54 protein-coding genes (2 of these 54 running past the window's edge) are annotated in these 57,671 nt (G+C 44.1%); 43 read left to right on the top strand and 11 right to left on the bottom strand.

Annotated features, from left to right (window positions below; genetic code table 11):
* A protein-coding gene (locus AC6I1H_RS07825; protein ID WP_497740392.1) for a glycosyltransferase family 2 protein crosses the window boundary here: on the bottom strand, positions 1-511 show its 5' end (the start). 905 nt of this gene lie to the left of the window's left edge; 511 of the gene's 1,416 nt are visible here — the first part of the coding sequence; the start codon lies at positions 509-511; the stop codon falls past the left edge of the window.
* Positions 512-858: 347 nt separating this feature from the next.
* On the opposite strand from AC6I1H_RS07825, the gene AC6I1H_RS07820 reads away from it, so the two are divergent.
* The 15 genes from AC6I1H_RS07820 to rho all read left to right on the top strand — a co-directional run bounded on the left by AC6I1H_RS07820 (position 859) and on the right by rho (position 22,585).
* Positions 859-1,824, top strand: a complete 966-nt coding sequence (locus AC6I1H_RS07820) for an ABC transporter substrate-binding protein (RefSeq protein ID WP_497740391.1) — start codon at positions 859-861, stop codon at positions 1,822-1,824.
* Between the two features lie 30 nt (positions 1,825-1,854).
* On the top strand, positions 1,855-2,562 hold the full coding sequence (locus tag AC6I1H_RS07815; protein WP_497740390.1) for an ABC transporter permease: 708 nt from the start codon (positions 1,855-1,857) through the stop codon (positions 2,560-2,562).
* Entirely contained in the window at positions 2,549-3,670 is a 1,122-nt protein-coding gene (locus tag AC6I1H_RS07810; RefSeq protein WP_497740389.1) for an ABC transporter ATP-binding protein, read from the top strand. The genes AC6I1H_RS07815 and AC6I1H_RS07810 overlap by 14 nt, the downstream gene beginning before the upstream one ends.
* Before the next feature lie 69 nt (positions 3,671-3,739).
* On the top strand, positions 3,740-5,032 hold the full coding sequence (locus tag AC6I1H_RS07805; protein ID WP_497740388.1) for a VTT domain-containing protein: 1,293 nt from the start codon (positions 3,740-3,742) through the stop codon (positions 5,030-5,032).
* Between the two features lie 105 nt (positions 5,033-5,137).
* The gene (locus AC6I1H_RS07800) at positions 5,138-6,394 is read left to right on the top strand and encodes an efflux RND transporter periplasmic adaptor subunit (RefSeq protein WP_497740387.1); all 1,257 of its coding nucleotides are present in this window, start codon (positions 5,138-5,140) and stop codon (positions 6,392-6,394) included.
* Positions 6,391-9,546: an efflux RND transporter permease subunit gene (locus tag AC6I1H_RS07795; RefSeq protein ID WP_497740386.1), complete on the top strand. Its 3,156-nt coding sequence runs from the start codon at positions 6,391-6,393 to the stop codon at positions 9,544-9,546. The genes AC6I1H_RS07800 and AC6I1H_RS07795 overlap by 4 nt, the downstream gene beginning before the upstream one ends.
* A 123-nt stretch (positions 9,547-9,669) precedes the next feature.
* A complete protein-coding gene (locus tag AC6I1H_RS07790; protein WP_497740385.1) occupies positions 9,670-10,875 on the top strand; it encodes a TolC family protein in 1,206 nt (401 codons plus the stop codon).
* Between the two features lie 30 nt (positions 10,876-10,905).
* On the top strand, positions 10,906-11,517 hold the full coding sequence (locus AC6I1H_RS07785) for a TetR/AcrR family transcriptional regulator (RefSeq protein ID WP_497740384.1): 612 nt from the start codon (positions 10,906-10,908) through the stop codon (positions 11,515-11,517).
* Between the two features lie 147 nt (positions 11,518-11,664).
* Positions 11,665-13,314: an S-layer homology domain-containing protein gene (locus tag AC6I1H_RS07780; protein ID WP_497740383.1), complete on the top strand. Its 1,650-nt coding sequence runs from the start codon at positions 11,665-11,667 to the stop codon at positions 13,312-13,314.
* A gap of 119 nt (positions 13,315-13,433) precedes the next feature.
* A complete protein-coding gene (locus AC6I1H_RS07775) occupies positions 13,434-15,533 on the top strand; it encodes an S-layer homology domain-containing protein (RefSeq protein WP_497740382.1) in 2,100 nt (699 codons plus the stop codon).
* A gap of 14 nt (positions 15,534-15,547) precedes the next feature.
* Positions 15,548-16,450, top strand: a complete 903-nt coding sequence (locus tag AC6I1H_RS07770; RefSeq protein ID WP_497740381.1) for an S-layer homology domain-containing protein — start codon at positions 15,548-15,550, stop codon at positions 16,448-16,450.
* 5 nt (positions 16,451-16,455) lie between these two features.
* Complete coding sequence (locus AC6I1H_RS07765) at positions 16,456-19,431, top strand: S8 family serine peptidase (protein WP_497740380.1); 2,976 nt, start codon at positions 16,456-16,458, stop codon at positions 19,429-19,431.
* A gap of 192 nt (positions 19,432-19,623) precedes the next feature.
* Positions 19,624-20,055, top strand: coding sequence for a response regulator (locus AC6I1H_RS07760; RefSeq protein ID WP_497740379.1), 432 nt, complete (start codon positions 19,624-19,626; stop codon positions 20,053-20,055).
* Positions 20,016-20,969, top strand: a complete 954-nt coding sequence (locus AC6I1H_RS07755) for a two-component system sensor histidine kinase NtrB (protein WP_497740378.1) — start codon at positions 20,016-20,018, stop codon at positions 20,967-20,969. Before AC6I1H_RS07760 ends, AC6I1H_RS07755 begins: the two co-directional genes overlap by 40 nt.
* Positions 20,970-21,319: 350 nt before the next feature.
* The gene (rho, locus tag AC6I1H_RS07750; RefSeq protein WP_497740377.1) at positions 21,320-22,585 is read left to right on the top strand and encodes a transcription termination factor Rho; all 1,266 of its coding nucleotides are present in this window, start codon (positions 21,320-21,322) and stop codon (positions 22,583-22,585) included.
* 12 nt (positions 22,586-22,597) lie between these two features.
* Here the strand turns inward: rho and AC6I1H_RS07745 are convergent, their stop codons facing one another.
* The 3 genes from AC6I1H_RS07745 to AC6I1H_RS07735 all read right to left on the bottom strand — a co-directional run bounded on the left by AC6I1H_RS07745 (position 22,598) and on the right by AC6I1H_RS07735 (position 23,958).
* Positions 22,598-22,960, bottom strand: a complete 363-nt coding sequence (locus AC6I1H_RS07745) for a MazG-like family protein (protein WP_497740376.1) — start codon at positions 22,958-22,960, stop codon at positions 22,598-22,600.
* A 15-nt stretch (positions 22,961-22,975) separates the two neighbouring features.
* Positions 22,976-23,425: a nucleoside recognition domain-containing protein gene (locus AC6I1H_RS07740; RefSeq protein WP_497740375.1), complete on the bottom strand. Its 450-nt coding sequence runs from the start codon at positions 23,423-23,425 to the stop codon at positions 22,976-22,978.
* A gap of 95 nt (positions 23,426-23,520) precedes the next feature.
* On the bottom strand, positions 23,521-23,958 hold the full coding sequence (locus AC6I1H_RS07735) for a nucleoside recognition domain-containing protein (RefSeq protein WP_497740374.1): 438 nt from the start codon (positions 23,956-23,958) through the stop codon (positions 23,521-23,523).
* Positions 23,959-24,161: 203 nt separating this feature from the next.
* Here AC6I1H_RS07735 and AC6I1H_RS07730 point away from each other — a divergent pair, with 203 nt between their 5' ends.
* From AC6I1H_RS07730 to AC6I1H_RS07680, 11 genes are all read left to right on the top strand, one after another.
* On the top strand, positions 24,162-25,700 hold the full coding sequence (locus AC6I1H_RS07730; protein ID WP_497737566.1) for a hypothetical protein: 1,539 nt from the start codon (positions 24,162-24,164) through the stop codon (positions 25,698-25,700).
* A gap of 247 nt (positions 25,701-25,947) precedes the next feature.
* A complete protein-coding gene (locus tag AC6I1H_RS07725; RefSeq protein ID WP_497740373.1) occupies positions 25,948-26,454 on the top strand; it encodes a DUF8052 family protein in 507 nt (168 codons plus the stop codon).
* A gap of 30 nt (positions 26,455-26,484) precedes the next feature.
* Positions 26,485-28,125 (top strand): carbon starvation CstA family protein, encoded by a 1,641-nt coding sequence (locus AC6I1H_RS07720; RefSeq protein WP_497740372.1) that lies wholly within the window; start codon positions 26,485-26,487, stop codon positions 28,123-28,125.
* Positions 28,126-28,345: 220 nt separating this feature from the next.
* A complete protein-coding gene (locus AC6I1H_RS07715) occupies positions 28,346-30,073 on the top strand; it encodes a LytS/YhcK type 5TM receptor domain-containing protein (RefSeq protein ID WP_497740371.1) in 1,728 nt (575 codons plus the stop codon).
* On the top strand, positions 30,045-30,809 hold the full coding sequence (locus AC6I1H_RS07710) for a LytR/AlgR family response regulator transcription factor (RefSeq protein ID WP_497740370.1): 765 nt from the start codon (positions 30,045-30,047) through the stop codon (positions 30,807-30,809). The genes AC6I1H_RS07715 and AC6I1H_RS07710 overlap by 29 nt, the downstream gene beginning before the upstream one ends.
* A 163-nt stretch (positions 30,810-30,972) precedes the next feature.
* Entirely contained in the window at positions 30,973-32,439 is a 1,467-nt protein-coding gene (locus AC6I1H_RS07705; RefSeq protein ID WP_497740369.1) for a carbon starvation CstA family protein, read from the top strand.
* A 55-nt stretch (positions 32,440-32,494) separates the two neighbouring features.
* Positions 32,495-32,683: a ferredoxin gene (locus AC6I1H_RS07700; RefSeq protein WP_497740368.1), complete on the top strand. Its 189-nt coding sequence runs from the start codon at positions 32,495-32,497 to the stop codon at positions 32,681-32,683.
* A gap of 239 nt (positions 32,684-32,922) precedes the next feature.
* Entirely contained in the window at positions 32,923-33,564 is a 642-nt protein-coding gene (locus AC6I1H_RS07695) for a bifunctional 2-keto-4-hydroxyglutarate aldolase/2-keto-3-deoxy-6-phosphogluconate aldolase (protein ID WP_497740367.1), read from the top strand.
* A gap of 117 nt (positions 33,565-33,681) precedes the next feature.
* Positions 33,682-34,707, top strand: a complete 1,026-nt coding sequence (locus AC6I1H_RS07690) for a PfkB family carbohydrate kinase (protein WP_497740366.1) — start codon at positions 33,682-33,684, stop codon at positions 34,705-34,707.
* Positions 34,708-34,847: 140 nt separating this feature from the next.
* On the top strand, positions 34,848-35,225 hold the full coding sequence (locus AC6I1H_RS07685; protein WP_497740737.1) for a type II toxin-antitoxin system VapC family toxin: 378 nt from the start codon (positions 34,848-34,850) through the stop codon (positions 35,223-35,225).
* 47 nt (positions 35,226-35,272) lie between these two features.
* Positions 35,273-36,160, top strand: a complete 888-nt coding sequence (locus AC6I1H_RS07680) for a shikimate dehydrogenase (RefSeq protein WP_497740365.1) — start codon at positions 35,273-35,275, stop codon at positions 36,158-36,160.
* Between the two features lie 52 nt (positions 36,161-36,212).
* Here the strand turns inward: AC6I1H_RS07680 and AC6I1H_RS07675 are convergent, their stop codons facing one another.
* Positions 36,213-37,571 carry an ATP-binding protein gene (locus AC6I1H_RS07675; protein WP_497740364.1) on the bottom strand — a complete coding sequence of 453 codons (1,359 nt, stop codon included), beginning with the start codon at positions 37,569-37,571 and terminating at the stop codon, positions 36,213-36,215.
* A gap of 207 nt (positions 37,572-37,778) precedes the next feature.
* On the opposite strand from AC6I1H_RS07675, the gene AC6I1H_RS07670 reads away from it, so the two are divergent.
* From AC6I1H_RS07670 to AC6I1H_RS07650, 5 genes are all read left to right on the top strand, one after another.
* On the top strand, positions 37,779-38,570 hold the full coding sequence (locus AC6I1H_RS07670; protein WP_497740363.1) for an IclR family transcriptional regulator: 792 nt from the start codon (positions 37,779-37,781) through the stop codon (positions 38,568-38,570).
* Positions 38,571-38,902: 332 nt separating this feature from the next.
* A complete protein-coding gene (locus tag AC6I1H_RS07665; protein ID WP_497740362.1) occupies positions 38,903-39,898 on the top strand; it encodes a tripartite tricarboxylate transporter substrate binding protein in 996 nt (331 codons plus the stop codon).
* A 63-nt stretch (positions 39,899-39,961) separates the two neighbouring features.
* The gene (locus tag AC6I1H_RS07660; RefSeq protein WP_497740361.1) at positions 39,962-40,426 is read left to right on the top strand and encodes a tripartite tricarboxylate transporter TctB family protein; all 465 of its coding nucleotides are present in this window, start codon (positions 39,962-39,964) and stop codon (positions 40,424-40,426) included.
* A 12-nt stretch (positions 40,427-40,438) separates the two neighbouring features.
* Positions 40,439-41,914: a tripartite tricarboxylate transporter permease gene (locus AC6I1H_RS07655; RefSeq protein WP_497740360.1), complete on the top strand. Its 1,476-nt coding sequence runs from the start codon at positions 40,439-40,441 to the stop codon at positions 41,912-41,914.
* Positions 41,915-42,192: 278 nt separating this feature from the next.
* Positions 42,193-43,344 carry an iron-containing alcohol dehydrogenase gene (locus tag AC6I1H_RS07650; protein ID WP_497740359.1) on the top strand — a complete coding sequence of 384 codons (1,152 nt, stop codon included), beginning with the start codon at positions 42,193-42,195 and terminating at the stop codon, positions 43,342-43,344.
* A gap of 166 nt (positions 43,345-43,510) precedes the next feature.
* Here AC6I1H_RS07650 and rd read toward each other — a convergent pair whose 3' ends face one another.
* The 5 genes from rd to AC6I1H_RS07625 form a co-directional block, all read right to left on the bottom strand.
* On the bottom strand, positions 43,511-43,669 hold the full coding sequence (gene rd / locus AC6I1H_RS07645) for a rubredoxin (RefSeq protein ID WP_497740358.1): 159 nt from the start codon (positions 43,667-43,669) through the stop codon (positions 43,511-43,513).
* A 76-nt stretch (positions 43,670-43,745) separates the two neighbouring features.
* The gene (locus AC6I1H_RS07640) at positions 43,746-44,081 is read right to left on the bottom strand and encodes a rubredoxin-like domain-containing protein (protein WP_497740357.1); all 336 of its coding nucleotides are present in this window, start codon (positions 44,079-44,081) and stop codon (positions 43,746-43,748) included.
* A gap of 12 nt (positions 44,082-44,093) precedes the next feature.
* Positions 44,094-44,405, bottom strand: coding sequence for an encapsulin nanocompartment ferritin-likeEncB family encapsulin nanocompartment ferritin-like cargo protein cargo protein (encB, locus tag AC6I1H_RS07635; protein WP_497740356.1), 312 nt, complete (start codon positions 44,403-44,405; stop codon positions 44,094-44,096).
* A gap of 127 nt (positions 44,406-44,532) precedes the next feature.
* Positions 44,533-45,036: a rubrerythrin family protein gene (locus AC6I1H_RS07630; protein WP_497740355.1), complete on the bottom strand. Its 504-nt coding sequence runs from the start codon at positions 45,034-45,036 to the stop codon at positions 44,533-44,535.
* Between the two features lie 492 nt (positions 45,037-45,528).
* On the bottom strand, positions 45,529-46,713 hold the full coding sequence (locus AC6I1H_RS07625; protein ID WP_497740354.1) for a DUF819 family protein: 1,185 nt from the start codon (positions 46,711-46,713) through the stop codon (positions 45,529-45,531).
* Between the two features lie 292 nt (positions 46,714-47,005).
* On the opposite strand from AC6I1H_RS07625, the gene AC6I1H_RS07620 reads away from it, so the two are divergent.
* The 12 genes from AC6I1H_RS07620 to groL all read left to right on the top strand — a co-directional run bounded on the left by AC6I1H_RS07620 (position 47,006) and on the right by groL (position 57,442).
* Positions 47,006-47,977, top strand: a complete 972-nt coding sequence (locus AC6I1H_RS07620) for a dipeptidase (RefSeq protein WP_497740353.1) — start codon at positions 47,006-47,008, stop codon at positions 47,975-47,977.
* Positions 47,978-48,116: 139 nt separating this feature from the next.
* Positions 48,117-48,884, top strand: a complete 768-nt coding sequence (locus tag AC6I1H_RS07615; protein WP_497740352.1) for an alpha/beta fold hydrolase — start codon at positions 48,117-48,119, stop codon at positions 48,882-48,884.
* A complete protein-coding gene (locus AC6I1H_RS07610) occupies positions 48,884-50,512 on the top strand; it encodes a UDP-N-acetylmuramoyl-tripeptide--D-alanyl-D-alanine ligase (protein ID WP_497740736.1) in 1,629 nt (542 codons plus the stop codon). Before AC6I1H_RS07615 ends, AC6I1H_RS07610 begins: the two co-directional genes overlap by 1 nt.
* A 70-nt stretch (positions 50,513-50,582) precedes the next feature.
* The gene (locus tag AC6I1H_RS07605; RefSeq protein WP_497740351.1) at positions 50,583-51,776 is read left to right on the top strand and encodes a D-alanine--D-alanine ligase family protein; all 1,194 of its coding nucleotides are present in this window, start codon (positions 50,583-50,585) and stop codon (positions 51,774-51,776) included.
* Between the two features lie 24 nt (positions 51,777-51,800).
* Positions 51,801-52,340 carry a helix-turn-helix domain-containing protein gene (locus AC6I1H_RS07600; RefSeq protein WP_497740350.1) on the top strand — a complete coding sequence of 180 codons (540 nt, stop codon included), beginning with the start codon at positions 51,801-51,803 and terminating at the stop codon, positions 52,338-52,340.
* Between the two features lie 136 nt (positions 52,341-52,476).
* Complete coding sequence (locus AC6I1H_RS07595; RefSeq protein ID WP_497740349.1) at positions 52,477-52,623, top strand: chromosome segregation protein SMC; 147 nt, start codon at positions 52,477-52,479, stop codon at positions 52,621-52,623.
* A gap of 74 nt (positions 52,624-52,697) precedes the next feature.
* On the top strand, positions 52,698-53,600 hold the full coding sequence (locus AC6I1H_RS07590; RefSeq protein WP_497740348.1) for a transporter substrate-binding domain-containing protein: 903 nt from the start codon (positions 52,698-52,700) through the stop codon (positions 53,598-53,600).
* Positions 53,601-53,727: 127 nt separating this feature from the next.
* Positions 53,728-54,378 (top strand): amino acid ABC transporter permease, encoded by a 651-nt coding sequence (locus AC6I1H_RS07585; protein ID WP_497740347.1) that lies wholly within the window; start codon positions 53,728-53,730, stop codon positions 54,376-54,378.
* Positions 54,379-54,409: 31 nt separating this feature from the next.
* Positions 54,410-55,135 carry an amino acid ABC transporter ATP-binding protein gene (locus tag AC6I1H_RS07580; RefSeq protein WP_497740735.1) on the top strand — a complete coding sequence of 242 codons (726 nt, stop codon included), beginning with the start codon at positions 54,410-54,412 and terminating at the stop codon, positions 55,133-55,135.
* 29 nt (positions 55,136-55,164) lie between these two features.
* Positions 55,165-55,242 carry a DNA-3-methyladenine glycosylase I gene (locus AC6I1H_RS07575; RefSeq protein ID WP_497740734.1) on the top strand — a complete coding sequence of 26 codons (78 nt, stop codon included), beginning with the start codon at positions 55,165-55,167 and terminating at the stop codon, positions 55,240-55,242.
* A 278-nt stretch (positions 55,243-55,520) separates the two neighbouring features.
* A complete protein-coding gene (gene groES / locus AC6I1H_RS07570) occupies positions 55,521-55,805 on the top strand; it encodes a co-chaperone GroES (protein ID WP_497740346.1) in 285 nt (94 codons plus the stop codon).
* A 26-nt stretch (positions 55,806-55,831) separates the two neighbouring features.
* Entirely contained in the window at positions 55,832-57,442 is a 1,611-nt protein-coding gene (groL, locus tag AC6I1H_RS07565) for a chaperonin GroEL (protein WP_497740345.1), read from the top strand.
* Positions 57,443-57,528: 86 nt separating this feature from the next.
* Here groL and AC6I1H_RS07560 read toward each other — a convergent pair whose 3' ends face one another.
* Positions 57,529-57,671 carry the final stretch of a formate/nitrite transporter family protein gene (locus AC6I1H_RS07560; protein ID WP_497740344.1) on the bottom strand. Its footprint extends 664 nt past the window's final position, so the window shows 143 of its 807 coding nt (coding positions 665-807); its start codon lies beyond the right edge, outside the window; the stop codon is at positions 57,529-57,531.

Genomic DNA, 57,671 nt, shown 5'->3' with positions numbered 1-57,671 from the left:
CTGCATCAATAAACGATAGTCCGTAATTCAAGGCGCGGCCTTTTGTGGAAGGCACCGTTTTTCCAATGCATTTTCCCTGAAAATTACCGTCAAAATCATATGGTACCATGACATGTTTCAATACGGGGCAATTTCCTCTGGCTGCAAATTCCCGGATTTTATCTTCCACCACCTGCTGAGTGGTATGGTTTTTGCCGGAGGAAAGCTCTTTTTCATCGGTTATGACAATTATTTCAAACAGGTTTTTGGGGTAGTTTAATTGTGCCAGGTGTTCTATGGTCTTTCCGATTACGTCTGCCTCCTCCCGGGCAGGCACAAGAATGGAAAAAACCGGTAACTTTCTGCCTTTTTCTCTTGCAAGTTCCTCAAGCTCAGAGGGCGAAATCACCTTTCTTTTGGACCAGTAGTGTTTGTTAGAATAATATTTCCATGCAAAGTATCTTAAGAAAAGCAGAAAAAAGAATATGTATAAGGCGACAATACATAAATAAATGAGCTGCCCGAGCTCCATGATATTCCCCCCAAAAATACAAAAATAACACAATTATATATTATATACTTAAAACAATTGAAAATAAATACCAAAAAAAGGGCTAAAAATCCAGCTTAGCCATAAATTTCACAAACCATGCAAACCTATGAGGACTATTTATATTATCTCTCGAAAATATATTTTCTTCCTTCGGGTTGCTCAATAAATCAAAAAACTGATATAATTTTTAATACGTTTCGGGAAGAGTATATATTTTTTGAGGGTAAGAAAGATAACAGGCAGGAAAAAAACAAAAAAAGTAGAATAATATCATTATGTCTGGATATGCATATCGGATTTTCAAACAAAAGGGGGTATATTTTTTTATGAAGTCTTTTAAGAAAACATGGTTTCTGGTTGCCGTTATTTCTATAATGATTCTGGGCATTGTTTTATCGGGGTGCGGAGGGGCCAAAACTGAGACGTCGGGAACAAAAGACACATCGAAAAACAATACGGCGGAAAGTCAGCCCGCTTCCCGGACGTCTGCCCCCGAAAACAGGGAACTCATCCTTTCCACAACCACCAGCACACAAGACAGCGGCCTGCTGGACGTGTTGATACCATTATTTGAAAAGAAGACCGGCTATCAGGTCAAACCCATTGCAGTCGGGACCGGCCAGGCGCTGGCTATGGGGGAAAAAGGTGATGCGGATGTGATGTTGGTACATGCTCCCAAGTCGGAGATGGAACTTGTGGACAAAGGCGCCGCCATCAACCGGCAACTGGTAATGCACAATGATTTCATCATAGTGGGGCCCGCAAGCGATCCTGCCGGCATAAAAAATGCTAAGGATTCGGTGGAAGCCTTTCGAGCCATTGCTGAAAAACAGGCCGTATTCATCTCGAGAGGCGACGATTCCGGCACAAATAAAAAAGAACTGGAAATATGGAAAAAGGCGGGGCTTGAAAAACCCGAGGGCAAATGGTATCAGTCCACAGGACAGGGAATGGGCGCAACTTTGGATGTGGCTTCGGAAAAGGCGGCATATACCCTCGCCGACAGGGCCACCTATCTTGCAAAAAAGGACAAGCTGCAGCTTGAAATACTGAAAGAAGGAGATCCTTCTCTTCTCAATATATATCATGTTATGCAGACGAATCCTGAATATGTCAGGAAGAATAATCCCAATGCCGCCAGGATGATAAATGTGGAGGGGGCAAAAGCTTTTGTGGATTTTATGGTTGACCCGGAGACGCAGAAGGTTATCGGAGAGTTTGGAAAGGACAGGTTTGGGCAGCCGTTGTTTTTCCCGGATGCGGGAAAGGATGAAAGTGCACTGGGAAAGTAGGGAAACCTATATTGACTGCGGGGGATTCTATTGGTTACCGTTATTGAGGGATTGAAAAAAGGGTTTATTTTACTTTTTTCACTGGACCGGGAAGTTCTCGGCATTACATGGTTTACACTGAAGGTTACTGGAACCGCCACCCTGATCAGCATTGCCATAGCCCTACCTCTGGCATTTCTTTTGACTCTCAGGGATTTTCCGGGTAAAAGATTCATCATAAGCCTCGCTAACTTGGGCATGGGTTTGCCGCCGACGGTGGTAGGGCTATGGGTGAGCCTCATGCTATGGAGGAGCGGACCCTTTGGGATGCTCAAAATAATGTATACGCCCACTGCCATAGTAATCGCCCAGACGGTAATATCTACGCCTATCATTCTGGCGCTTTCTACGGCAGCTCTCCAGCAAATAGACAGGAAGCTCCGGTGGCAGATCATGGCACTCGGAGCTACACCCCTGCAGATGCTCTTTTTGATGCTGAAAGAAGCGCGCTATTCACTGATGGCGGCTGTTATGGCGGGATTTGGCGGGTCCATATCGGAGGTGGGAGCATCCATGATGGTGGGCGGCAATATCCAGAACTACACCCGGGTTCTAACTACCGCCATAGTGCTGGAAACCAGCAAGGGGCATTTTGATATAGCTCTGGCTTTAAGCTTTATATTGATGCTCCTGGCTTATGTCGCCACACTGTGGTTGACCTTTATACAGCAGCGGAGGTACAGGAATGTATATTATTGAGGGGCAGGATATATCTGTAAGGGCTGGAAAAAGCTGTATCCTCGAGGTGAAAAGGATAGGCCTGGAAGAAGGCAAGGTTTTTTCGGTGATAGGCCCCAACGGATCGGGCAAAAGCACTCTTCTGAGGGTCATGGCGCTTTTGCAGAATCCTGATGATGGGAGTGTGAATTTCAGAGGCAAAAAGGTTATGCCTCGGGACAGAATAAAAATCCGCCGCCGCATGGCGGTGGTATTCCAGGAGCCGCTCCTGCTGGATGCCACAGTGGAGGAAAATGTTGCAATGGGCCTCAGGATACGAGGGGTGGATGCCGCTTCGGCCAGGCGAAGGGCGGGTTTCTGGCTGGAAAGATTCAAGGTGGTGCATCTTTCGGACCGCTGGACCCGGGCTCTCTCCGGCGGGGAAGCCCGACGCGTAAGCCTTGCCAGGGCTTTTACCTTGGAGCCTGAGGTCCTTTTTCTGGATGAGCCCTTTGCCAATCTGGACGCCCCCACCCGGGAGGCTCTGCTGCTGGAGCTTTCTGATGTGCTTCATTCCACAGGCGTCACTACCTTTTTTGTAAGCCATGACTTCAAGGAAGTAGCCTTTCTGGCGGACAGCACCATGGCCCTTTTTGACGGAAAACCGATACAGCAGGCTCCTCCCCGGCGGATACTTGAACACCCGGCAAGCGAAAGGCTTGCGCAGTTTGTCGGCATTGAAAACATATGGTCTGCAAGAATCCTTGAGGAACAGCCGAAAAAATTATTAGCAGAAGTAAACGGTCTGAAAATTGTAGTGGATAAAGTGGCGGCATCAGGAAACGAAGTTAAGTTCCATAAGGGTGATTTGATAAAAATAGCAGTACGGGGAGAGAAGATAAATTGCCTGCCGTGGAATTCAAAAAGTGTTTACTATGATACGGACCTTACACCGAACAGCTCAGCAGGACACAACTTGTGGAAGGGCGTGGTGAAGTCCGTTTTTGCTTTTGGAGATATTATCAAAATCACGGCGGAATGCGGGATAGATGTGAAAATCTCTCTTCCCGCTCGATTTTTGAATGAATTTAAAGTCGGCGACAATATCGTTATATCTTTTTCTGCCGATTCCCCTACAATAATTAAATAAAATAAACATTTTTTTATTTTTTGCGTATAAACATAATGTGAGTACAAAAATTAAAAGTGGTGACGGCAAATGAATGGATTCATAGAATTTTTAGCGGGAATGAAAGACTTTTTTTTGCAGAACGGTGCTATAGGGCTTTTTGTTCTTTCCTTTGCGGAAGCCTCCTTTTTCCCCATACCGCCCGACATAGTGTTGATTCCTCTGACCGTGATGTATCCGGCCGGCGGGCTTTATTATGCGGGCATAACGTCAATAGCATCCACGCTAGGAGGTATGTTCGGGTATTTTATCGGCATCAGGGCCGGCAGGCCGCTGCTTTCCCGGTTTGTGAGGAAGGAAAACATTTATAAAATAGAAGACATGTTTGCCCGCTATGGCGGATGGGCCGTGGCGGTGGCGGGATTTACCCCCATTCCCTACAAGGTTTTCACCATTGCATCCGGAGTTTTCCGGATGAATATTGCCACCTTTTTCATTGCGGCGCTATTGAGCAGAAGCGCCAGGTTTTTTCTTGAGAGTGTTGTAATAATGGCATTGGGGGAAAATGCGGTAGCTTATTTGAACAAACTGCTGGGGCCTGGTTCGTTCCTGTTGTTGGCGGTGGTGCTCATTTTGTACGTCGCTGCAAAAAAGACCAAAATATCGGTGCGGGTTTCATCGAACAGAGTGCCGGGATATGGTTTTGTAAAAAAAGCTGCGGAAAAATACATTGCAAAGTATGGCGAGTTTGGGATTTACATCATCGGAGGGATTATAACTGCATGCATATTTGGGATGATGTTCGCTAAGCTTGCTGAAGAAATGCTGGAAAAAGAGTTGGGATGGCTGGATTGGGGGATCATTGAATTTTTCAGATCGATAAAAAACCCTGTTATAGACAGTATAATGAACGCAGTGAATATTATACAGCAGCCGCTGGTGCTTTTGATGCTGCTGGCAGTAGGCATGACTCTGGTGGGATATTTATGTAAAAATGCAAGGCTGTCTGCCTTCACGTTTATATCTTTTGCCGGAAGCATTATAATCCAGTGGGGATTGAAATCTTTGTTCCAGAGGCCCAGGCTGTCTCCAGTGGCACATGCTATGGATTTTATGGCTTACGGTTTCCCCAGCGGGACTGCGCTGCTTTTCACAGCTTTCCTGGGGTTTCTGGCTTTTGCCGTCACAAGAAGAACAATAGGGCGGTATAAAATCGCGGCGGCAATTGTCTGGCTCATATCAACAGCCGTTATGGGTGCAAGCCGCATATATCTGGGGATGAGTTATCCCACAGACATCCTGGCAGGATTCCTAATAGGTATGGTGTGGCTGGCAAGCTGCATAGTCACCAGCGAAGTTATGGAATATTATTCGGGTAAATAATAAATTTCCGATTATGGTGTTGACAGCATAGTTGAAAATTTATATAATATTTCAGAACCGACCGGTCGGTCGGATTGTATAGATAATTTTTAAGGGGGATGACACATGCATGCAAATATTCGCAAAACTTGTTACATACTGCTGGTCCTGATTTTAATTTCGATGGCCGCCGGATGCGGCAATAAACCGGCAGCGACCTCCGAGCCGGAGAAAATCGTGCCGGTCAAAACGGCATTTTCGCAGATAGAGGACCTGGCGGAATATCAATCCTTTCCCGGCGAAGTGCAGGCTGCGGGAGAAGTGGGCATCTTTGCGAAAATGAGCGGAAAGGTGGAGCATATACTGGTACGGGAAGGGGAAGAAGTAAAAAAAGGTCAGGTGTTGATAAAACTCGAGCAAAAAGACGTGCTTTCCCAGGTAAATCAGGCAAAGGCCGGATACGATGCGGCGCTGGCGCAGCTCGAAAGCCTGAAAAACGGCCAGCTTCCGCAGCAGATTGCACAGCTGGAATCGGCGTTCAACCAGGCTCAAGCTAATTTTAAGAACGCCGAAGCAAACTACAACCGCATGAAGAGCCTGATGGAGCAAGGGGCGGTATCCAAGCAGCAGTTTGACAGCGTGGAGCTTCAATACAAAGTAGCAAAAGAGCAATTCGAATCCGCAAAAACTCAGCTTACTCTTACAAAGGAAAAAACCGGTCCCGAAAGCATATCCACCGCCGAAGCTCAGGTAAGCCAGGCAAAGGCGGCACTGGCGGCTGCGCAGACGGTCCTTGACAATACTCTTATTACTTCCCCTATCGATGGGACGGTGGGTTTTATCAGCGTAAAGGCGGGTCAAACGATAAGCGCCGGCATGCAGGTTGCGACTGTAGGAGATTTGAAAAATGTCGAGATTGAAATAAATGTGACCGAAGACAGGATAAGCGCACTGAAGAACGGTCAGGAGGCGGATGTCACCGTTGACTCAGCAAATGTTCAAGCGGCAAAAGGTAAAATTGTCAGCATAAGTCCATTTAAAAACCCCGTGACTTTAGTTTATCCTGTTAAAGTGCAGGTGCCTAACGAGGGCGGAGTACTAAAATCGGGCATGTTTGCAAGAGTAAAACTTATAGTGGGTTTTCATCAAAAGGTCGTAACAGTGCCGGAAGATGCGGTAGTGGCTTATGACGGGACAAAACTCGTTTACACCGTCGAAGACGGCAGAGCGAAAGCCCATAAGGTGGAAACTGGCGCGGCGTCCATGGGGAAAATAGTGATAACCAGAGGGATTTCCGCCGGGCAACAAATAGTTGTGGAAGGTCAGGAACTGCTGCAGGACGGTGTGAAAGTTTCCGTCGAAAGCCGGGGTGATGTGAAATGAACCTGGCCAGTTTTTCCATAAAAAGACCCGTCACTATGCTGATGATTATTGCTATCATAATGGTGCTGGGCTTTATTTCCTTCACCAGGCTGGGCATAGATCTTTTTCCGAATTTTGTATATCCCGGCGCTGTGGTTATAACTCAGTATGAAGGCGCATCGCCCAGTGAAATCGAAACCATGATAACGCAGCCTATAGAAGAGGCACTGTCCACCATAAACAATGTTAAAAATATCCAATCATTCAGCAATGAAGGCAATTCAACCGTATTTGTCGAATTTAACTGGGGCACCAATATGGACATGGCGGCTCTCGACATGAGGGAACAGGTGGATTTGATAAAGTCTTTTCTTCCGGAAGGGGCAAAATCGCCCATGGTCATAAAATTTGATCCATCTATGATGCCGGTAATGCAGCTCGCTTTATATGGAGGAAACGATATTGTCCAGTTGAAAAATATTGCCGACGATGTCATAAAAAACAGGCTTTTGAGATTGGAAGGCGTAGCTGAGGTAAGCGTTATAGGCGGTCTGGAAAGGGAGATAGACATCATTGTCGACCCGGATAAGCTGGCCTATTACGGGCTTTCCATGTCGCAGATAGCAGCCAAATTGCAGGCTGAAAACATGAATCTTCCCGGCGGCACCGTGTCTCAAGGCAAAAAAGACTATCTTATAAGGACCACCGCTCAATTTAAAGATGTATCCGAGATTGAAAACGTCCCGATACCCCTGCCCCGGGGCGGGAGCATACCGTTGAAAAACCTGGCGGAGATAAAAGACACGCATAAAGAAGTTTCCACCATAGCCAGGTACAACGGCAAACCCAGCATTACACTGATGATACGAAAACAGTCCGGTTACAACACTGTGCAGGTGGCAAGAAACGTGAAGGCGGAAATGGAAAGGATTAAAAAAGTAGTGCCGGAAGGTATAGGATATGTGCCGGTGCTGGACCAGGCTGAATACATCGAAAAGTCCATAGGCAACGTCACAAACAACGCCATAACAGGCGCACTGCTTGCTGTGCTGGTGCTTTATCTGTTTTTGAGGAATATTAGAACCACCGTAATAATTGGGATTTCCATCCCGATTTCCATCATAGCCACCTTTGTGCTGATCTATTTTAACCACCTTACTCTCAATATGATGTCGCTGGGAGGCCTGGCTCTCGGGGTGGGGATGCTGGTGGACAACTCCATAGTGGTGCTGGAGAACATATTCAGACACCGCCAGGAAGGCGAAGAGGCCATAGCGGCCGCTATTTCCGGCGCCAATGAGGTGGGCATGGCGGTAACCGCATCTACCCTGACGACTGTTGCGGTTTTTCTGCCCATCGTATTTGTCCAGGGAATAACGGCCCAGTTTTTCAAGGAGATGGCGCTGACGGTAACCTTTTCACTGCTGTCATCCCTGGCGGTGGCTCTGACGGTAGTGCCGCTGTTTTCATCAAGACTGATACATGTAACCGGAACCGCTGAAGACATATCGGCCGGATATGCTTCGAAAAATGTGTTTATCAGGTTTTTAAAAGCTCCGCTGGATGTGTTTTCAAGATATTATGAAAAGACTGAAATGGCATATGGCAGACTGCTAAAATGGTCTCTTTTTCACAGAAAACTCATAGTCATACTGGCGGGGAGTCTGTTTATACTGAGCGTCGCGCTTATTCCCTTTGTCGGAACGGAGTTTATGCCACAGTCCGATACGGGAATGATTACGGTTTCAATAACAATGCCCGACGGCACCAACCTTGAGGAGACGGATAGTTTTGTTTCACAAATGGAAAACAAACTCAAAGGGATAAAAGAGATAGAGGGAGTGCTGGCCAATGTGGGTTCGTCTTCTTCGTTTATGGGAAATACCAGCCACAATATCGCGAGCATAGCGGTAGTGCTGAAGCCTCTTTCGGAGAGAAAGCGAGGCGCTCAGGATGTGGCCGAGGAAATAAGAAACATTACCAAAAATATGCCCGGGGCGGAAGTAAAGGTCAATGTAATGAGCAGCATGGATTTTGGAGGAGGCGGCACCCTGAAACCGATCTCCATTTCCATCAAAGGGGATGATTTCGACGAATTGAAAAAAATCAGCGACCGTATTGTGGAAATCGTGAAATCCGTACCCGGGACCCGGGAGGTAGAGAGCAGCCTGGAGCGCGGGAAACCGGAGCTTGATATTAAAGTAGACCGGGACAAAGCGGCGCTATACGGCCTTTCCACAAGTCAGATTGCCCAGGCGGTGAACTCCGCAGTGGCCGGTAGCACCGCTACCAAGTACAAAGTGGGCGGCGATGAAATAAATGTGGTAATAAAAGCCCGGGAGGACCTTGTTGACGATATCGGAAAGATAAGAAATCTTTTAATACAGAGTGCTTCGGGAGCCATGATAACCCTTGGCGATGTAGCCAGGGTGGAAAAGGGTATCGGGCCTGTGGAAATAGACAGGGACGATCAGACCAGGGTCGTTACCGTAACGGGAGATGTGGTGGGCAGGGCTGCAGGAACCGTAAACAGCGAGATTCAGAAAAAGCTTTCGACCGTCAGCCTGCCTGAAGGTTACAGCTATAAAATGGGCGGAGAGCAGGAACAAATGATGGAATCCTTCAGGGACCTCTTTCTCGCATTGATACTGGCTGTGATACTGGTTTACATGGTGATGGCCGCTCAGTTTGAATCGCTTTCCCAACCCTTTGTCATAATGTTCACCGTACCTCTGGCCATAATAGGAGTGGTTTTTGCTCTGCTTGCGACCGGAAGGCACATAAACATGCCTGCCTTTATCGGCATAATCATGCTGGCAGGCATTGTGGTGAATAACGCCATAGTGCTGGTGGATTTCATAAATCAATTGCGGCATAGAGGTATGAGCCGCGAAGAGGCTATAATAAAAGCCGGCCCAACCCGGCTGAGGCCTATTCTCATGACCACCCTGACGACAGTTCTGGGCCTTGTTCCGCTGGCGCTGGGCCTGGGAGAAGGAGGAGAGCTTCGCGCACCCATGGCCACAGCCGTTATAGGAGGACTCACCTTTTCTACATTGTTGACACTGGTGGTCATTCCCGTGATATATACAATAATGGAAGATATTGGAAGCATATGGAGGAGAATAAGGATCAGGAAAAGGCGAAAACTGATTTCAACAAGTGAAAGGTAATCCTGCTTCGCCTCGCCGCTCCGGACGCAGCATGATATGCAGCACCAGCAACTCGTCGAGGAAAACGTGCTCCATCCGATACAGGCGATGTACAGTTACAAAAATATGATGAGGGGGATAAAAATGTTACACAAATGGAAAAAGACGGTTTTAGTATTTTTACTTGTATCAACGGTTCTGACAGGCGGTTTTGCGGCTTTTCAAGCGGATGGCAAAGCCGAAGGGCAGGATATAGTCAAGCTTTCCCTTGCCGACGCCCTGAAGATGGCGGAAGAAAGCAACCCCCAGGTAGCTCTGTCAAAGCTGGCGGTGGAGAAGGCACAGCTGGCTCAGCAGGAGATAAAGTATCAGGATAAAAAAGGCAAAGAAGAGGAAAAAGACGAAGAAGAAAATAATTCATCATATTCAAATCCATACAAACTCAGCCCGTCGGATTTTGAATATAAATACCAGATCGAGCTGGGCAAAAAGAATGCCGAATTCGGCCTCAAAATGGCTGAACTGGGCGTCGACGCAACCTTAAGGAACATCCGGTACGGAGTGGAAGCGGCATATTACGGAGCCCTGGCAGCGGAAGACAATCTTAAAATATGCAGGGAAGCTCTGGAAAGGCAGCAGGAAATGTTGAAGATTGCGGAAGCCAAACTAAAAGCCGGTGTGATTGCAAAAAGAGACCTGATGGACGCTCAGGTACAGGTGGCCAGCGCCCAGGCTGCGGTGGCCGTGGCCGAGTCGGAGAGGCAAAAGGCTTACATCAATCTTAAAAAGTTGTTGAATATAGATTTTGCGAAAGAAATAGAACTGACCGATACCTTCGATTACAGGCCGATTGAAAATGTTGCGGAACCGGAAAAACTGATAGAAGAAGCGCTACAAAAACGGATGGATATTATAGAGGCACAGGGAAAGCTTGACATTGCCCAGTTGGATTTCGACATGACGAGCAGCGTATATCCTTCCAATACTTTTAAATATAAAGAAAAAGAGTATGCCCTGCAGGATGCAAAGATGAACCTAGAAAACAAGAAAAAAGATGTGGAGGCGGAAGTGAGAGGGATTTTGCTGGATCTTGCAGAAGCTCAATCAAATATACCCGCACTGGAAAAATCCGTTGAGACGGCGAAAGAAAGCTTGAGGCTTGCAATCTTAAGCTATGAGGCTGGTACAGCAGTGAGAGTGGATGTATCCCAGGCGGAGGAAATGCTCAAGCGGATAGAACTTCAAATGAATCAAGCCGTTTATAATTACAATCTTGCAAAGATAAAACTCGAAAACGTGGTTTACATTCCGGTGACGTCGAATGCCTCCGGTTACAGGAGTGCTCAGTAAATTTATACGCGGGAGATGAGAACAGAGTCAATGCAACCCGAAAACATAAGTGAGAGAAAGGCAGAACGTTACGAGGAAATTATCCGGGCCGCCTTTGAAGTGTTCATAAAAAAGGGTTTCCATCAGGCGAAAATGGAAGAGATAGCCCGGAAGGCGGGTATCGGAAAAGGAACCATATACGAATATTTTCCGGGGAAGAAAGAACTTTTCTGCGGCATGGTAAAGCAATGCATGACATGGTACTTTGACTCCATAAAGCAAAGCACTGAACATGGCGAGAATTTCAAGCAGAAACTTGAAAACATGATGGACGCCCACATGAAATTAGCCATACATGCAAAAAAACTGACAAACCTCATGTTTCACGACTTTACATACATCAGCCGCGACCTTCACATGTGGATTATACAGGGGCAGAAAAAAATGATCAGGCTGGTGGAAGACATTTTACAGCAGGGCATAGACGAAGGGATGCTGCGGCAGATCGACGTACACCTGGCGGCGGTGATGTTTCTGACTTCATGGAGAATATTTTTTGCAGAGAGCGTTTTTAATGATAATGAAGATGCCGAGCTTTCTCTGGAAAAAATTAAAGAAAAAGCCCTGGACATTTTATTCCACGGGATAGCGTTAAATATGTGACAGGGATATTACAGCAATATTACAATACTGTTACATCTTCCAGATAACCTCATATTTTCCATATTGTTTTACGATATTATATAGTGAAAATCAAATCCGGTTCCGGAACCCGGGGGAAAAGAAAAATGGAAAAATAGGAGGGTGAGTATGAAAAGGTTGACCGCAAAAATTATCACCGTGCTGTTAGTAGTGCTGGTGGTTCTGACAATGGCGGTACCGGCCGCCTTTGCCAAAGGGGCCGAGGGTAAAAACTTAAACGTTTTTTCGCAGGGCAAAGCCCGATGGAAAACAGGTTTTTCAGATGTAGACGAAACCCTGAATTGGGCCAGGATGGCCATTGAAAAAATGTATGCAAAAGGGATTTTCACCGGATATCCCGGAGACTTTTTTAAGCCAAAGAACAATGTTACCAATCTGGAGGCCGTTGTGATTGCCCTCAGGATTATGGGCTGGGAGCAGGAAGTCGACAATGTGAAAAACCTTCCGAAATCAGTAAAGAATCTCAATGTCAAATGGTCAAAAGGTTATTATTATATTGCCCTGGCCGTTGAAAAGGGCCTGGTAGAACCCGACGAATTGAAAGGTTTCAATCCTAATGCAGCAGCCAAGCGATATGAAGTGGCAAGGCTGGTGGTAAGGGCCCTGGGCAAGGAAGATGAAGCGCAGGAACATATGAATGATAAGCTGCCCTTCAAAGATGCCAATGCAGTTCCAAAAGATGCCGTGGGATATGTATATGTGATAACAGATTTGGGGCTGATGAAGGGTGACGACAGAGGGTTGTTCAAGCCGCAGGAACCCATCAGCCGGGCGGAAATGGCGGTGCTGGCAAGCAGGCTCGACGGTACACTGGAACCGAAAGATGAAAACCTTCTGGTAGGCATAGTAAAAGATGTGGATACGGAAGAGCTGACCATAACCATAACAAACAGCTATGGAGAAAAGACCTATGACATAATAGAAAATGTGCCTGTTTACATTGATGAAAAATATAGAGAGCTGGAAGACCTGAATGTAGGAGACAGAGTGGAACTGGTTATAAATTCCGATGGAGACGTGGTGTTCATTCAAGTGCTTGAAGAGGACGCTGAGCCGGTCACAGTGAGCGCCAGAGGACTTGTTACGGATGTGGATGAAGACAACGGGACAGTATCGCTGTTTACCTACGTCAACGATGCTGATAAGGGATTTGTGGGCGTCCTGAAAACGAGCGATTTGGAGGGATGGCATTATGAGCTTTCCACCGGTTATGGCACTTTTGTACTTACAGGGGATACCGACGGCCTGGAAGATTATGTGGGGAAAACTATAGTTGTAGCGGGCACATTGAAAGTCGGAGCCTCGATATACATGAGTGGAGACCTCATAGATGTAGAAGACTTTTACCCTGTCAGGACAGCCAGTGTGGTGACATTCAAGGTGGATGACGATACAAAAATCACGGTAGACGGTAAAACCGGAGAACTTTCAGACATAGAAACGGGAGACTTTGCGAAGATAAAAGCCCAGGATGGGGAAGCTTTAGAAATCGAAGTTTACAGTTTCCGGGATAGGATCAGGGACCAGAACAGGGAAACGGAAGAAATCAAGAATGGCAGATTGGAAGGCAACGTGGTATCTTTAACGCTCAGGTCTCAATGGGAGATAACAGTTGAAAATGAAGACGGAGTATATACATTTGTCCTGGCGAGCGATGTAAACCTGGACGATATAGATGGGCTTTCGGATATAAAGGCGGGCATGAAAGTTGAACTGAGGATAAAGAACGGCAAAGTTATAGAGATAAAAGCCGAATAAATTTAATATAAATTTAGGAAAAGGGCGGAAATACCGCCCTTTTTTGCAAAAAAAAGAAGGATAAATCCTGTATATGTAGAATATAGAAAATAGAATTTATGATGAGCGGAGGGAAACCCATGAAAAAACCGGAAGTTTTATCAAAAAAGGCATTTCTGGCAGCACTTATTGCGGCGGCCTTAGCAGTGACGAGCTTTATCCAGGCCTTTGCGGCGAATTTGAATTTCAAGGATATCACAGCCTCGAAATACGATTGGGCAAGACCGTACATAGAGAAAATGTACCTCAATGACATAGTAAAAGGCGTGGATACCGGCGGAACCAAATTTGCACCGGATAACAGTGTCAAGCGCGACGAGATTGTTACCATGATTATAAGACTCATGGGTCTTGAGGAAGAGGCCAAAGCCAGGAGTCTTCCGGCAGATTTTCCCAACGCATCCAGCGTGCCCGCATGGGCCAGGGGTTATGTGGCGGTAGCTGTTGAGAAAGGGATCATTTCTGGAAGCGACCTGACGGATTTCAGAGCCGAGGAAAACGCAAAAAGATATGAGGTGGCCATTTTTGCGGTGAGGGCTCTGGGCCTTGAAGAAGAAGCCAAGAACATGAAAAACGTGGATCTGACATTTACCGATTTATCCGACATTCCGTTGGAGGCCAGGGCTTACGTTCAATTGGCTTTGGAAAATGGTATTGTTAAGGGGTTTCCGGAAGCCGGCGGCAAGTACAGTTTCAAACCGAATGATAAACTCACAAGGGCTCAGGCTGCTGCGATCCTCAGCAATCTTTCGAAAAAATTAGGCAACAAAAACATGATTACAGGCATTGTGCAGGATGTGGATTCGATTTTTTTGCCTTCAATTACGATCAAACTTTCAAACGGAAATTTTGTGACGTACAATGTCAACAATTCCACATCCATTTATAGGGAAAATGATCAGGGTTCTCTGACAAAGATATCGCTCAGCGGAATAAAGGTGGGCGACAGCGTCGGGATCATCACTGATACCGCAGCAACGAGCCGGGCGTCATATATAGAGGTATTTTCGGGCACTGCCACCACAACCGACGGGAGCGCCGTCGAAGGAACTATAAAAGATATTGATACGGCCCGAAGCATTTTAACGATGGAAAAGACCGGCGGGACGGATATGGTGCTGACCGTAAAAAGCAGCGTTAAAGTTTATGTTGACGGAAAATCGGCTTTATTGAGCGACCTTGCGGTCGGGCAGCCTGTAAAAGTCTATGTGACGGGTACCGACGTAACCCGGATTGAAGCTCAAAATGTGGAGAAAAAGGTGAAAGGAATACTGAAAACCGTCCCGGCTTCGACAAATAGTATTCTGGTAATAAAAAATGACGATACGGGCAAAAACGAAGCATATACCGTTGCCAGCGGCGTCAGCATCAAAAAAGACGGGAAGAGCGCCGGCCTTTCGGACCTTGCGCCCGACGATATGGCTACAATCACCATAGCCGGAAGTAAGGTTATAAAGATAGAGGCCGAGAGCGAGACAAAATATGTAAGCGGAACCGTCAAAGCCATAAGTTTTTCCGGTAAAAACCCGGTGATCACGGTGGAGGATGAAGATGGAAATGATGCGGACTATGAAGTGGATGAGGATGTATATATAAAAAGAAACAGCAAATCTGCAAAAATCGGGGATATCAAAAAAGGCGATGCGGTAGACCTCACCCTGGAGTACAACGTCATTGTTGATATCAGGGCAAAGAGCGTGAAAAAGGATGTCAGCGGCACGGTAAAAGCCATTACCATCTCGGATACGCCACAGGTCACAATAATCGATGAAGACGGCGACACCTACACCTATAACATCACCTCGGACACCGAAATTCTGAAAGACAACAAGGAAATAACCGTGTACGACCTGCGGGCGGGGTATTATCTGGATATGGAAGTGGAAGGCGACGATGCCTTAAGCATAGATGTTACCGCCCGCGAAAACCTGATAACGATTCAGGGGACGGTGCAGAATATTCACAAGGATGCGGAAGTAATAGTAATAAGCGTAAAAGATTCGGACGGTACCAAAACCTCAAAGGAAATCCACTATACCGACGATACAGTATTCATGAGAGGTTCCAATAAAATTACCATAAACAAGATAAATGAGGGCGACCAAATAATCGCCACAGGAAAATATGACAGCGGGCTATTTTTTGCAGAAACCATTATTGATTTGACGGTTTCCGACTGAGAAGAGGATAAGCCATGAAGACCACAAGAGCCTCAAATAAACAACCAGTACTGGCATCGGGCGGGCAGACAAACCCGTCCCTGCTGGCATTCATGCTGACATTGATTATTATCTTTGCTCTAAGTTTTGAACATGTTTTTGCCCTAGGGTTTTCTGATACTGAGGGCAATTTTGCAGAAATGGAGATCTCCATGCTCCTGGCAAAAGGCATAGTAAACGGCGACGGAACAAACTTTTTCCCCGGAAAGCCCGTCACAAGGGCGGAATTTGCAAAGATGCTAGTGGTCGCACTGGGCTATGGGGATGATGCCGAAGAAATAAAAAATTATTCCGCCGTGTTTTCCGACATCGACAGGCACTGGGCGGCGGGTTTTGTAAAAGAGGCATGGGAGCTGGGCATAGCGAAGGGCGAAGGGTCACGCTTCTATCCCGACAGGAGCATAAACAGGGCCGAGGTTTTGACAATGCTCCTCAGGGCTTTCCGCGTCGCTGTAGAGAGCGACTCGGAAAAAAACCGGCAGACGCTTGAAAAATTCGGCGACTGGACAAATATTCCCTCATGGGCTGTACCCTATGTGGCCCGGGCTGTGGAAAAAGGCATAATCAGCGGCACGCCGGAGGGGTTGTTCGAGCCCCTCCGGCCGGCTTCCAGGGCGGAAGCTGCGAAGGTTCTGGCCGCTGTGGCGGCTCAGAACGGATATATCTACGACTACCACGGCCTTCTCACGGTGACCGATGGAAAACCTGGAGAAATTAATTTGACAATAGATGGCGTCACAGTGGGCTTTCAATTGTCTCCGGATGCGGTGGCGTATAAGGGACGGGAAAAAGTAAATATAAACAATTTAAACGGCAGGATGGTTTATATAATACTGAATGGCGCAAAAGTTGAATTTATTAAATATACCGGGGAATGATCAGCATGGTGAAAATAACCGGAATATCTATAATGACAATTTTAATATTTTTCATGTTCGCACCGGCACTGGCCCTTGAAAATGCGGATTATGACATAAATGCCGGGATGAAGGAAGCCTTGGCAGTTATCAGGGCGGATATTTTCAAGAAAAACACGGGGGCAGACGGCCGCGGAATAAAGGTGGCGGTTATAGACACTGGCATTGATGTAAGTCATCCGGATCTTCGAAACACACCCGATGGGAAGGTAAAAATAGTGGATTATGCAGATTTTACGGATGAAGGCCTTGTAGAAACGAAATTTTCAGCCTCTGCCGGGGACGGCGCCATTTTGCTGGAGGGCAAAAAATTTGCCGCAAAAGGGATACAATCAAAGAGTGGCGTACTTCATTTCGGATTTCTTAAGGAAAGCCAGTTGGACGAGAAGGGATATATTAATCAGGACTTGAACAGGGATGGCGACAACCGGGACGTATTCGGTGTGCTGGTGGCGGACCAGATCCTGCCGGGGATTTACGATACGGTTTATGTAGATACCAACTTAAACGACGATTTCAGCGATGAAAAACCGTTGAAGGCATACAACACGGGATTTCAATGGGCGTATTTCGGCAAAGACAACCCCGGCACGGAATATGTTGAAGAATCGTCTTTTGTGGTTTCCGAAATAAGCCCGACAGGAGATATGGTAAGACTGAGCTTTGACGGAAACGGACACGGTACCCATGTGGCGGGAATTATAGGCGCCTGGGGGAATCTCGTGGGCACCGCGCCTGGAGTGCAGATAATGGCAATAAAAGCCCTTGGGTCCTCGGGTGACGGAAACTGGGACAGCATTGCAGGCGGAGTAGAATATGCAAAAAAACACGGAGCCAACATAATAAACATAAGCATAGGAAATATTTCGTCTTCCAGTGAAGAGCAAATAGCCCAGTCCAGGCTTTTTAAAAAAATATCCCTTGATGGGAAGGCGCTGGTGGTAATGGCGGCGGGGAATACCGGCCCGGGCCTTTCCACGGCGGCCGATGCGGGAGACAGCGAGAGCGTAATAACGGTTGGGGCCTATATGTCTCCAGCCCTGTGGGATATAAACTACAACGCCCGTGTTCCTGGCGAGACCCTGTGGTATTTTTCCGGCATGGGTCCGGCTTCGGGAGGCTCCTCTGCGCCTTCGGTGGTGGCTCCCTCCAGCGTCGTTTCCACAGTGGCCACATGGGACAGCGGGGGATATTTTTTAATGGATGGCACCAGCATGGCCGCTCCATTCGTATCGGGCTGTGCGGCGCTGCTTTTTCAAGAAGCGAAAAAGGAAGGAATCACTGTTTCGCCTGCGGCTTTAAAAAAGGCTCTGGAGCAGGGGGCAAGAAAGCTGGACGGCTACCTTACGATAGAACAGGGGAACGGCCTCATAGACGTAATTAAGACATGGAATATGTTGAAAAATAACGGTTCGAAAGAATCGACCGCCCGGCGTGTGGAAATAAAAATACCCGAAAGCCCGGGGTATAAAGGCGGCATTTTTTTACGAAACGCACTGAAGGGCAAAATTAATATACTTTTGACAAACCTGTCCGGTTCTGTATTGAAATTGAAACTGGAACAGGATCAGAAATGGGTGGGAAAAGATAAGGATTATGTGATTCTTCCAAGAGGCAAACCCCGCAGGGTGACGATTTCATATGATTTTCCCGAACAACCCGGACTTTACATCGCAGAGACAGCGGCATACTCGTCAAAAGGGAAAGATCCCGAAGCAAGTTTTATCACGACCGCGGTTGTGCCTTACGACCTGAGCGGTTCCGGTTCGATGAGCTTCAAAAACTCACTGCTACCGGCCAGGTGGTACCGTTACTTTTTTAAAACCGTGCCGGGCATATCGGTATTGAGATTCGATCTCAATATAACAAAAGAAAAAAATAATGCCATGGGACGTGGCCTGTTATATATTTATGCCCCTGACGGGCAAAAAGTGTTTGAAGATTACGCCGGCTCGGATTATCTGTCTTCACGGGACAGGATTTCATATAAGATAAAAGACCCAGCTCCGGGGATATGGGAAGTTGTTGTGGTTTCGGATTACAACCTGTCGGATTTTGGAACGGACAGGACATCCTATAATTTGACGGCAGCGGTTTCGGGGACTTTTGTCGACAGCGGGAATGTGAGTTTATACGCAAACAAGGGGCAGATGCGGATTTCCCGGGAAATATTGTTGAAAAATGTTGGCAGGACATTTCGGGGGCATGCGGTGGGATTCGGCCTGGCGGAAGAAAATCAGGACATTGTGTCGGAACCTATAATCGTAAATCAGGGAGAACTGGTTCCGGGGCCGTCTTTTACGGTGCCTGAAAATGCCATGAGTCTGAAAGTCGAAGTAAGACCCGCCGGAGAATTCATAGGAGATGTGGATCTTTACCTGTACCGGAAAAATGACAGCACCGGAAAGTACGAAGAAATTGCGTCTTCGGCCAGAGTGGACGTATCCGATGAGAAAATTGAAATGGCAGGTCCCGCCCCGGGAGAATATGTGGTGTATGTTGACGGTTTTTCCGTTCCCGGCGGCAGCGCTGCATTCAATATCAAAAGGCAGATTCTTACAGACGGCGGTGATATTGTCGTCCATGATCCTGTTGCAGAACATCAGCCGGGGTCGTCATGGAAGGTGAAGCTCAATATAAATGTTCCCGAGGGTGGAACGAATTTTACAGGTTTCATTGCAGTAAAAGATGAAAACGGAAACGAGTTGTCCCGGATTCCGGTGAGACTTTGCGTGCAAGAAAGTGAGCTTCTTGTGCAGGCGCTGCCCGAGGGGAACATTACCGTCCGGGAAAAAGACACCCTCAGGCCTGTAGATGCCACCGTTGTGGTAAACGGAATAGCGTATCCGGCAATAGGAGGAAGCGCCCATATACCGGATAATGTTAAAATAAAATCTATAGAGATATACGACGAAAAATATTATAATCATGTTACATATTAATTAAAAAATTTAATAAATTAAATTTGAGAGAAGGAAAATTTATATTTGCATAGAATTATATAATATTGTTGGAATTGGATGCTAGTCGTATATATATTTTTTCAATTATTGTTAGGAGGCGATGTTCTCAAAAGACCGGAAGAACGCTTGAAAGAGAGATAAGGATTGCCAAGAAAAGGGGGACAGAAGTCTGTGGAAAGATGCAAGGTGATGGTTGTGGATGATCAGCTGTGGGTAAGGACCATGCTGCTGGAGGCGCTTTCTTCTTCTGGATATTTGACTTTCGGTGCTGCAAACGGCAGGGAAGCTTTGCGTATGATACATAAGGAAAAACCGGACATAGCTTTAATCGACATGACCATTCCGGGAATTGACGGCTTCACCCTTTTGGCACATTTAAAAGATGAAAAACCCGAGATGGCCACCATTCTCATGTCCGGGAATTCTGATATTGAGTACATAAACCGCGCCAGAAGAGAAGGAGCGTGCGGTTATCTTGTAAAGCCTTTCGACGTGGAGGAACTGAAAAGTCTCCTTGTAAGAATTTCGACAACACAAGATACGGCACCGAGAGGAGAAGACAGATGGGCGATGGACTCCGGGACAGATCAAATGATTTCGTAAATTTCGCGCGCGCTTACGAAGAAACATTCACGGAGAATGTTCGTTCAATTAGTGACGATCCGCCGATTCTGATCAAAGAAGGAAAGCATCAGGTCTTCATCGAAAGTGCGAGCGATAGTTGCGATGAAATGGCCCCGCTAGTTTTCGATGTTACAACCTCTCTGGTGGAAGGCCCCCACGGCCAGCTTGGCGCCGTAATATCTTATGAGGATAAAAATGAACGTGAAAATTATCACAAAATAATCTCAAGGCTTGAAAATTTGACTGTGGTCGGGGAGCTGGCCGCCAGCGCAGTCCATGAAATTAAAAATCCCATATTTTCCATAAGGGGCTTTTTGCGGTTGCTTGAAAACAGTTTGATGCAGGATGACAAGCGAAGAGAGTACACGCAAATCATGGTCGCTGAACTGGACCGTCTGGCCAAGCTGGCCGATGATTTTCTGATGCTGACAAGAAATAAGGAAAAAAATGGCGATAAAGTTTTTGTGAACAAATTATTGATAGAAATATTGAAACTTTTCAAACCGAGATTTGATATGAAAGGGGTTTCATGCCATTTCAATGCGGACGATAACATTGTCCCGGTTTATATAGATGCGGATCAGTTAAAGCAAGTATTTATAAATATAATACAAAATGCCCTCGACGCGATGCCCTCAGGTGGAAATATTTATCTAAGCATTTATGCACAAGATAAAACCGTGATAACAGAGATAAGAGATGAGGGGTCGGGTATAAAAAAAGGAGATGAAGGCAATATATTCAAACCGTTTTTTACTACAAAAGAAAATGGTACGGGTCTCGGTCTGTATATATCCAGGAGAATTATCTCAAGCTACGGAGGGACAATAGAATTCGAATCTGAAGAAGGCTGCGGGACCAAATTTATTATAAAATTGCCGCAGGCATCTTAGCTCTGGAACAATAAAGTAAACCTCTCAAATATTGACGCCGCAAGATATTAATGGTATAATAACAAGCAAAAGGCAAATCCTCCTCGGTGTATCAATAAAAAGGAGGCCCTTCTATGGGTCTCCTTTTTTAAAAAGTGTTCATCATTGAATATTTTTCCCATCTATGTGCATAATCTTTGATAGCCCCCCTTTTTAGATTTTTCCTATATTTTAAACAATAAATCATCACGAGAAAATCTGCCGTGTTAGTACATCGGCCTCTTGCTTCCGAAGATTTTAAATATTTTCCCGTGAAAAAGAGCATATCTTTACTCAGATGTAAATTTACTCAGATGTAAAGGAGTGAAATTTTGTTAATTACTGAACTTGAAAAGAAAACTATAGCCGAGCTGCATGAAATCGCAAAAGAAAAGAAAATACCAGGATATTACAAATACCGAAAGCGCGAACTCATAATAAAAATCATGGAGACCATGGCAGAAGAACCAGGAGATGTCATGGCCGAAGGTGTTCTTGAAGTTTTGCCCGACGGATATGGATTCTTACGCATAGAGAATTATCTTCCGTCGGATGAGGATATATACATTTCTCCATCGCAGATTCGACGATTCCACTTAAGGACCGGAGATATGATTTCCGGCAAGATAAGACCTCCCAAGGAAGGAGAAAAATACAGGGCCATCCTGCAGATATCAGCGGTAAATGGTCTGGATCCGGAGCATGCGATAGGACGTTTCCACTTTGATTCACTCACTCCAATCTTTCCCCAGCCCAGGCTCACTCTTGAAAATGACCCTCAGGACCTTTCAACCAGGATAATAGACATAATATCTCCCATAGGAAAAGGCCAGCGGGCGCTCATAGTTTCTCCGCCCAAAGCGGGGAAGACCATGATGCTCAAGAAAATAGCCAACGCCCTTACCAGGAACCATCCCGACGTACAGCTGATCGTGCTTTTGATAGATGAAAGGCCCGAAGAGGTTACGGATATCAGGCGTTCCGTGGAAGGAGAAGTGGTGAGTTCCACGTTTGACGAACTGCCCGAAAACCATTTGAGAGTGGCGGACATGGTGCTGGAGAGGGCCCAGAGGCTGGTGGAAAGCAGAAGAGATGTGGTGATACTGCTGGATAGCATCACACGCCTGGCAAGAGCCAATAACCTGGTGGTCCCCCCTACCGGTCGGACTCTATCCGGCGGGCTTGATCCCAGCGCTCTGCACAAGCCTAAAAGGTTTTTCGGGGCAGCCCGCAATATAGAAGAAGGCGGCAGCCTGACTATAATAGCGACCGCTCTAGTGGAGACGGGGAGCCGAATGGATGATGTCATATACGAGGAATTCAAGGGCACTGGCAACATGGAAATCCATCTTGACAGGAAACTTGCGGAGCGCAGAGTATACCCTGCCATAGATATAAAAAAATCCGGCACGCGCCGGGAAGAACTCCTGCTGTCTAAAGACGAACTGGAAGCGGTGTGGGTACTCAGAAAAGCTCTGGCTCCGCTGGAAACAGTGGAAGCTGCTACGACCCTCATAAACCGCCTGAAAAGGACAAAAACCAACAGGGAATTTTTTGAAAACCTGGCAGCCACGGTAAACGAACTGCAGCTGACGTAAAAGTGATGCGGATTAATAATCGGTCTTTTTTTGCTCTTTAAAATCGGTTTGATAAAGATATCCTTTTGATATGAGTTTTTCAATATGCTGGCGGAGTTTTTCCTCCAGGTTGATATTGTAGTTTTCCTCCAGAACGAACATCATGGATACGGCCACTTGGGCCACGTCCAGCAGTTCTCTCGCCATCCTGTCCACCGCTTCCTTTTCATCCATCCTGACTTTTTCACCGCTCTGGCCACGGAATTTGCCTATGGCCTGAGCCAGTTCTCCGGCCTCCTCCATAAGCTTCAAAGCGGTGGATTCAAGGGTTGGCGTAAGTCCGTTCAATTTTGGAAGGCTTATGACTTTGAAACTGTTGCCGTTTTGTATTTCCATATTTTTCACCTTACTTTACGATATTATTTCATCCTGACTTTTGATAAGCCGGGAGGCAAGATAAGTAAAAAATGCGGCCGCCAGCAGACGGGTGGCAAGAAGGAGGGCGCCGCTCGCACCGATGGCCATAAAAATCGCGGTATCCTCAAAGACCGCATGGGCGCAGACCAGAAAATATGTTATCAGGTAGAGGTCCCTTTTGGGCAGTTTATCTTCCCTGGCGGACCGGAAGATGACACCGGCGCCGTACGAAAGCCCTATTATTATCCCTATAACCAGCGGGAATCCGGATTCTTTTTTCATGCCGTAAATTTTGACCACCGGCGAAAAAAGATTTGCTATTCTTTCAAGGATGCCCATGTCCTTTAATATTTCCATAAAGATCATGAGCGGTATGACAATAAAGGCAATCTGCTTCACCGACAGAAAGCTTCCCACCGCGGCTTCTTTTAAAATACTCAACATTAAGATTCCTCCATTTATGAGTCAGGTGAGTCAGGGGACGGTTCCTTGACTCAACTTGTTGAGTCAAGGAACCGTCCCCTGACTCACCTGACTCATTAAAGCATAAGATTGAATGCAATCCCCGATAAGATGGCAAGACCGGCCCTTACCGCAATTACATTGACGGCTGAAAGGCCTATTTTTTTTGCCAGAGCGGTTTCCACCGGCAGACTGTGGCAGAAAGAAAGCATAATGGCAAGCACTGTGATTTCTTTATAAGTGAGGGAGAGGGAAACCATAGCCCCTATGGCCGCATAAAGATTGACCACATTCCCCAGGACAAGGACGATGGCGGCTTTTCCGGGTAGGCCGAAAAGCCTCATTAAAGGCGAAAATAGACCGGAAATAACATTTAATACAAAAGTATGTTTTAAAAAGGTGACAATAAAATAAATCGGTATTACGATTCTTGCCAGCTGCCATGTGACATCCACGCCTGCGATAAGTCCCCGTTTGACGGTGCCTGCCGAAAGAGATTTTTGAGTGTTTTGCAAGACGGCACCTCCGATTTAAGCAATTAATTCTGGATATTCAAGATTATAACGTACCGCAGCAAAGCTGCAATCAAAAAAATAAGGACAGTAGCCGTCCCTCAATAATAAAATCGGTGACTTGCTCACCAGAAGCGAATGGTTTAAAATAACCTTAAGTGTTTGGCCAAGCCAGTGACACAATCGCTTAGGAGGTAACGGCTACTATGATAATTATAGAGAAATATAAAGATAAAATCAATGGAATATTGAGCACTTTTGACAGAATAATAATAAAAGGTCACATTCGGCAGTTTTTTAGCCCTTCAGGTAAAAAACACTTCTTAAGTCAGGAAAGCTTATTATATACGGATTTTGGTAATTATGCCTTACAAGTTACTGGGAAAATAAAAGAGCATGCTATAAATATGGCCAATGAACTTAAACGCCCCTATATATACCTTAATTCTCCCAGAATCTCAAAAGAAGAAACTGCATTAAAATGTCTCAAAGAAAACCCGATTGATGAAGGATTAATATGCATATTATCTACCGTTGAGTTTTGCTCTACCTTGCAGGTGATAAAAAACACTCAAACAGGAAAACTTGAACTAAAAAACGTTGACCGTAAATGCATCTATCTTTATTTCTACTATCTTGACAGCGAATTCGGCTTTATGCACGTAAAACTTCAAACATGGTTTCCTTTTATGATACAAGTTTATATAAATGGCAGAGAATATCTTTCAAAACAATTAGATAAACACGGTATTCAATACAATCGCTATGACAATAGCTTTACATATATATCCGATGTTGAAAAAGCTCAAGAGCTCGCTGATAAAATAGAATCGTTAAAGTTTTGCAAGAGGCTGGATGCTATTGCCGCAAAAATTAACCCTTTCCTAAGCAGAATTTATGAGATTTTTCATCAAGGATATTATTGGTGTGTAGATCAGTGCGAGTATGCAACCGATATTATGTTTAATAGCCGAGAAGATTTGGAAAAAATATATCCGGCTCTGGTTGAACACGCTCTGATTTCCTTTAAGTGCGATGATGTAATGACTTTCCTTGGCCGTAAAATGCATAATGCATTTCAGGGAGAAATAGTCTCCGATATTAAAAAACGGCCCCAAGGATTACGCATTAAACACAGAATGAAATCAAACATTATTAAAATGTATGATAAGTATAGCGTTCTTAGGGTAGAAACCACTATAAATGACCCTCATGAATTCAAGATATTAAAACGTGTAAATAGCAAGCAAGGTGAAGTCTTGCGCTGGACTCCCATGGGTAAGTCAATTGCTAATCTGTATAGATATGCTCAGGTTTCTAAAGCCTCTAATCTTCGTTATTTTGATGCTCTAGCGCAGGCAGTTCCTACAGGAGAAGTTATACAGGAGGTAGAGAAATTATGCGGCAAAACAACATACAAAAATAGAGATTACAGCGGCTTTAATGTTCTTTCTCCCGAAACTTGTCAGCTGTTTCTTGCTGTAATGAATGGGGCTAACAATATTAACGGTTTTACTAATTTTGATATTCGTACTCAACTTTTTCCTGACTTCGATATTAATGATAAAAGAATAAGAAATAAAACCACCCGAATATTAGCTAAGCTAAGAGCCCATAAATTAATATGTAAAATCCCCCACTCTTTTAAATATAAAGTCAGCAAAAAGGGGTTAAGGGTTATGTCTTCTATTTTGAAAATCAAGGCTAAAGAGTATCCTCTCTTGGCTAATATGCAAGCCGCGTAGTTAGTGGCTTCTGAAGGACTTTTTGTATAAAAGTTTGTTTTTCTTTAAAACTTTTAAAGGACAATAATATATTATGTCATTTATAGAAATATGCAAATTAAACGTTCATCGTGCCGCTTGGATATAAAATCCGACCGTTTGGAACTTATTTTATACCGTTTGAAGCAAATATTAACATAATTTCTTTTTTTGGACGTATAATATATTTGTAAATATATTAAATTTTCGACCAACGTTGGAGGAAATCATGATTTTTGAAAAGTACCTGGATATCCTGGAGAAAAAACATGAAAAATTTTTCGATGTGTACAGAAATCACCGGATCGGCGACATGGTTTTTGATCTGTATACCGAATTTCATATCAAAAATGAAAGATTTTTCTTTGTGAGTGTGCTGGACGCATATGAAGCCCACGAGTACCGTTTCGTCAAAAGTTTTTTGGCCCCCAATTTGAATGACGTCGAACGGTTCGTAGAATGGATGCAAGGTGAAATAAAAATCCTGACAAAACCCGACACAAACCATATGTGCACCACATTGACAGGCATAATTGTGGCAAAAAATGGGCTTTTGCCGGAAGTGGAAAGCTATATTAAAAGATATAAATACACAAAGTACTTTGGCTTTGGAATGAAAGGGTGGTGCGACATCAGGCTTATAGGAGTAGATGGAGTTTCCGATAGGGTGGTGGCAAATAAAAAAGGAAAAGAGGTGATGAAAGATTTTGAACAGGCTGCGGCTGCCGCCCGGTAGGATTATAAAAAAAAGAAAAGGGGGACCACAATGAGTGCAATTTTGCTGTTGATAGGTGCAATCATACTTTTCCTGATAGCTTATACGGCGTACGGCGGATGGCTGGCAAAACAATGGGGCGTCGACATCCACCGCGAAACTCCCGCTCATACCATGTACGACGGAATAGACTATGCTCCAGCAAAGGCGCCTGTGCTGCTCGGCCATCACTTCGCATCCATTGCGGGGGCAGGTCCCATTAACGGCCCGGTTCAGGCTGCCGTATTTGGATGGGTTCCGGTGGCTCTGTGGATAATAATAGGCAGCATCTTTTTCGGCGCGGCCCATGACTTCGGTTCCCTGATAGCCTCGCTGAGACATAAGGGGAAATCCATTGGAGACGTCATTGAAGTCAATGTGGGTATTACCGGCAAAAGGCTCTTTCTACTTTTTTCCTGGCTCACGCTGGTGCTGGTGGTGGCGGCTTTTGCAAACATAGTGGCGGATACATTCGTGGCCACGCCGCAGGCGGCCACAGCGTCCCTGTTGTTCATACCTCTGGCTGTGGCCTTCGGTTTTGCCGTATACCGCAGGAACGCTTCATTATCGATCAGCACAGTGATAGGCGTCATCATTCTGGCTTTCTGCATCATTTTCGGCTACTATGCTCCGCTGTCCCTTTCCAAAACCGCATGGATTGCCATTCTGGCCATATACATTGTAGCGGCTTCCATCATGCCGGTGTGGATACTGCTCCAACCCCGGGACTATCTGAATTCATTCCTGCTTTACGGCATGATGCTGGGCGGCATCATAGGCATACTACTGTATAACCCGCACATTCAACTGCCGGCCTTCACCGGCTTCAAAGTGGGTACCCAGTACCTGTTCCCGATGCTGTTCGTGACAGTGGCATGCGGCGCCATCTCGGGATTCCACTCGCTTGTGGCGTCGGGCACCACAGCAAAGCAGTTGGACAGGGAAGGCGATGCGAGACTTATTGGTTACGGCGCTATGCTCATAGAAGGTGTCCTGGCAACCATAGCCATAATAACCGCAGCTTATCTGGCCAATGATAAATTTGCGGCTTTGATGAAAAGCGGTCCCACCAATGTTTTTGCCGATGGTTTGGGCACTTTCATGACAAGTTTCGGAGTCAATTTTACCATAGGAAAGACCTTTGCCGCCCTTGCGGTTTCCGCTTTTGCTTTGACGACCCTTGACACCGCCACAAGGCTTGGAAGGTTTGCTTTCCAGGAATTTTTTGAAAATATTTCGGAGGCGGGCGAAAAGGGGCAGGAGAAAAGCGCCGCGACAAAATTCTTTGGCGATAGGTTCGTGGCTTCCATAATAACTGTTATAGCTTCGGTTATCCTGGCTTTCACCAGTTGGAAGGTCATATGGCCCATATTCGGTTCGGCGAACCAGCTTCTGGCGGCTATTGCGCTTCTGGCGGTGGCGGCGTGGCTGGCCAATGCCGGCAAGAACAACGGCATGCTCATACTGCCGATGATATTTATGTTTGCGGTGACATTGACGGCGCTGGGATTTTTAATAAAATCCAATGCAGCCGCGGGAAACTACCTTCTGGTGGTGTTCGCAGTTCTGTTATTCATACTGGCAATCCTGCTCATAATACAGACTTACGGTGTGTTGACGGGAAAGAACAAAAAGACATCTGTAGGAATATAATGTCAAATTCCCAGGAGCCTGCTGCGAAGCGGGCTCTAAAGATTTGAGCATAAACCTCCCCCTCCTTGTTTCCAACTCAAGAGCGGCGACGGAGAACTTTCAGTGTTCTTGGCCATCTCCAGCGGCGGACTTAGTTTTACAAAAATCAATTAATACTTTTTAAAAAATATGATATATTAAATTTAGCAGTCGAACATTGCATTTTTCAGGAGTTGAAAATATGATATTTTCCATACTGATAAATCTGATGAACCGGCTGGGCTTCTTTATAGTGATCGCGTATTTGCTGTCGAGGAACAGGTCGTTTAAAAATTTGATATTGAAGAATGAGGTATCCCTAAAAGACAAGCTCATGCTCTCAGCCATTTTCGGAGCATTCGGCATACTGGGCACATATCTGGGCATACCCGTATATGGCGCCATAGCCAACTCCCGGGCCGTGGGCGTTATCATCGGAGGATTGCTGGGCGGGCCGTTTGTGGGGGTGCTTTCCGGTTTTATTGCGGGATTTCACCGCTGGGTCATAGACATAGGAGGCTTTACTGCTCTGGCCTGTGCGGTGTCCACTTTTACCGAGGCCACCATTGCGGGGTTCATTCACAGAAAATTAAAACACGGCAGAGTGAACTGGACAACGGCTTTTTTGATAGGAGCCAGCCTGGAGCTTCTGCAGATGGTGATTATTCTGATTATCGCCAGGCCTTTTTATGCTGCTCTGGCTCTGGTCAGGGTTATATGGTTTCCCATGACTTCCGTGAATGCAGCCGGTATAGCCATTTTTATATTGATTGTGGAGAATATATTCAAAGAACAGGAAAGGGCCGGGGCATATCAGGCGCAGCTGGCGCTCGACATTGCCTCGGAAACGCTGCCATATCTCAGACGCGGAATTAATGAACTGTCCGCATATAAAACGGCGAAAATAATTTATGAAAAAACCGACTTCGATGCTGTTGCCATCACCGATGAAAAACAGATTTTAGCTCATATCGGAGCGGGGGAGGACCATCATAAACCCGGCCACAATGTTCTCACTGAAGCCACCCGCAGGGCTCTTGCCACCGGTGAGTGCCAGACGGCATCATCCGGCTCGGAGATAGAGTGCCCTGACGAAAATTGCCCGCTGAAGGCGGCTGTCATAGTACCTCTGAAAGAAGAAGATGAGGTGATAGGCTGCCTCAAGCTGTACAAGAGCCGCGAAAATAGCATTTCAAGCGTGGATGTGAAGCTTGCGGAGGGGCTGGGGCAGTTGTTTTCCACTCAGTTGGAACTGGGCAAGTTCGAATATCAGTCCAAACTGCTGGCCCGCGCCGAGCTCAAAGCGCTGCAGTCGCAGATAAATCCTCATTTTTTATTCAATGCTTTGAATACCATCATATCAATTCTGAGAAAGGATCCTGCCCGAGCCAGGGAACTCTTAATATATTTGGGAGAATTTTTCAGGAAAAACCTGAGCATCAGCCTTGATATGGTGCCTCTTGAGCAGGAGATAGAACACGTAAAGGCTTATCTTGCCATAGAACAGGCGCGCTTCGGCGAAAAGCTAAAGGCGGTTTTTGAGATACAGGACGGCATCGATGTCATGGTTCCGCCCCTCATTCTGCAACCGCTGGTGGAAAACGCAGTAAAACACGGGCTCCTGCCGAAGAAGGAAGGGGGCACCGTGCGCATTGGAGCCAGGGTTCTCGAGGATGGTATAGAAATATTTGTGATAGACGACGGTGTGGGCATGGATGAAAATATTATGGGAAAATTGCTTTCCTGCACTGCCAGTCGCGACAGAATAGGTCTTTGCAATGTCAACGGCAGGCTGGAAAGCCTTTACGGCGTTCGAAGCCGTCTGACGATATCTTCAACGCCGGGTGTGGGAACAAAAGTAAAGTTCTTTATTCCGGCGCAGAAGGCAGGGAGGAACGATGGTGGAATTTACAGCGCTGCTGGTCGATGACGAGCCACCCGCCAGAGAAGAGCTGCGTTATCTGTTGGACGCTTATGACGAAATAAAAATTGTCGGCGAGGCTTCATCGGGGCAGGAAGCCATAGAAAAAATATTGACTATAAAACCCGATGTTATTTTTCTCGACATCCAGCTTTCCGACATGGACGGATTTGAGGTGGCCTGGCAGGTGTTCTCGGAAGGTGTGACGCCGGTGGTGGTATTTGCCACCGCTTATGATGAGTACGCCGTCAGAGCTTTTGAGATAAACGCCATGGACTACATTTTAAAGCCCTTTTCGGAAAAGAGGCTGGATAAAACCGTTAAAAGGCTCATCGAGGTATTCATGGAAAGAAAGCAGAAGCAGGAATCGCTAAAGGTTTCGGATTATCTTAAAAAGACCAGAAAAACGGCCTGCAACAAGCTTTCACTTTGGAAAAACGATAGGATCTATCTGGTGTGTCCTGAAGATATATGTTACTGCGAAGCCATTGAAAAGGGAAGTAAAATAAAGACCGAAAAAGGGGAGTTTTTAAGCCCCTATACCCTTTCTGAATTGGAGGAAAAGATAGCAAGCTCGGAATTTGTCAGGACCCATAAAAGCTATCTTGTGAATTTTGACAAGGTTAAAGAGATCATACCATGGTTCAACGGCACTTTCATCCTATCTATCAAAGGCTACGAGAAGGACGAAGTCCCGGTAAGCAGGAGGCACGCCAGAGAATTGAGGGAAATGTTCGAGATTTGAGTTTTAGTTTTAAATTAAATTTACCGTTCAAGATACTATAAAGACCTTCCGGGTCTTTTTTTTTGCCTTTGGGGGTAAAAATCGACAATAATGTATGTTTTTGATTTAAAATAAAATTAAGAAAGGTCCGCTTTGGTGGAACAAATAAAAGGGGGTTTTTTAAATGTTTTCCTTTATTGGTTCTATTATCGTCCTTATACTGGGCTATATGATCTATGGTGCCATCGTGGAAAGGATTTTTGGCGCCGACGGGAACCGCAAGACGCCCTGCTATACCATGGCTGATGGAGTGGACTATGTTCCCATGGACAAGTACCGCAATGCCCTTATCCAACTCCTTAATATCGCAGGTCTTGGACCTATCTACGGCGCCATCTCCGGTGCCCTATGGGGGCCAGCGGCTTTCTTGTGGATAGTGTTTGGAGGTATTTTCGCTGGTGCTGTACACGATTATCTAGCGGGCATGATATCACTCCGAAACAATGGTGCCAATGTGCCTGAACTGGCTGCAAAGTATCTTGGCGAAAAGAGCAGGATCATTGTAAACGTATTTGCCGTAGTGCTTCTTGTGCTGGTCGGTGTGGTATTTGTCAGCGGTCCTGCGGGTCTGCTGGCCATCCTGACTCCGGAAGTATTAACCAAGAGTGTATGGGTCTGGATAATATTTGCATATTACTTCCTGGCAACACTATTGCCCATCGATAAGATCATCGGCAGAATATATCCGATTTTCGGTGCCATACTCCTGATTATGGCTTTTGGGATAGGAGGGTCCTTGATTTTTCAGGGTTATAATATACCTGAGATCACCTTTACAAATCTTCATCCCAAGGGAGCACCGCTGTGGCCGTTGTTGTTCATCACCATTGCCTGTGGAGCTATAAGCGGATTTCATGCTACACAATCTCCTATTATAGCAAGATGTGTCAGAAATGAAAAAGAAGGAAGATTTGTATTCTACGGCATGATGATAGTCGAATCTATAATAGCCCTCATATGGGCGGCGGCTGCCATGAGCTTCTATGGGGGGACGCCGGGCCTCGGAAAGGTTCTTGCCACTCCTGCCGGACCGTCAGCGGTAGTAAAGGAAGCATCCTTTGCCATGATGGGAACTATAGGTGGTGTGCTGGCCATACTTGGAGTCGTGGTGCTTCCAATAACTTCCGGTGATACCGCCTTTAGAGCAGCAAGATATACTATCTCAGAAATGTTGAAACTCGACCAAAAACCGATAGTGAATAGATACAAAATAACAATTCCGATATTTGCAGTAGGTATAATACTTTCTCAGATAAACTTCAATATCATATGGAGATATTTCGCATGGTCCAATCAAACGCTGGCTATGATGGTACTATGGACAGGCGCTGTATATCTTGTGAAGGAAAATAAATTGCACTGGATCGCCACAATACCCGCCACATTCATGACGGCAGTCAGCATAACCTATATATTCCAGGCGCCGGAGGGCTTCGGACTTCCTACAAGCGTATCATATCCCATAGGTATAATTGCAGCGGCAGCAGCATTCTTATACTTTTACTTCAGGACACGCCCACTCAATATGAGTATCAAACCTGTAGAAATAAAGAATACTGTCGAAGAAAAAACTAAAAAAACCTTTGCATAAGTCCACCTGATTGTGGTAAAATAGTCAAGGAAAACTATTTGAGGAGGTTTTACCCTTGAAGGTATACGTAGATCAGGACCTTTGCATCAGCTGCGGACTTTGCATCGATACCTGCCCGGCGGTTTTTGACTGGAACGATGATGGGAAAGCACATTCTACAGTGGATGAAGTGCCCGCCGATGCGGAAGACGAAGCAAGAGAAGCATTAGAGAACTGTCCCTCGGAAGCTATAAAAGAGGAATAGTAGCGGAAGATTGAGTTTCATCCGTTCGGATGGAACTCAATTTTTTATCTTCATAAACCACGTATAGTTTTGAGAAAGGAAAGGTGTGCTTTGTAAAGTCACCTCCTACTATACTGATAAAAAGTTGAATGAAAAATTATATAAATAAATACAGTTAAAGAAGGAATATTTAGTTTTGCGTAGAATATATATATTGATTATGAAACATAGTATCATAATATGAAACAGGGAGGATTTTTATGAATAAGTTAAAAGTCATGCAGCGCATCATGGACTGCGGCATTGTTGCCGTGGTCAGGGCCGACTCTCCCGATCAGGCGCTGAAAATCGCCGATGCCGTAAAAGCTGGAGGAGTGGAGGCCATCGAGATAACCATGACGGTGCCCGGGGCTATAGATGTCATTCGTGAACTGAAAAAAGCCTATCCCGGAGGAGAAATCCTGATAGGAGCGGGGACGGTGCTGGATCCGGAAACCGCCAGGGCTGCCATGCTGGCGGGAGCGGAATTTTTCGTAAGCCCGTACTTTAATCCGGATATGGTGAAGCTCTGCAACAGATATCAGAAAGTCACCATGCCAGGAGCCATGTCCATAAAAGAAGTGGTGGAAGTCATGGAATCCGGTGCCGATTTTGTGAAGCTATTCCCCGGTAGCGCCTTCGGACCTTCGATGGTTAAAGCCATCATGGGACCGCTTCCCTACGCCCCCATTATCCCTACCGGCGGCGTGAGCCTTGAAAATGTGGGCGAGTGGATAAAGGCGGGATGCGTGGCCGTCGGTGTCGGAGGAGAGCTCACAAAAGGAGCAAAGAAGGGCAATTACGAGGAAGTGGAGGATACAGCCAGGAAGTTTGTTGAAGCCGTGAAGGCGGCGCGCAATTAATTCGAGGTTTGAAAATCCAGATTGCAGGTTGGTTTCAGCAGGATTTGGCCAAGCAAATCCCTGGAAATTCAATCCGGATTACATTATTAAATTATTAAGGATAAGGAGAGTGGTTATATGCCCAATAAAATAGTCACTTTTGGTGAAATCATGCTGCGGCTTACGCCGCCCAATTATCTCAGGTTCGTACAGGCCGATTCCTTTGATGTAACTTATGGCGGCGGAGAGGCCAATGTTGCGGTATCCCTGGCGAATTACGGAGAGGATGCGTACTTTGTCACAAAGGTGCCGGACAATCCCATCGGGCAGTCGGCCATCAACCACCTCCGCCGTTACGGTGTGCATACCGATTATGTGGTGAAAGGCGGGGAAAGGCTGGGCATCTACTTCAATGAAATCGGCGCCTCCCAGAGACCGTCGCTGGTGGTATATGATAGAGCCCATTCTTCCATAGCGGAATCCAGTCCCTCCGATTTTGACTGGGAAAAAATTTTATCAGGAGCAAAGTGGTTCCATTTCACAGGTATAACTCCCGCCCTGGGAGACAATACGGCCCAGGCGTGCCTTGATGCCGTAAAAACCGCCAAAAAGCTGAACGTCATAGTGAGCTGTGACCTCAACTACAGGAAGAAGCTCTGGTCTACTGAAAAGGCATGCAAGGTCATGACGGGTCTTATGGAATATGTGGACGTGGCCATCGGCAATGAAGAGGACGCCGAAAAAGTGTTCGGCATAAAAGCCGGGACCTCCGATGTGACCAAAGGGGAACTCAGCGAAGAAGGCTACAGGGATGTCGCAAGGCAGCTTGCAGAAAAGTTCTCTCTGAAAGGCGTTGCCATTACCTTGAGAGAAAGTTACTCAGCCTTTGACAATGGCTGGTCCGCCCTTTATTACGACGGCAAGGAATATTATAAGTCCAGAAAGTATCAGATTCATATAGTGGACCGTGTGGGCGGCGGTGATTCTTTTGGCGCAGGACTGATATATGCCCTGGTGAACGGTTATGCTCCCCAGGATGCGGTGGAATTCGCCGTGGCGGCATCATGCCTGAAACATTCCATCGTCGGCGATTTCAACCATGTGACATTGAAGGAGGTTCAGACCCTGGCCAAAGGCGATGCCTCCGGCCGGGTGCAGAGGTAAACAAGAAACAAGACGAAAGCATAAATCGGGAAGGCCTGTAAGGGCCTTCTTTTTTTAATTGAAATGAATTGATTCTCAGTCAAAATGATGTATAATGTATAATATAAGTTTAATGTAGATTTGGAGGTGGATCCGCTTTTATATCCCTCTTTGATATGGATGATGTTAATCATGATAAAAGTGCAAAATTTTTTACGCCTGAAAACCTGGAAAACATGAATTTCATCCCCTTTACTACAAACTTTGTGTTTGATGAAGTATACGCTTATTTTTGCAGAAGACATGATGATGCTATCAAAATAAGTACTTTCATTCGAGAAAGTAAAGTTCTAAAGTTAATAAGAATAGATGAAAATGATGAAGAAGAAGCCTGGATGTTGGCTAAAAAATACCATGATAAAACCTTTAGCTTTACAGATTGCACCAGCTTCACAGTTATGAAAAAGTACCGCTGTGAGTGCGCTTTTACTTATGATAAACATTTTACGCAGATGGGATTTACAGCCTATCCGGAATGAAAATAAGAAACGCTTTTATGATTTAAAAAAATGGAGGAGCATATAAAATGGGACATTCTCGAATCATTTCGGGCAAAACCGATATTTATGCAATTCTAGGGGATCCCGTAAGCCATTCGCTGTCGCCGATAATTCACAACAGCGCGTTTGAGCACGAAAAACTGGATAAAGTGTTCATAGCATTCAAAACCGGCAAAGAAGACTTGAGCATGGCGATGAAGATGGTCCGTACTTTTTCAATTAAAGGTCTCAGCGTCACAATGCCTTTAAAAGAAGAAATATTGCAATATCTTGACAAACTGTCGCCGGAAGCCCGATTAATAGGCGCCGTGAATTGCGTAATAAATGACGATGGCATATTGACAGGTTATAACACGGACTCCAGTGGTTTTGGGCTATCGTTATTGTCAAAATATAATAAATATCCGTCTACAGTTTTCATTTTTGGCGCCGGAGGAGTGGCAAAAGCCGTGGCAGTTCACCTGGCGATGAATAAGGTTAAAAAAATATACATTACAAACAGGAATTATGATAGGGCGACAGCTCTGGCAGACAAATTAAGCAATTTTAAAGAAATTGAAGTAAGGATTTTACCCTGGGAAATCCGACAATGGAGTAATGCGCTAAATGAGAGCGATTTGATAGTAAATTGCACATCGCTGGGCATGAACAATAAAGGAGATCTGGCTGTACTGGTTCCGTGGCAGTATGTGCAAAAAAATGCAGTAATTTATGATACTGTGTACGAGCCTCTGGAAACCTCATTTTTAAAAAAAGCCGGCAGCCTGAACCTTGATACCGTTGCAGGAACCAGCCTGCTTATCCATCAGGCTGCCGTCGCCTTCAAAATATGGACCGGCAGAGAAGCACCCCTTGAAATTATGGAAAAATCAATTGTAGAGTATTTGGTAAAAAGGCCTCAAAAAGATTCATAATGAGGCCTTTGTGTTTCGGTCGATGCAACAAAAGAATAAATTCCGGCTTTTTTTATTTAATTTCGCCCATGCCGATTTTTCCAACCAGGTCGTCTATAAACTGCCTGGCAGTTCTTCCGGAACGTTGATTGTTCCAGAGTTCCCATTTCAATGCTAGCTCCCGCAGCTTTTCGGCGTCCAGTCTTATCCCTTTCTTTTGGGCAATGCCTTCGACGATTTCCAGATATTCAGCTTTATCCGGCGATGGAAAGATGACCGTTATGCCGAAGCGGTCGGAAAGAGACAATTTTTCCTGGACCGTGTCCCGGGATTTGATCTCGTCGCCCGCCGCATCGCTGTGAAATTCCCTTACCAGGTGGCGGCGGTTGGAAGTGGCGTATATCAGGACGTTTTCAGGTTTTGCTTCAAGGCTTCCTTCAAGAATGGATTTCAGGTACTTGTATTCTGTTTCGTTTTCTTCGAAAGAAAGGTCGTCGATGAATATGATAAAACGCTGGGGCCGCTTCTTGAGTTCGGAGATTATCCCGTTCAGGTGAATCAAATGGTATTTTGGGACCTCCACCAGTCGGAGGCCGTCCTTGCCGAATTCGTGAAGCAGGGCTTTTATGGTGGACGATTTTCCCGTGCCCCGGTCGCCGTAAAGCAGCATGTTGTTGGCGCTGTAACCTAAAACGAACTGCCGTGTGTTTTCTACCACTTCTTTTTTCTGGGATTCATACCCCACTAGATCTGAAAGCCTGACCGGATCCGGCTCCTGAATGCCTGAAAGCATGGGTCCGTTTTCGGTTTCTACCAGTTTGAACCCCCAGTATCTTCCAAACTTCCCGCATCCCGCTTCTTTATAAAATAAGGCAAGGTCTCCTACGTTTAAAGCCCAATCCCGTGAATCGGAAAAAATGTTGAATAAATTTTTCTTTTTTTCCAGAAAAGCAAGGGGAAAGGACCGGCCTTTTACTCCGCACGTCTCATAACATGCGGGGAAATTCCTGAAGCCCGCGCCGGGGAATTTGTGATTTAAAAATTCGGAAAAAGTGTTCAAGTCGAAATTAAACAGGGATTGCAAGCTCTGAAGGTCATGAACCGCCAGGTCCAAAAGAGCGTGTCCGATTCCGTCGATGCCTGCCGCTTCACACTTGAGGCTGAAAGGATTTTCGTCGTAAACAATGAGGTCAAGCATAAATTCCTTCCATAAATCGCCGGAAAAAAATGTTCCTTCGAATTCGACCCTTTCGACAAGCATCCCGAAAAAATCATGATATTTCATTATAGTATCCACCAAATCGCCGTCAAGCGACAGGTTGAGGAGTTCCTGAAATTTTATGATTACGGGGTCTTTTAAAATGTTCCTGTACACAAGGAGTTTTTTTGAAAGTAAAAGCGTCTTAAAAACCGTATCATGAAAGTTATCCATTGCTATCACTCCTGATGAATTTTATGTAGTACGATGCGAATATATTGTATCAGAAAAGATGGAAGAATACTAGATTTGGAAGCAGGTTTTTGAAATGAAAAGGATTTAAATAAAAGGATTTTAACGATATATGTCGAATTGCTATACTGAAGCATCGAAACCATATTTCGTATTATAGCACATCTTCGAAAATTTTGGAGGGAAATTATGTCGCAAGATAACACCGTCCAGTCGATTGAAAGGGCTATAAAAATATTGGAAGAACTGGCCGAAGAAAAGGAAGGGCTTGGCGTGACGGAACTTTCGCGGCGCCTAGACCTTCACAAAAGCACCGTTCACCGGCTTTTATCCACACTTATGGTTTTTGGATATGTTGAGCAAAATCCTTACACCGAAAGGTACCGCCTGGGCATGAAGTTGCTTCACTTGGCGGGGACGATCCTGGAAAGAATGGACCTTCGCCGCGAAGCTCATGAACTTCTAAAAGAGCTTTCATCAGGGGTGAATGAAACCGTTCATCTGGTAGTGCCCGATGGCAACAGTGTCATTTATATCGATAAAATAGATAGCAACAGGACCATCCGCATGTATTCTCAGATAGGCCGCAGGGCTCCCATGCACGCTTCAGCGGTGGGCAAGGCCATTTTGGCTTTTTCGTCGGAAGATTTTGTCAGGAAAGTAATCGATGAGGGGCTGGAAAAATACACTGCAAATACCATTACAGATCCCGATAAACTGATGAAACATCTTGAAACCGTCAGAACCGTGGGATTTGCAGTGGATGATGAGGAAAACGAGGAAGGCATACGATGCATAGGAGCTCCGATTTTTGATTACTCCGGAAGAGTTGTTGGAGCGCTTAGCATTTCCGGGTCTACGGTTACTATACTGCCCGAAACAGTCAATTATCTCGCACAAAAAGTAGTGAAATGTTCTGAAAAAATATCTATAAAAATGGGCTGGGATAAATATAAAAATAAAGATAAAATCAGAAAATAAAAATATTTAATTAGAGCAGGATTTCGAAGTTATATGTAGAATTAGAAATATATAATCAGAAAATAAAACGATGTACCGTAATATGAAACATATAAACTATTTTGCAGAGTATTTTATGCTTAATATTCTTGATTATAAAGAGTATATAGAACGGTATTTAAAACTTTATACGGGTGCTGTTGCGGATATACTTGACGAAATGGGATAGATGAATATGGTATTTTTTAAAGCAATAAATAAAAAAAGAAAGGAGTGGGTATTAAAAAATACCACGTTGTGTTAAATCGTGACTATATTTTTATAAAATTAAGTATCAGAGGGAGGAGAATTAATTGAAAAAATTACTAGCGCTTGTAAGTATATTTATTATTGCTTCTTTGATTTTCACTGGCTGTGGTCAAAATACTAGCCAACAAAATTCAGCCAATAATACTACCACCGATAACAAAAATAAATTTCCTGAAAAAAATATTGAACTGATAGTCCCATTTGCTGCGGGTGGTGGGACTGATGCCGTGGCGAGAGCTCTTGCTAGTGCGGCAGAGAAATATCTGGGCCAGCCAATCGTTATTGTTAATAAAACCGGTGGTTCTGGAGCAGTAGGTATGACCGAGGGGGCAAAGTCGAAACCCGACGGCTATACGGTAACTATGATAACAAGAGAAATTGTATCATTGCCTTTAATGGGACTTGCCCAAATAACTGCTGATGATTTCGATTTAATTGCTAATATAAATCAAGATCCTGCAATTGTTTTAGTAAAAAGTGATTCAAAATACAAGAATATCAAAGAACTTGTAGATGATGCCAAGAAAAACCCTGGTAAAATCAAATTTGCAAGTACAGCGAAGCCTAATTTTTATGTTCTTGCTCTTGAATTAAACCAGGGAGTAAAATTCAATCAAATACCTTATAATGGGGCGGCAGAAGCTATACCTGCAGTATTAGGTGGTCATGTAGACTTTACTATAACAAATCCAGGGGAAGCTGTAGCCCAGATAAAAGCAGGTCAATTAAGACCGCTTGCTGTTATGGCAGAAAAGCGCTTTGAAGACCTTAAGGATGTACCAACTGCGATAGAAGAAGGTATAAATGTTGTTTCAGGAACATGGAGAGGGCTTGCTGTTCCTAAGGGGACACCTCAGGAAGTCAAGGATATATTAACAAAAGCCTTTGAACAAGCTAGCAAGGATCAACAATTCGTTGATTTTATGAAAAAAGCGAATCTGGGCATTTACTATCTAAACGCTGAAGAATATAAAAAATTTATTCAGGAAGACACAATTTTAATGAGCAAAATAGTAGAAGAAATTAAAAAACAACAATAGATCGACCAATTCGTTGAGCCGCTGGAAAAATCCGGCGGCTCACTTCAAAAGGGAGAGAATAACATGAAAAAAGCAAATATTACCACAGCACTAATATTTATCTTGTTCGGCATATTAATCTTTTTTGAATCATCAAGGTTTCAACAGACAATGATTTCTGATAATTTCATTGGAGCGGCTTTTTTCCCAAAGCTTATGGCTTCAATAATGATATTGCTTGCACTTATTTTATTGATATCTGAGTTATTAAATAAAGAAGCCGAAAAAGTGAATATAGGCGATCTATTTAATAAGAAAATGACTATATCACTGATAGGAATAGTAATACTTTTTATATATACGTTAATTCTTAATTATATTGGCTTTATCTTATCTACAATCTTGTTAAACCTGATATTTCTTATAATTTTCAAAGTAAAAAGCAAAATTACTATAGTTGCAACCCCATTATTGACTACATTTGTCATATACCTAATATTTCAAAAAATGTTAATGGTTCCGTTGCCGCAAGGTATATTCTTCTTTTAAAGGGGGATTAAAATGTTGCAATTACTTTTTGAAGGATTGAAAACAACATTCAATCCAAACATATTCGTCCTTCTTTTACTTGGTGTTTCTGGTGGTATAGCTATCGGTTCTCTGCCTGGTCTCACTGCTACAATGGGTGTAGCAATTTTACTACCATTTACTTTTGGAATGGAATCTACGGCTGCTCTAGTGATGTTAGTAGGTATATATATCGGAGCCATATATGGTGGTTCAATATCAGCTATACTGTTGAAGACTCCTGGTACCCCTGCAGCAGCTGCGACGGTCTTCGATGGTCATGAAATGGCAAAAAAAGGCGAAGCTTCAAAAGCGTTAAGCATGTCAACGATAGCTTCATTTACCGGTGGATTTATTAGCACTATTATGCTGATTACTATTTCACCTTTACTGGCCAAATTTGCATTGAGATTTAGTGCGCCGGAATATTTTGCACTTGCTGTTTTTGGTTTAAGTATTATTGCAACTATCTCGGGGAATAATCCTATTAAAGGCCTTTTATCGGGTTTCTTTGGGCTGTTTATTGCAACAGTTGGTATGGATCCAGTAACAAGTTATCCGAGATTTACTTTTGGAAGGATTGAATTGTTAAATGGGTTTTCTATTATCCCAGTGTTAATAGGCCTCTTTGCGGTTTCTGAGGCGTTCTCACAAATGGAAAAAATATTTGATGCAGACGTAGTATTAAAAGAAAAATTTAAAAGGGGAATAGTAACATTTAAGGAAATAATAAAGGTAAGCCCGACCATGATAAAATCGGCTCTTATTGGGACATTTATAGGTGCCATTCCTGGAGCTGGTGCTGATATCGCCGCCTTTGTGTCATATAATGAAGCTCGTAGATCTTCTAAACATCCTGAAAAATTTGGAACCGGGATATTGGAAGGAATCGCTGCTCCAGAAGCAGGTAATAATGGAGTTACTGGTGGAGCTTTAGTACCTTTATTAACTCTTGGAGTTCCAGGAGATGCAGTTACCGCTATTTTATTAGGGGCCCTCATTATACAAGGATTGCAGCCAGGCCCATTATTGTTCAAAGAGCATGCTCATGTGGTTTATGGCCTTTTCAGTTCGATGCTGGTTGGTAATTTAATAATGCTTATACTTGGTCTTGTAGGAATCAGGATTTTCAGCAAAGTGGTAGAGATCCCAAAGAAAATAATTATTCCTATAATTTTGTCACTTTCGATTGTAGGTTCTTATTCTATGAATAATAGCATTTTTGATATATATGTGACACTAATATTTGGTATAATTGGTTATTTCATGCAAAAAATAGAAATGCCGTCTTCACCTATAATTCTCGCAATCATCCTGGGGCCGATGGCAGAAAGTAACTTAAGAAGAGCATTTTTAATGTATAACGGAAGTATAAGCTTTTTATATACGAGACCGATCACAATAGTTTTCCTTATTCTTGCAGCTTTTTCTATTATTTCTTCTTATTATCGAATGAAAAATTCAAAATAAAATTACGGATTAATGGCTCAATATCAATATAATCGATATAAAGAGGGCATAAAATTTTATTAAAATTAATTAGCAGGGAAACCCCGGATGCACGAAGAAAAAAGATTTCACCACCATCAAATAGGATGAGTTAAAAAACTCAAAATGATGGTTTTAGGGTAAAACCTCAAAAATACTTGACATGATTGATATATAAAATAAACTGAAATATATTATAATAAAATATATAATATTTATGTCAATTAAAAGAAATAAACATTATCCCGGAGGTGCAACCATTGAACTTTGAATTTTTCATGCCGACTAGGCTTATTTTCGGGCCCGGGAAGGTTAAGGAAGCGGGTTTAAATGCAAAAGCCCTGGGGAAAAAGGCACTTATAGTGACAGGCAGATCCAGTGCGAAAAAAGCAGGTTTCCTGGATATCGTCACAAAAAGCCTGGAGAAAGAAAAAATAGAGTGGCTGCTTTTTGATGAGGTGGAACCCAACCCTCTCACAACCACTGTGGAAAGAGGGGCAAAGTTCGCCCGGGAAAATAGTGTAGATTTTGTCATTGGACTTGGTGGGGGTAGCGCCATGGATACGGCAAAAGGCATAGCCTTTGCAGCCCTCAATGAAGGTCCCGTGGCCGATTACATAGCCGGAAAGCATGGAGGTGATGCGCTGCCCATCGCGCTGATTACCACTACGGCGGGCACCGGCAGCGAGGCCAACAATTATGCGGTGTTTACAAACCCCGAGACAAAGGTGAAAAAATCCCTCAAGTCCCCGAAGACTTATGCACGATTTTCCATAATCGATCCTGAGCTTATGCTGTCAGTCCCGAAGAATGTCACAGCCTCAACGGGTATTGATGTGTTTTTCCATGCCATGGAGGCTTATGTGGGGAAAAGAAGCCAGCCATTTACCGATGCCCTAGCGTTGGAGGCCATGAGATTGGTGGCGGAAAACCTGAAAGGAGCCTGCGAGCACGGTGAGGATATCCGGTATCGCGAACGCATGGCCTGGGCAAACACCATGGCAGGCGTTGCCATAAATCTCTCGGGCACCTGCGGCATCCACGGCATGGGGCATACGCTGAGCGGCTTTTACAACGTGCCCCACGGGGAGAGCCTGTCAGCAGTAGCGCTGGCATTTATGCGCTTCTGCATCCCTGAAGCTCCCGAAAAATTTGCAAAAGTGGCCGAAGCCTTGGGGGTGGATGTAAGGGGGCTTGCATTATCCGAGGCAGCGGAAAAATCCGTGGAAGCCCTTGAAGATTTACTGGACAGCGTGGGAGTTCCCAAAAAGATATCCGCCTTCGGCATAACCGAAAAAGATATTGATGCACTGGTTGAACACACCTGCACATGGATGACTCATAACTTGGAGGCCAGCCCCAGAGTGCCCGCACCGGAAGATGTCAAAAAAATGTACCGGGAATCCCTTTGAGGATCGAGCGCAATAAGCTACTTTCCTGACGGAGTTTGCCGGCAACTTGTTTTATAGCAATCAATTTTATGGCCCGCACATGCTGATTTAAACATTGTGCGGGCCTGTCCTTTCAAGGCAGTTTGTCTAAAAAGATTAAAATCGCCGAATTTCCGCCGAGTAATTATCATGCTTCTTCGAACATATCTTTGCCCACTCCGCATTCGGGGCAAACCCAGCCATCGGGCAGGTCCTCAAAAGCCGTGCCCGGAGAGACTCCGTTTTCCGGATCGCCTTTTTCAGGATCGTAGGTATAGCCGCAAACGGTACAGACCCACTTTTTCATAATTATATTCAAAACCCCCAAATCTATTTTTGTATTATTGCTTACTCCGTTTTTAAATCCCGGGTTTATGGCGGCATTAACCCCATTTGCCTTTGTTCATGTGAGTCTTGAGTTCGGCTTTCACCTTCTGCTGCACTTCATTAGCTGCTACCATGGCCGTCTTAAAAACGGATACGCATCCGGGATCAAGCTCGTCCTTGATTCCTTTGTCGCATATTTCTTTTGCCTTTTCCATTAAAGTCAGCAGTTCCATATGAAGGTTGTTGGAAAATCTGGACCTTTCAACCAAAGATGCAGCCTGTTCCTCCATTTGTATGAATTTTTCTTTGGGAGCCCCGCACTTCGGGCATTTGTCGGGGGCTTCATCCCCGTCATGAATATAGCCGCATACGGAACACTGCCATTTTGCCATAAATCTTCCTCCTCATGTTTTTTTATGTATGTTCATAATTTCTTGCTCAACTTCCTTGGCGCCTTCTTCATAAAAGGCTTCTTCGTCCGGGGCGAGCTCCTTCAATAGCCTCAAAAATTCGCCTGCATGAACCCTTTCTTCATCGGCAATATCCTTTAAGACTTCAATTGCCAATTCATTGTCTGTTGATTCGGCAAGCTGCATATATAGCTGTATTGCTTCATACTCTGCAGCCACCATAAACCTTATAGCTCTAACAAGTTCCTGTTCTGTGAGCTTGCGTTCTTTTGCAAGCCCAGAAAATGGGCTGCCAAAATCAGGCATGACATTTTCCTCCTTAAATTCAAAATAAGTTGATTATATAGCAAGCGGGATACCTGCCAGCATATGAGGCTTTAGGTGAAAATGCAGGCAGGTATCCGGCATCAAACGCTATTGCAAACGGCATGTTTTAAAACTTGGCAAATTTATCCTTTGAAACACCGCACACTGGGCATTTGTCCGGGACAGTTCCTTTTACGGTGTAGCCGCATACGGGGCACACATAAACTTCTTCTTCGCCTATATCGCTGTCATTCTGAGCAAGCTTCTTTGCTTCGTCGTACAGGGCCGCATGAATTTTTTCTGCTTCAATGGCGTAGTGGAAGCTTTTTTCGGCAGTTTTTTCGTCCTGCAGCTTTGCTACCGCATCATAGGCCGGATACATTTCGTCGACTTCGAAATTTTCTCCATTGATGGCGACCTGAAGGTTGTCAGGGGTGCCGTTTAATTCCTGGAGGGCTTTGAAATGATTGGTGGCGTGAACCTGTTCTGCATAAGCTATCGCTCTAAACAACCTGGCTATGTTTGGTTTACCTTCCTTTTCGGCCGTATCTGCAAAAATGAGATATTTCATATGAGCCTGGCTTTCACCGGCAAAAGCGCTTTTGAGATTTTCTTTTGTCATCGTCTTCATAGCAATTACCTCCGTGCTTAATTTTAAGTAAAAATATTTCATAATATAATTAATTTACCTACTCATTATAATTCAATATTTTTCGTTAAACTCCTGCTGTATGTAAATATTTTTTGCTAATTTTTTACCTTTTATGACGGTGTTAAGGTCAATGCTTTTACTGCATTAAAGGTTCTCCTTTTAATGTCACATCGCCATTGCGTTCTATAAAATCATTCATCAAAATTCACCTCCTTATCTTGCATTTTAATTTAACTTTAAATCATATCGATATTATAATAATAATTATTATTATTGTCAAGACTTTTTTAAAAAAATTTTTATCCTTGCGCACAACAAAAACAAAAAGTGCCGAAAAACGGCACATATTGAAGAAAACAAAATCCGATAAAATAATTTCATATTTTTGGACAAATGTGAAACAATTTATGATAACTTCAGGATTTATTTCTTTCGATGGCGTACTGTATCGGCCGACAAAAACTTATTGAATTACATAAACAGATTTCCGATAAAAATACCGCAATAATTTCCAATTACATAACCCCATACGCCTACTAAGACAGCAGGAAGTACCAGCTCGTCCCACCCTTTTGCTATAGCCATTGCCGCGGCGGTGGTTGGTCCGCCTATATTGGCGTTTGATGCTATGAGAATTTCCTCCAGATTGAATTTGAGCATTTTTCCCAGAACCAGTGATACGATCATATTTACAATCACCATAATAGCGCAATATAAAAGTATAATTGGCGCTTTTGTCAGAATCATTCTTATGGAAGCGGGGACTCCAATAACTACAAAGAAAAGATATATAAGAAAAGTCCCCAATTCGTCTGCTCCCTTTATATTTGAGAAGAAATTCGGGAAAATTGAAGCAAGGATGACGGTAAGTGTAGTAATAATCAAGTACTGCTGGCCGAACACCATCCGAATAATCCATGGAGCATCGGATGCTTTTACGAAAGAAGCGAATTTTGTGGAAAGGGCTGCAATTACTACAGCGCTTCCCATGGCCAGTGCGATGTCTTGAAGCGATATTTCCTTTGCTCCCCAGTATTTTGCTGCATTGGTCTTATTCGGGTCATTTCCTCCTTCCTGTATTTTATCCTCATATGGATGACTGTACATTTTTTTAAAGAATGGTATGCTTGGTATGGCAAGAAGAACAAAGAAGTATAGAGCCATATTGAGATTGTCTGCTACAGTGGTGGCGCTGACTACTTCCCCTGAAGCCTTGAAAGCCGCGGACATGGCGGCGAAGTTTACTCCGCCTCCTATGTAGCTACCTGTCATCATCCCTGCTACTTTTGCGACCTCAGGCACCCATTTCCCTATCAGCAATGTGGCTAAAATAGCCCCTATTATGGTTCCAACGGCGCTGATATTAAAGATTAAAAAAGTTCTTCCGCTCATGTTCCAAATTTTCCTGATGTCAGCTTTGAATAAAAGCAAAGGCACTGCAATTGGAACAACATAACTCCACACCCCATCCCAGACGGGGCTGTCTGTCGGGATGATGTTCAGATTGGCCAGTACAAGTGCGCCGATAAGTGCAATAATAGCTCCCGTCACTTTTGCAGCCCATTTGTAATGCTGCTCCAGATAAATGCTGATGGCTGCCCATCCCACAAGAAATCCACCTAACAGCCATACATCATCGGGTTTGATAAGACTCATATTATCCCTCCTGAATCAATTTATTTCATTATATTGATATTATTCTACACAAATCAAGAAATTCCTTCATAAGTAAAAATTTTTTTTCAACATCCTGAAATTATATTTAATAAGATAATTTAAATAAAAATAATATCATGCAGATTTTCGTTATGTCAACTTTGTTGTTAAATAAATAAAAAATAAAGAGGAAATTTCAAGATAATGAAGAATATATTTTATAGATATATATTTTCATCTAGTTTAAATCATATCCTTTCAAATTTTAAGATTAACGAGGGAGGAATTGAAAATGAATTTTGATGCCCATTCGGATATTTTGACCGATGTGACCATCAAAAGATTGATGGGCGAAAAAAATGTTTTCAAAAAATACCATTTTGAAAGATTGAAAAAAGGTATGGTTAATGGTGCTATATTGGTGGTATGGGTGGATCCTCCGTATACCGATAACCCTATGGCAAGGATGTTGCAGGTTCTGGGAGCCGTAAGCGAAGAAATGGAGGAAATGAGTGACTGTGCTGGTATAGTGTATAAATATGACGATATTAAAAAAATTCAGGATTCAGGGAAGATTGCCATATTGCTTGGCATGGAGGGGATGAGCGGCCTCGGGCGGAACGTAAGTCTGATAAATATGCTGTACAGGCTTGGTATACGCCATGGAATGTTGACATGGAATGAAGAAAATGAGTTTGCTACGGGAGCGGGAAGCCCAAATACAAAAAGAGGTGTTACACCCCTGGGGATTGAGGCATTAAAGAGAATGGAGAGGTTGGGTATGATTGTGGATGTATCTCACAGCAATGAAAAGACATTCTGGGATATCTATGAAAATACTCAGAAACCTTTTATCGCCTCCCATTCAAATGTATATAAATTATGTCCGGTGCCCAGAAATTTAAAAGATGACCAGATAAAAGCGGTAGCGGAACGGGGCGGTGTTATCGGGATAAATGCATGGCCGGATTTTATTGATAAAGATGAGCCTTCAATAGAAAATCTTATAAAACATGTAGAATATATAGTAAACCTGGTTGGGATAGACTATGTTTGTTTTGGATTTGATTTTTGCGATTTTTTAAGCGATGCCACGACACAGAGCTTTCAGGCAGGTGAATCAATATTTACAAAAGGATTGGAAGATGCGACAAGGATTCCGAAATTTGTAGAAATGCTTGAAGAAAAAGGTTTTAGCTCTGACGATATAGAAAAAATCACCCATAAAAACATTGAACGAGTTATAAAAGAAATACTAAAGTAAAAATAAATTTTAAAGCCCGGTACAAACACCGGCTTTTTTATTATTTTCATTTTAAAAATAATAAATTATATAGTAGAATATATATGTAACGAAGCTTTCCTGGTCTTTCTTTATAATAATAAATAACAAGAGGTGTTTTATGTATTTGACTGTCGATGGAATGGATATATTCTATAAGAAAGCCGGGCGCGGCCCAAAAGTATTGCTTTTGCACGGTTGGGGAGGCTGCGCGGATAGTTTCCTGCCGGTATTTAATTATCTTTCGAGCAGGTTTGAGGTTTATGCGCTGGATTTTCCGGGATTTGGCAAAACCGCGCCTCCCGCAGAGCCCTGGGGCGTGGAAGATTACATGCGAGTGACTTATGAATTCATAAAACTTTTAGGTATTGAAAAAACGCATATAATAGCTCATTCATTTGGCGGAAGGGTTACCATAATGCTGGCGGCTTTACATCCTGAGGTGGTAGGCAAAATAGTGCTTGTCGACAGTGCAGGTTTAATTCCGAAAAGGTCCCTTTCCTACTATCTAAGAGTATATACATTCAAATTGATGAAAAAACTCTACATAATGTTTTCCAATGGACCGACAGAAGAAAAACTGAAGAGATTTTATGAAAGGTACGGCTCAAAAGATTATAAAGAAGCCGGGAATTTGCGAAGCACCTTTGTAAAGGTGGTAAATCAGGACTTAAAAAAATATCTGCCATCCATAAAATCTCCCACTCTGCTCATTTGGGGCGAGAAAGACGACCAGACGCCGCTATATTTTGCAAAAATCATGGAAAGACAGATTCCCGATGCTGGCCTTGTAGTATTTAAAGGAGCCGGTCATTTTTCCTATCTCGATCGATTGTATGATTTTAATATTATTGTTTCTAAGTTTTTTGAAGGGAACGGTAATGCGTGATGAACATTGATTCAAATTATATTCTATATCCATTATTCTGCGCCACATTTATATTGTCGTTGTTTTTCAGCAGCAAAAGATATCTCCACATGGCCCAGCTGGAGGGCTATAAACCGGGGCAATATGCCAGATGGTTAAAGATTAATGCGCGGAGGATTTTTTTCAGAGAAACTATAATTATTGTCCTGATATCGACAGTAATATATTTCGTTTTAAAAATCGACAAAACAATTTCTATAAAAGGCACAATCGGTTTTATCATATGGTTGTTGAGTATACTTTATTATTCTTTCTACTTATATAACCTTGAAAAGAAAGCTAAAAAACCACTGGCATTCACCAAAAGGGCGACAAGACTTTTCATATTTGAGCTGTTGCTCGTGGCAGTTTCAATTTATATTTACTATATAAAAATCGGTGAATTTTTTCCGGCTTTAATAATCTCATCAATAATTATATATATTGTGCCTTTCTATATGTTGATTGCAATGATTCTGATAAATCCTCTGGAAATGTATATACAGTATAGATATTTCAGGAGCGCGCAGGAAAAAATAAAAAACATGAAGAATTTAAAAGTTATAGGAATAACCGGCAGCTACGGGAAAACAAGCACAAAATATTTCACAGCAACTCTTTTAAAGCAAAAGTATAATACTCTGATGACACCTGAAAGTTACAATACGCCAATGGGTATCACAAAGGTGATAAGAGAGCAGCTGACCGATTCGCATGAGGTGTTTGTGTGCGAGATGGGAGCAAGATATAAAGGCGATATCAGAAAACTGTGCAGTCTTGTAAACCCATCTATAGGAGTATTGACGTCCATAGGGCCCCAGCACCTTGAAACTTTTAATTCCATAGAAAACATAGTTGAGACTAAATTTGAACTTATCGAGTCCCTGCCGGAGAACGGCATTAGTATACTGAATGGAGATAATGAATATATAATAAAAAAGGTGAATAGTATCAAAACCAATGCTGTTTTATATGGAATTAATTCCAGCAGGCAGGATTTTTATATAACCGCCAGGGACATAAACAATTCAAGAGAAGGGTTAAAGTTCAAAGTAAGAACTGCAGACGGTATTGAATTTGATTGCAAAACTTCCCTTTTAGGCAAACACAATGTAAGCAACCTGCTGGCTGCCATATGTGTCGCCTTAAAAATGGGGCTTACTGTATATGAAATTCAGGCGGGACTCAAAGACATTAAACCTGTACCCCACAGGCTTCAAATTTTAGATACTAACAACGGAGTAACCGTAATTGACGATGCCTTTAACTCAAATCCTGAAGGGGTAAGGCAGGCTCTTGAAATTATGAAGGAGATAGAAGGCAGACAAAAAATTGTCGTTACTCCGGGCATGGTGGAACTTGGGGCAATCGAGAAGGAAGAAAACAAGAAAATGGGGATACTTATGGCCCGTTGCTGCGATTATGCCGTTATCGTCGGAAAGAAGAGAACAAGGCCTATAATTGAAGGTTTGATGGAAGAAAACTTTTCGCCAGAAAATATAAAGGTAGTGTCAAGTTTGGATGAGGCCACAAAAGTTTTGAGCAATATCGTAAAGCCAGGAGATGTTGTCTTATTTGAAAATGACCTTCCGGATAATTACGATGAATAATTTTTGTGTTAGATAACCTGCGCATATAAAATCATATCGTAATCTGTATTTTAATAATGGAGGGGTTTTAATGTTAAATGTAGCCGTTATGTTCGGAGGAAGGTCTGTTGAACATGAAGTATCTGTAATTACAGGCCTTCAGGTGATGGAAAATATTGATAAATCAAAGTACCGTATCATACCCGTTTATATAAGCAAAGAAGGCAGATGGTATACCGGAGAAGCATTGAAGGAGATCAAAAATTATCAAGATGTTTCCGCGATGCTCAAAAAAAGCAGAGAGATAATTTTGTCTCCGACCTATGATTTAAAAAAAATTTATTTTTATCCGTTTAAGACAGGAATTTTAAAAAAAGAGCCGGAAAGTTTGCGCGTTGATGTGGCTTTTCTGGCTTTCCATGGAGCCTTCGGCGAGGATGGTTGCATACAGGGGCTTCTAGAATTGGCCGGCATACCATATACGGGGCCCGGGGTAGTAGGCTCCGGCATAGGTATGGATAAAATCATAATGAAGGATATTTTCAAGTCAAATGATTTGCCAATAGTGAATTACACATGGTTTTTTAGAAAAAATTATGAGCAAGACCCTGAAACAACAATAAAAAATGTGGAAAACAAATTAAATTATCCGGTATTTGTAAAACCGGCAAATCTGGGTTCAAGCATAGGTATCACAAAGGCAAAATCGCGAGAAGAACTGATTTATGCCATTGAAATTGCAATAAGGTATGACAGAAAAGTAATCATAGAAGAAGCTGTGAAGGATCCTCTTGAGATAAATTGCTCAGTAATGGGGATGGATGATGAATTGTCGGCTTCTCTTTGTGAAATGCCCGTATCATGGCAGGAATTTTTAAGCTATGAAGACAAATATATGCATAATGAAAGTCCTAAAGCGGGTATGAAGGGAGCTGCAAGAAAAATTCCAGCGCCTATTCCCGAGGAAAAGACCGAGGAGATCAAACGGCTGGCTTTAAAAGCATTTAAAGTGCTGGACTGTGCCGGTGTGGCGCGAATTGATTTTCTTGTAGAAAAGGAAAGCATGAAAGTTTATATAAATGAAATAAATACAATTCCCGGTTCCATTGCTTTTTATTTATGGGAGCCCGGCGGAATAAAATTTCAAAACCTTATCGATAATTTGATTGGATTTGCTATTAAAAGATACAGGGAACAAGAAAAAAATATTTACTCCTTTGACACAAATTTGCTGCAAAAAGTTTCAAGCGGACTTAAGGGAGTAAAGACTAAAAACCAAATGTAGATATCGAAGAAAGGTGCATAAAATATGGAACTTGGAAATAAAATAAGGGAGCTTCGCATGAGCCAGAATATAACCATTGAACAGCTGGCAGAAAAAACTGGATTGAGTACGGGCCTTATCAGCCAGATTGAAAGGGATAAAACAGGCCCTTCGGTTGCTTCTCTGTGGAAAATAGCAAAAGCGCTGAACACATCAATGAATTATTTTTTCGAAGAATATGAAAAACACGATCCCGTGGTCAAGAAAAAAGAACGCAAAAAAATAATACTGCCCAATTCCAATATAACATATGAATTGCTCTGCCCCGATCTGACAAGGAAAATAGAATTTTTGCTGGTGAAAATAAAGCCCGGAGAATGCAATTATGACGATCAAATAAGCCATGAGGGAGAAGAGTGCGGGCTGGTCTTAAAAGGCAGATTAAAGGTTAAATGGGGAAGCAAGGAGTATATTCTGGAGGAGGGCGACAGTATATATTTTGACAGCACAGTGCCGCACAGGTATGTAAATATAGGAGATAAAACGGCCATATCCGTGTGGGCTATGGTGCCGCCCAGTTTTTAAAACGTTGATTTTGACAAATTTCTTCACAAAAAATTAACTTTTTGATAATTTTTACTTCACAAATTCTTTGTATACTATAATTGAAACGTATTATCATGATTTATGTATACAAAAAGCAGAAAAGGAGGAAAGTGAAATGATAAAGAACAGGGTTACATTGCTGGAACAGGAGAGGGAAAAGCTTTTAAATCAATGGACAAAAAATGAGGGCAACAAGGTCAAACTCCTGGTGCGCATAATGGAATTGGAAGAGCAAATCGAAGCCATGAAAAAAGGCGCATGAAAATTTTAGCGCTTTACAAGTTTAATACATTAAAGTATAATAGAACCAGAATTTTATGAGGAGAGGGGATTTCTTTGAAGAAAATCATTTCTCTAATTCTGGTTCTATTATTTATTGCAGTAATTGTAGCAGGGTGCGGACAGAAAGCCGCGGACACTTCCGGGGCAAACACATCAAACCAGGCAGCCCAAAATAATCAAAACCAAACCGCCGAATCCAACAATTCCGAAAACGGCGCCGCCAATTCGAGTGCGGACGATTCTCTGGAAAGGGTTAAGAAAGCCGGCAAAATAACAATAGGCATCGACGATGCTTTCCCGCCGCTGGAATTCCGGGATGAAAAAAATCAGCTGGTGGGCTATGATATAGATTTGTCAAGGGAAGCCGCCAAAAGGCTTGGAGTCGAAGCAGAGTGGATTCCCACTGACTGGAATGGGGTTATTCTGGCGTTGAACTCCAAGAAGTTTGACATAATCTGGTCCGGTATGAGCATGACCGCCGAAAGAGCAGAACAGGTGGATTTTTCCCCGGCGTATCTCAACGAAGCCCAGGTGGTGGTGGTAAAGGCCAATGATGATTCAATAAAGACTCAGGAGGATTTAAAGGGAAAATTCGTAGGCACACAGCTGGGCAGCACCAGCGAGGAGGCTGCCAATAAGATTGAAGGATTGAAAGAGCTCAAGAAATACTCCAAGTTTACAGAGGCATTCCTTGATCTGGCCAACAACAGGACTCAGGCTATAGTGGTGGACGAACTTGTGGGGCGCTACTACATGACCAAAAGGCCCAATGAGTTCAAAGTTGCTTTTCCCCTGGTGAAAGAGCCTATAGGAATTGCTTTCCGAAAAGAGGATAAGGCGTTGAGGGAAGCCCTTGTCAAAGTGCTTGAGGAAATGAAGCAGGACGGTACAATGGCACAAATTTCACAAAAATGGTTTGGCGAGGATATTTCCACCCTTGAAGATGTAAAGTTTTAAAACAATCATCATATCCATGAATAAAAGGCAGTGGCGGTATCCGTTACACAATATGCCCTTTGAAAACTTTCAAAGGGCGAACTTATTTATTTATATTATATTAATCGCAGAACTTTGAGGTGGGCAAATGGATTTTGAATATATGAAAAACCTTATACCTATTCTGGGGCTGGGAGCCGTAACCACTGTGGAGCTTACCATCCTTTCGGTAATCTTTGGAACTTTCATCGGACTTTTACTTGCTCTCATGAAAATTTCTTCAAATATAATACTTTCCAGGGCTGCAGGGTTTTACATTTATGTGATGAGAGGCACCCCGCTTTTGCTGCAGCTTTTCGCCATTTACTACGGCGGGCCTTCAATAGGCGTAAACCTTCCTCCTTTTGTGGCGGCGGTGCTGGGCATGAGCGCAAATTCCGCCGCTTACGTGGCGGAAATCATAAGAGCCGGCATTCAGTCCATCGACAGAGGCCAGATGGAAGCGGCAAAGGCTCTGGGTATGACTTACGGCCAGGCCATGAGGAGGATTATACTGCCCCAGGCGTACCGAAGGCTGATTCCTCCTATGGGCAATGAATTCATAGCACTCTTGAAGGATTCATCGCTAGTTTCCACAATCGCCATGGTGGAGCTGATGCGGGTGGCCCAGCAAATGTATGCCAATTCCTTCAAGCCCATAGAAGTGTTTACCATGGCGGGAATCTATTACCTTATACTCACCTCGGTTTTCACGATAATATTCGGGAAGATGGAAAGGAGGTTCTCGGTATATGAATGAAGTTTCGGCAAGTGTTGCTGGGAAAACTCCTATGATTTCAATAAAGAACCTGTATAAATCTTTCGGAAACTTAAAAGTGCTGGAAGATATAAACCTTACGGTATTTTCCGGCGAAGTGGTGGTCATCATCGGCCCCAGCGGCTCCGGCAAGAGCACGCTTTTGAGGTGCATTAAAAACCTGGAGCGGCCCGAAAAGGGCGGAATTTTTGTGGAAGGCCGGCCTCTGGAAGCCAAAAGTAAATCGTTTAAAGCCCTGCAGCAGGAGATAGGCATGGTGTTTCAACATTTCAACCTGTTTCCCCATATGACGGCGCTTGAAAACGTGATGGAGGGCCCGGTGACGGTAAAGAAGATGCCCCGAAGAAAGGCCGAGGAAATCGCCCTGGACCTTCTGAACAAGGTGGGCCTGGCGGACAAAAAGGATGAATATCCTTCACGTTTGTCCGGGGGCCAGAAGCAGAGGGTGGCCATAGCCAGAGCGCTGGCCATGCAGCCGAAAGTGATGCTATTTGACGAGCCCACATCGGCCCTGGACCCGGAATTGGTGGGAGAAGTGCTTTCTGTAATGAAAAGCCTCGCAAAGGACGGCATGACCATGATGGTGGTAACTCACGAGATGGGCTTTGCCAGGGAAGTGGCCGACAGAGTGGTTTTCATGGACGGCGGGAGGATACTGGAGGAAGATGTGCCCCTTAATATCTTCAAAGCCCCCAGGCACGAAAGAACCAGGAGCTTTCTGGAAAAAATAATAGCGTGATGCTTTAGAGTCTTCCATAAACAACGCAAATCTACTCACATATGCAGGCCACGGGCCTGGTGAATGACCATATAGTAGACTGCTTCAGGCATGCTCAGTTGAAATAAAGATGTATAATATTGCTCCAGATGGAAAAAATATTGTAGTAAGCCAGGAATTCCCCAATCGATATATGCAAAATCAAAAGAAACCTGGAGAAAATTCACGAAATCAGCATAAATATCCACATAATACTTTAGAATAACAATTTTTCCGGGGAAAATATATCAGGGGAATATTGATTTTAAAACCGGCTTTGTATAAGATATATCATGTGATTAGCACTCACTAAATGCGAGTGCTAACAGCAGGTAAGAGCAGCCAATAATTAAAAGGAGGGGTATAGATGAACATCAAACCGTTAGGTGACCGAATCGTCATCAAAGTTCTGGAGAAAGAGGAAAAGACCAAGGGTGGCATCGTTTTGCCCGATACCGCCAAGGAAAAACCCCAGAAGGGCGAAGTTCTGGCGGTAGGCAGCGGTGAAATCATCGACGGTCAGAAAGTGCCTCTTGAAGTCAAGGTTGGAGATAAGATCATATTCTCCAAGTATGCAGGCACCGAGGTCAAAATCGATGACGAAGAGTACCTTATCTTGAGACAGAGCGATGTTCTTGCCATATTAGAATAAGTTAAAATTTAAGGAGGGATTTTGAAATGGCAAAACAGATAAAATTTGATGAAGATGCCCGCAGGGCATTGTTAAAAGGCATAGACAAACTTGCCGATACTGTGAAGGTAACACTGGGGCCCAAAGGCCGTAACGTGGTACTGGATAAGAAGTTCGGGACACCCACCATCACCAACGACGGCGTAACCATCGCCAGGGAAATCGAACTGGAAGACCCCTTTGAGAACATGGGAGCCCAGCTCATTAAAGAAGTCGCCACAAAGACTCAGGATGTAGCCGGCGACGGAACAACCACCGCTACGTTGCTTGCTCAGGCTATCATCCATGAAGGCATGAGAAACGTGGTGGCCGGAGCCAATCCCATGATTTTGAAGAAAGGTATTGAAAAAGCCGTTAAGGCCGTTGTTGAAGAAATCAAGACTTTCAGCAAACCTGTCGAAACCAGAGAAGCCATCGCTCAGGTTGCATCCATTTCCGCAGCCGATGAAGAAATCGGTCAGCTCATTGCCGATGCCATGGAAAAGGTTGGGAAAGACGGAGTCATCACCGTCGAAGAATCCAAGACCATGGGCACCAACCTGGAAGTTGTGGAAGGTATGGAATTTGACAGGGGTTACATATCCCCCTACATGGTAACTGATACAGAGAAAATGGAAGCCGTTCTTGACGATCCGTATATACTGATTACCGACAAAAAGATTTCCAATGTGCAGGACCTGCTGCCAATCCTTGAAAAGATTGTTCAGCAGGGCAAGAAGCTTCTCCTCATCGCCGAAGATGTGGAAGGCGAAGCTCTCGCCACCCTTGTGGTCAACAAACTGCGCGGAACCCTTACCTGCGTGGCCGTGAAGGCTCCAGGCTTTGGCGACAGAAGGAAGGCCATGCTGGAGGATATTGCCGTTCTGACCGGCGGCCAGGTTATCTCCGAAGAACTGGGAATCGACATAAAGAGCGCCACTATCAATATGCTGGGTCAGGCAAGACAGGTCAGGGTTGACAAAGAAAACACCACCATCGTCGACGGCGCAGGCAGCAAGGAAGACATCAAGAAACGCATCAACGCAATCAAAGCTCAGATCGAAGAAACAACTTCCGACTTTGATCGCGAAAAACTGCAGGAGCGCTTGGCTAAACTCGCCGGCGGCGTAGCCGTAATCCAGGTGGGCGCAGCCACCGAGACAGAGCTCAAAGAAAAGAAACACCGCATCGAGGACGCCCTTTCCGCCACAAGAGCGGCAGTTGAAGAGGGAATTGTCCCCGGCGGCGGCACCGCTTTCATCAACGCCATCCCCGCCCTTGACAAACTGAATGTGGAAGGCGACGAGAAAGTCGGCGTCGACATCATCAGAAAAGCCCTTGAAGAGCCCGTAAGGCAGATTGCATTCAACGCGGGCCTCGAAGGTTCAATCATCGTAGAAAAATTGAAAGCTAGCGAAAAAGGCATAGGCTTCGACGCTCTTCGCGAGGAATATGGCGATATGATCAAGAAGGGCATAGTCGATCCCACCAAGGTTACCAGATCCACGCTGCAGAATGCGGCGAGCGTTGCGGCAATGGTGCTCACCACCGAAGCTGTGGTGGCCGACATTCCCGAAAAGGAAAAGACGCCTCCCATGCCCAATCCCGACATGTATTAATAAAAACGGATATAATAAAGGACGAAGCAAAAAGACCCGTCGATTTCGGCGGGTCTTTTCCTGCGTCCGGGGGTAATTTAAAAATCCTATGCCGCCCGAGAGCCTGAAAAATCTTTTTTTCTTTCAGGCAAGATATAACATAAATAATATACTATAGGAACAATAACGGCGCCTCCAACGATGTTTCCCAGAGTTACGGGCAGGAGATTACCAAACCATATTTTACTCC

The organism is Biomaibacter sp. TOL, assembly GCF_059717795.1.
The sequence above is the reverse complement of the archived record's forward strand: the minus strand, read 5'-3'. Positions and strand labels throughout refer to the sequence as shown.

Excerpts from the sequence above, each read along its gene's own strand:
- AC6I1H_RS07780 (WP_497740383.1), top strand. The coding sequence starts at position 11,665 with ATGAAAAGGTTGACCGCAAAAATTATCACCGTGCTGTTAGTAGTGCTG.
- groL (WP_497740345.1), top strand. The coding sequence starts at position 55,832 with ATGGCAAAACAGATAAAATTTGATGAAGATGCCCGCAGGGCATTGTTA.
- AC6I1H_RS07595 (WP_497740349.1), top strand. The coding sequence starts at position 52,477 with ATGATAAAGAACAGGGTTACATTGCTGGAACAGGAGAGGGAAAAGCTT.
- AC6I1H_RS07775 (WP_497740382.1), top strand. The coding sequence starts at position 13,434 with ATGAAAAAACCGGAAGTTTTATCAAAAAAGGCATTTCTGGCAGCACTT.
- encB (WP_497740356.1), bottom strand. The coding sequence starts at position 44,405 with ATGCCTGATTTTGGCAGCCCATTTTCTGGGCTTGCAAAAGAACGCAAG.
- AC6I1H_RS07625 (WP_497740354.1), bottom strand. The coding sequence starts at position 46,713 with ATGAGTCTTATCAAACCCGATGATGTATGGCTGTTAGGTGGATTTCTT.
- AC6I1H_RS07615 (WP_497740352.1), top strand. The coding sequence starts at position 48,117 with ATGTATTTGACTGTCGATGGAATGGATATATTCTATAAGAAAGCCGGG.
- AC6I1H_RS07640 (WP_497740357.1), bottom strand. The coding sequence starts at position 44,081 with ATGGCAAAATGGCAGTGTTCCGTATGCGGCTATATTCATGACGGGGAT.
- AC6I1H_RS07730 (WP_497737566.1), top strand. The coding sequence starts at position 24,162 with ATGATAATTATAGAGAAATATAAAGATAAAATCAATGGAATATTGAGC.
- AC6I1H_RS07745 (WP_497740376.1), bottom strand. The coding sequence starts at position 22,960 with ATGGAAATACAAAACGGCAACAGTTTCAAAGTCATAAGCCTTCCAAAA.
- AC6I1H_RS07675 (WP_497740364.1), bottom strand. The coding sequence starts at position 37,571 with ATGGATAACTTTCATGATACGGTTTTTAAGACGCTTTTACTTTCAAAA.
- AC6I1H_RS07610 (WP_497740736.1), top strand. The coding sequence starts at position 48,884 with ATGAACATTGATTCAAATTATATTCTATATCCATTATTCTGCGCCACA.
- AC6I1H_RS07805 (WP_497740388.1), top strand. The coding sequence starts at position 3,740 with ATGAATGGATTCATAGAATTTTTAGCGGGAATGAAAGACTTTTTTTTG.
- AC6I1H_RS07755 (WP_497740378.1), top strand. The coding sequence starts at position 20,016 with ATGGGCGATGGACTCCGGGACAGATCAAATGATTTCGTAAATTTCGCG.
- AC6I1H_RS07820 (WP_497740391.1), top strand. The coding sequence starts at position 859 with ATGAAGTCTTTTAAGAAAACATGGTTTCTGGTTGCCGTTATTTCTATA.
- AC6I1H_RS07660 (WP_497740361.1), top strand. The coding sequence starts at position 39,962 with ATGAAAAAAGCAAATATTACCACAGCACTAATATTTATCTTGTTCGGC.
- AC6I1H_RS07585 (WP_497740347.1), top strand. The coding sequence starts at position 53,728 with ATGGATTTTGAATATATGAAAAACCTTATACCTATTCTGGGGCTGGGA.
- AC6I1H_RS07680 (WP_497740365.1), top strand. The coding sequence starts at position 35,273 with ATGGGACATTCTCGAATCATTTCGGGCAAAACCGATATTTATGCAATT.
- AC6I1H_RS07765 (WP_497740380.1), top strand. The coding sequence starts at position 16,456 with ATGGTGAAAATAACCGGAATATCTATAATGACAATTTTAATATTTTTC.
- AC6I1H_RS07715 (WP_497740371.1), top strand. The coding sequence starts at position 28,346 with ATGATATTTTCCATACTGATAAATCTGATGAACCGGCTGGGCTTCTTT.
- AC6I1H_RS07670 (WP_497740363.1), top strand. The coding sequence starts at position 37,779 with ATGTCGCAAGATAACACCGTCCAGTCGATTGAAAGGGCTATAAAAATA.
- AC6I1H_RS07725 (WP_497740373.1), top strand. The coding sequence starts at position 25,948 with ATGATTTTTGAAAAGTACCTGGATATCCTGGAGAAAAAACATGAAAAA.
- AC6I1H_RS07705 (WP_497740369.1), top strand. The coding sequence starts at position 30,973 with ATGTTTTCCTTTATTGGTTCTATTATCGTCCTTATACTGGGCTATATG.
- rd (WP_497740358.1), bottom strand. The coding sequence starts at position 43,669 with ATGAAAAAGTGGGTCTGTACCGTTTGCGGCTATACCTACGATCCTGAA.
- AC6I1H_RS07800 (WP_497740387.1), top strand. The coding sequence starts at position 5,138 with ATGCATGCAAATATTCGCAAAACTTGTTACATACTGCTGGTCCTGATT.
- AC6I1H_RS07690 (WP_497740366.1), top strand. The coding sequence starts at position 33,682 with ATGCCCAATAAAATAGTCACTTTTGGTGAAATCATGCTGCGGCTTACG.
- AC6I1H_RS07695 (WP_497740367.1), top strand. The coding sequence starts at position 32,923 with ATGAATAAGTTAAAAGTCATGCAGCGCATCATGGACTGCGGCATTGTT.
- AC6I1H_RS07600 (WP_497740350.1), top strand. The coding sequence starts at position 51,801 with ATGGAACTTGGAAATAAAATAAGGGAGCTTCGCATGAGCCAGAATATA.
- AC6I1H_RS07620 (WP_497740353.1), top strand. The coding sequence starts at position 47,006 with ATGAATTTTGATGCCCATTCGGATATTTTGACCGATGTGACCATCAAA.
- AC6I1H_RS07795 (WP_497740386.1), top strand. The coding sequence starts at position 6,391 with ATGAACCTGGCCAGTTTTTCCATAAAAAGACCCGTCACTATGCTGATG.
- AC6I1H_RS07770 (WP_497740381.1), top strand. The coding sequence starts at position 15,548 with ATGAAGACCACAAGAGCCTCAAATAAACAACCAGTACTGGCATCGGGC.
- AC6I1H_RS07790 (WP_497740385.1), top strand. The coding sequence starts at position 9,670 with ATGTTACACAAATGGAAAAAGACGGTTTTAGTATTTTTACTTGTATCA.
- AC6I1H_RS07655 (WP_497740360.1), top strand. The coding sequence starts at position 40,439 with ATGTTGCAATTACTTTTTGAAGGATTGAAAACAACATTCAATCCAAAC.
- AC6I1H_RS07580 (WP_497740735.1), top strand. The coding sequence starts at position 54,410 with ATGATTTCAATAAAGAACCTGTATAAATCTTTCGGAAACTTAAAAGTG.
- AC6I1H_RS07740 (WP_497740375.1), bottom strand. The coding sequence starts at position 23,425 with ATGTTGAGTATTTTAAAAGAAGCCGCGGTGGGAAGCTTTCTGTCGGTG.
- AC6I1H_RS07720 (WP_497740372.1), top strand. The coding sequence starts at position 26,485 with ATGAGTGCAATTTTGCTGTTGATAGGTGCAATCATACTTTTCCTGATA.
- AC6I1H_RS07810 (WP_497740389.1), top strand. The coding sequence starts at position 2,549 with ATGTATATTATTGAGGGGCAGGATATATCTGTAAGGGCTGGAAAAAGC.
- groES (WP_497740346.1), top strand. The coding sequence starts at position 55,521 with ATGAACATCAAACCGTTAGGTGACCGAATCGTCATCAAAGTTCTGGAG.
- AC6I1H_RS07630 (WP_497740355.1), bottom strand. The coding sequence starts at position 45,036 with ATGAAGACGATGACAAAAGAAAATCTCAAAAGCGCTTTTGCCGGTGAA.
- AC6I1H_RS07605 (WP_497740351.1), top strand. The coding sequence starts at position 50,583 with ATGTTAAATGTAGCCGTTATGTTCGGAGGAAGGTCTGTTGAACATGAA.
- AC6I1H_RS07785 (WP_497740384.1), top strand. The coding sequence starts at position 10,906 with ATGCAACCCGAAAACATAAGTGAGAGAAAGGCAGAACGTTACGAGGAA.